Raw genomic sequence first — 56540 nt, 5'->3', positions numbered from 1 at the left:
CGGTGTCTTTCGCGTCGCCCGCGAGGCCATGCGCCGGATGCAGAACGGCGGCGGCGCGATCCTCAACTGCGCCTCCATCCTCGGGCATGTGGGTCAGAGCCAAACGGCGGCGTACACCGCGGCCAAGGGCGGCGTGCTGAACGTCACCCGCACGCTGGCGCTGGAAGGCGCGCCCGGCGGGATTCGGGTCAACAGCCTGTCGCCCGGCTACATTGCCACGCCGCTGCTGGACGAGCTGGACCCGGAGGTGCTGGAGTTCCTCACCAGCCTGCACCCGATCGGGCGCCTGGGCCAGGCGCGGGAAGTGGCGAACGCGGCCCTGTTCCTGCTCTCCGATGAGGCCAGCTTTGTCACCGGCACGGACCTGCTGGTGGATGGCGGTTTCACCGCCGGCAAGTCCTGACACCGACCCGGGCCGCTCAGCGCGAATCGGCGCGGGCGGCCCTGCTCCGCCGCTGCAACCACACCACCAGCCCCTGGGTGTTCATCTCCAGGTCCATGGCCAGGGTCTGGCGCAACTGTTCCGGGGACAGCGTCACGCCGTGCGCCCGGAGGCGACCGGAGAACCACTCCAGCAGCGCGGCGCCGATGGCTTCCGCCTGATCGTCCTCATCCTGACCGGCACAGTCCATGGCAATTCCGGCATGGGCGTCGATCCCTTCGTGCAGATCCGCCGCCAGGCGCTCGATCTCGGCCAGCCGCCCGAAATGGGCGACGTGCACCGCCTGTGGCTGCAGCCCGCGGAGACGATCGACGGAGCGATGGGCGGCGTCGGGGTCGAAGTGCACCGGCGACGTGGACGGAAAGATGAATGCGCCCCGTTCCGTGTCCAGGGACCTGTACGACACGCCGAACGTGTCACCGGCAAAGACCAGGTCGTGCGCCTCGTCCACCACGCTGTAGTGGTGATTGGCGTGACCGGGCGTGTCGAGAAACAGCAGACTGCGACGGCCGAACGGCAGCCGGTCGCCGTCGTTCACGACCTGCACGCGCTCCTCCGGCACCGGCACCAGGTCGCCATAATGCCGCGCCATCACGGCATCGCCGTAGATCGCGCGCGCGCCGGCATGGAGCGCGGACGGGTCGATCATGTGACGGGCACCCCGCGGGTGGACGACCAGCGTCGCCTGCGGCAGCTGACGCATGAGCTCCCCGGCGCCACCGGCGTGATCCAGGTGCACATGGGTGACGCACACGTAGCGCACCTGCTCCCGTGCCACACCGCGCAGCTCCAGCCCCCGGAGAATCAACGGCACGGAGAAGTTGCTGCCCACATCCACCAGCGCGGCATCACCATCCGCCTGCAGCAGATAACTCGCCACCACACCCGGCGTCTCGGCAAACTCGGCGTCGATGGCGGCAACCCCGTTGGGGTAATCGATGATCCTGGGCTCGGGCATGAAACCATCTCCTGACTCGTGGGCACCGTACTGTGCCTGAACAGGCCCGGCATCCGCCACGCCCGGATGTCCGGCGCCCGGCGTCGACAGCCCATGCTGCGCTTCCGGACGACGGGAGTGGTCAAGGTGCGAGACGGTGGTGCACTATGGCGGCGTCCAGCCACTCAACTGCAGGTGCCCCATGACCATCTCCCGCTCCCTGACCGGAACCGCCCTCGCCGCCCTGCTGACCGCATCGGCCGCCGCCCTGCCCGCAACCGCTTCGGCCAGTGGCCTGTACGGCGGCCTGGGCGGCGTCTACACCAACTTCGACGATGAGAGCAACGACACGTACTACGGCACCCGGATCTACGGCGGGTACGACTTCTTCGGCGTTCCCGCAGTAATGCGGCTCGGGCTGGAGGGCGGCTACACCCGCACCGGCAAGTTCGAGGACAACGGCGGAACGGACCGCTACAACAACGCGGACATCGGCCTGCAGGGCACCATCACCACCCTGCCGCTGATCAACTTCCACGGACGCGCCGGCTACGAGTGGGGTGACAGCGATGGCGCGGTATTCGCAATCGGCGGCAGCATGCCGGTATTCCCGCTGACCCGCGTGCGTGCCGAATACCAGGATCGCAATGACTTTCAGGCCGGCATGCTCAGCATCGAGGTAAGACTGCCTTGACGGTGCCCGGCCCGGGCCGACCTGGCCCGGGCCGGGTCAGCGAAGCGGCGCTTACAGCCGGAACCGCGCCACGGCCTCGCCGAGACGCACGGAGAGCCTGGACAGGTCCTGGCTCGCCGACGCCGCTTCGTCCACCGCCGTGGAGGTCTCGGACGCCAGCTGCTCGATGGTGGTGATGTTCCGGTTGATCTCTTCGGCCGTGGAGCTCTGCTCCTCCAGAGCCGTGGCGATCTGGTTGGACGTATCCGAGATGTGGGTCACCCCCGCCATGATGGCGTCCAGCGCGGCGACTGCGTTACGTGCCTCGCCCACATTGCGGCCGGCGCTTTCCTGCCCATTGTTCATCACCTCAACGGCGCTCTGGGTCCCGGCCTGGAACTCTTCGATGATCTCTTCGATCTCGCCGATGGATTGCTGGGTGTTACTCGCCAGCTTGCGCACTTCATCCGCCACCACGGCGAACCCTCGCCCGTGATCGCCCGCTCGCGCAGCCTCGATCGCGGCGTTCAACGCAAGCAGATTGGTCTGTTCGGAGATGTTCCGAATCACGATCAGGACCTGACCGATCCGCTCGGCACGCTGCTCCAGATCGTGAATCACGCCGGCCGCCTGCTCCACTTCCCCGGCAAGGGTTTCCATACCGGTTGACGACGCCGCCAGGGCCGTGCGCGCCTCATCGCCGCGGCCACTGGCATCGGACGCCGCGTCAGACGCCTCCTGGGTGCTCCGGGCGACCTCCTGCACCGTGCTGCTCATCTCGTTCATGGCGGTGGCCACCTGCGAGACCTCGGTGCTCTGCTGTCGCGCCCCCTCGCTACTGCGCCCTGCGGTGACGGACAACTCCTCGGCTGCACTCGCCACCTGTTCGGCGGATTCGCTGATCAGCTGCACCGTCTCGCGCAGGCCACGTGTCATCCGCCCCATGCCGTTCAGAAGCTGCCCCACTTCGTCCCGGGCTGCACTCCCGGCATCCACCGTGAGATCGCCATCCGCCACACGCCGGGTGTACGCCACAGCCTCGGCAAGCGGACTGGTGATGGAACGGGCCACCCCGTAGGCGAGCAGCAGCGCAAGCGCCAGGGCGCCGATGCCGACAGCCAGGGTACCGTAGGCCAGGCTCTCCAGCGTGTCGCGCCGGTCGGCCACGTCGGCTTCTATACCCGACAGGAACGTCTCGGTGCCCTGATCCAGCTCGGTCTTTCGGGCTTCATAAGCTGAACCGAAAACGATCTCCCGGGCGGCATCGAGATCCCCCTGGTCGATAGCCCGGAATGCATCGGCTTCAAGCTCCAGCAATGCGTCGTTGGCAGCGCCGGTGGACGCCTCGAATGCGGCAGCGACATCCTGCGGCGCCAGCGCGACCAGCTCGTCAAGCGCGTCATCCATTCTGACCGCATGGCTGTCATAACGATCAAGCCAATCCGTGTCGCCGGTCACGGCAGCCATCCGCGTGGATCCGGTCAACACTTCGTCGAGATAGAGCACGCGCTCACTCAGCGTGCCGACGCGCTCGGACACGGTGTTCAGGGCGCGTTGCTGTTCGAGCACGTAAGAGGCCATGGCCAGTATGAAGACGATGACAACCAGGAACAGCCCGGTGAACGTCAGCATCTTCTGCCCCACGGACAGACGATGAAGGATGCGATGTAGCGCCACGTAGTTCCCTCCCCGATGGCGACGATTCAAGTGTGGTGATCATTCCCACTCCCTGTAACGACTGCCCCCGGGGAAACTTTACCAATCGATTCGTGAATCAAACGATAAAGAAGGCGACGTGCTGCAATGCAGCATCGCGTGTCCGCCTGCGTTCAGTCGGCGGCGCGCAGGCGGACCAGCGGCGCGTCGGACTGATCCACCAGCACGTAGACTTCGCCCGAGACGGGATGCACGCGGACGTCGCGAATCCGCCAGCCGCGATCGGCAAGCAGGCGATACTCGTTCACCACCTCGCCATCGTCCATTTCGAACCGCCCGAGGTACCGGTGCCGGAGCGTGCCCATGAGCAGATCACCCTGCCACTCGGGGAATGCATCGCCCGCGTAGACGGCAAGACCGGACGGCGGGAATCCGGACTGGTTATGGTCATACCGGGTGCCATCCCAGTAATACACGGGGTTCACGGTGTCGTCCCGCTCGTGGGGCAGATCACCGATACGGGTTCCGGAACCGTACTGCACCCCGTACGTCGCAATGGGCCAACCGTAATTGCCTCCGGGCTGATCGATGCGGTTGATTTCGTCCCCGTCCTGCTGGCCGTGCTCGTTCTGCCAGACCGTTCCGGTCTCCGGATGAAGCGCCATGCCCTGGCTGTTACGGTGCCCGTAGGTGTAGATGGCATCCAGGGCGTCGTCATCATCGACAAAGGGGTTGTCGTCGGGAATGCTGCCGTCGGCATTGAAACGCAGGGTCTTGCCCCAGTTGCTCCGGAGATCCTGCGGGCTGTCGAGATCGCGCCGGTCACCGGTGGTCATGTAGAGCCGCTCGTCCCCGTCGAACAGGAGGCGGGAGCCGAAATGGCCGGTGTTGCTACCGAACGGCTCCGCCACGTACAGCACTTCGAACGCCTCCAGCGCTTCGCCGTCGTCGCCCAGGCGACCACGGCCGAGATGCGTGGCGTAGCCGCTACCGGCGTCATTGGCTGCCGAGTACGTGAGATAGACCCAGCGCTCGCCGTCGGCAAACCGCGGGTGCAGCGCCACATCCAGCAGTCCGCCCTGGCCCACGGCAGCCACCTCGGGGGTGCCGGAGACGGTGCGCGTCTCACCGGAGGCGAGATCCACCAGGAGCAGGCGCCCGGACTGCTCCGTCACCAGCGCCCGGTCAACGTCCTCACCCGGGAGAAACGCGAGAGACCACGGCGAGTCGAGCCCGTCGGTCACCACGTCCACTTCGTAGCCCACCGGCTCCTCGGCCGCAACCGCCGTCGAGGCGGCCCCCAGCACACAGGCGGCGGTGAAAGAGACCCCGGCAAGCAGGGTGACCAGTCGCAGTCGGCACACAATGGCCATGGGGATACCTCCAAATGTTCGGGAATCCGGACCAACGCCGCCCCGCCCCGGGGACGGCCTCACTCCCGCTCGTCGAACAGCGCCTTCAGGCGCTCCGAGTCCTCGTCGCTCCAGTTGTCGGGCTCCGTCAGTGCAACCCACGCGTCGATATAATGGGCCTCGGCGTACTCGTGGCCGTAGCCGGTGGGCGCACGCCCGGCGGCCATGTCTGCAAGAAGCTGCAGCATGGTGACCACCGGGAACCAGCGCAGATCATCGGAGACGTCCGGCCCGCGCGGCTCACGCATCCAGTCCGGCTCGCTGTAGAACGACATGGGGTCGAAGAACGTCACCGGGTCGCTGGCGTACTGGAGTATGGCGATACGGAACTGCCCCCAGTCCGTGTCGAAATCATCGAGCCCGCCATCCTGATTCATGAAGCGCACCACGGAACCGTCCCGGAACCGGGGCAGCCAGGCCGGGGAGCCGGCATCCCGGCCGGCGGTCACCGTCCGCCACGTCTCGCTGCGGAACGGCGGACCGCTCCACAGGGCGCCGTCGAAGGGATCGTCGATGATGTCATAGACGTCGAAAGAGCGGTCGGAGTTCAATGCCCCCAGGCTCAGGCCGTGGAGATAGAGATCGGGCCGGTCGTCCTCGGGAAGATCGCTCCAGTAGCCGTAGACCCTGTTGAACAGCGCCCTCGCCGTCTCCTGCCCGTACTCCCCCTCCACCATCAGCGACAGCGGGCTGGGCAGGTAGGAGTACTGCGCCGTCACCGTCGCCACATCGCCCTGGAGGATGTACTCCACCGGGTTCTGCGCGGCGCTGTCGACCCACCCGCGCCCCGTGGGCGTGGCCAGCAGCAGCACCGAGCGGTCAAAGGCGTCCACGCGGAGCAGCTCCTGCAGTGCCAGGTCGGCGCGTTCCTCCGGCGTCTCGGCCGCATTGAGGCCGACGTACACGCGGATCGGGTCCGGCGCCGCTTCACCGAGAAAGTCACCGATGTCGTCACCGGTTGGCCCCGAGGTAACGAAGCGGCGCCCGCGGCCACCGAGGTCCTCCCAGGTCACCAGGGACTCGGGGCCGCCGGTGCTGACCGGGTCATCGGGCTGCTCCACATCGTCCTGCATGAGGACGTCGAGCTGCTGGTAGGAGTTATCCGCGGCACGCAGGGCCAGGGTGAAGATCACGCCATCCACTACCGACCAGAATAGCGCCAGGGCAGCGGTCACCCCCACGACGAGGGACACGCGCCGGGGCACGTAGCGCTCCATCCGGCGGGACAGCACCTGGAACGTCAGCAGGAACAGCCGGGCGAGCAGCACCAGCACCACGAACACCACCGTGGCGATGGCGGCAACGGTAAAGGGCTGCACGCCACCGGCGGGCTCGCTGTCCATCAGTGCGCGCACGGTGTTCTGCCACTCGGACGCCTGCCAGAGAAACCCGATGGCGAACAGCCCGCAGACCACCGCGGCGCCGATACGGGCCATGCGATCGAGGCGAACGCTGGGAACCGGCAGCTCCAGGTAATTCCATAACCAGCGCGCCATCACGCCCAGGCCGTAGCCCGCGGTGAACGAGACCCCGGAGATGACGCCCTGGATGACGGAGGGCCGCGGAATCAGGCTGGGGGTGAGCGAGAACGCGAAGAACAGTGTTCCAAGTAGCAGTCCCGTGGTACAGAACTGACGCAACCACCGCCAAACCCACTGCATACCGTGCAACTCCTGATGATCGGGATGCGCCCGAGTCTACTAGGATTCGCTGCGGTCGTCCCACGTCCCGGAAGATGCGGCACCACCTGACGACAGGCTGGGATGGTCCGCGACCGGGGAATCCAGGTGATAGCCCTGTACCAGATCCACGCCGATGGCGCGCAGCATCTGCAGGGTATCCTCGTTCTCCACGAACTCGGCGACCGTGCGCTTGCCCAGGCCCTGGGCGACGTCGATCATGGCGCGCACGAAGGCCTGATTATCCGGGTTGTTGGGCAGATCCTGCACGAACATGCCGTCGATCTTGAGCACCCGCACGGCCAGATACTTGAGATAGGCGAACGTGGAGAAGCCCGAGCCGAAATCGTCGAGGCACACGATGCAGCCGGCCTGGTGCATCTGCTCGATGAAGCGCTGGGCGTTCTGCATCTCTGCGACCGCCGCGGTCTCGGTAATCTCGATGATGAGCCGGCCGGGCTCGACACCATGCTGCTCCAGCAGCGCTCTGATGAAGTGGGGCAACCCCGGCTCGTCGATACTCCGCCCGGACACGTTGACCGCCAGCGCCGGCACCGTCGGATACTGCCGCAGGGTCTCCACACCCTGCTGCACCACCCAGCGATCGATCTCCATGATCTGGCCGGTCTTCTCCGCCAGTGGAATGAACTGCCCCGGCATCAGGAGATCCCCGTGGCCGGTTTCGTCCTGCATCCTTACAAGCGCTTCCAGGTGGCTCAGGCTGCGGTCCCCGGCGTGGTAGACCCCCTGGAAATGAAGCTCGAAACGCCCGTGGTCCAGCGCCTGGGCGATCCGCTGGCTCCACGACATGCGCTCCAGCATGGCCTCGGTATCGCTGCGCTGCGGATCATACACCGCCCAGGTGTTCTTGCCCTGGTTCTTGGCCTGATACATTGCGGCGTCCGCGTGCGCGACCAGGTCTTCGGCCTCCGTGCCATGGGCCGGGAAGACGGCGATGCCCAGACTGGCGGTCAGCCGCAGGTTGCTGCCCCGGAAACGCAGGGGGATGGCCGTGATCGCGTGCAGGATCCGCTTCGCCAGGTGGGCCGGCTCATCGTCGCTGGAGATCTCGGAGAGAATGGCGAACTCGTCACCGCCGAGCCGCGCGAACACCTCGCCGCCGCGCACCAGGCTGGACACCTCTCCGGCCGCACGCACCAGCACGGTATCACCGGCGCGGTGGCCGAAGTTGTCGTTGATGTGCTTGAAGTCGTCCAGATCGAAGTACATCAGGGCGAACCGGGATTCCAGGCGCCGCGCCGTCTTGAGCATGCGATCCAGGTGCTCCTGGAAGCGATGCCGGTTATGGAGCCCGGTCAGCGGGTCGTGCTCCGCCAGGTAGACGAGCTGCTGGGCGGTCTGGCGCTCGTGGGTGACGTCTTCGTAAATCCACAGCCGCCCGATCAGGCGTCCCTCGGTGTCGGAGACCGGGTATGAAACCTGGGTGAGAATCCGTCCATCATAGAGATCCAGTTCGAAGCGCTCGCTGATCTCGTGGGTATCCAGCACCTGCAACACGTGCCTTGAGGCATGATCCGGACGCGAGAACCGATGGGTGGAGTGCTCGAGCACCTCGGTGGTGGGCCGCCCCACGAGATCCAGCTCCACGTCGATGGACCAGATCCGCTTGAAGGCCGGGTTCACGTACTCCACCAGCCCCGCCCGGTCCTCGAACAGGATGCCGATGCTCATGCCCGACAGCAGAGCCGCCATGCGCCCCTGCTCCCGCTGGGCCACCTGCCGGAGCTGGGTCTGCTGGCGCTCGGACTGCCGCAGCTCCTCCATCATCCGGTGCTGTCCCGTCACGTCCTGCACGGTTCCGGAGAACCGGTCGGGCAACCCGGAGCTGTCGGCCATCAGACGGTAGGTGGGCGAGAGGTAGCGCACCGGCCCCACCTCCGGGCTGGTCCGGAACACCTCGCCGACGGGAAACCCCTCCGCGGGCATGGTGGTCCAGACCTGGCGAACGGCGTCACGATCCTCCGGGTGGACATGCTCGAGGAAGCGCTCGAGCGATGGCACGGGCGCGGTCTCGTCAAAGCCCATCAACCGGTACATTTCCCGGGACCAGTAGCTGCCGCCGGTGCGCAGATCCACTTCCCAGTGCCCCAGGCGGGCATGCTGTTCCGCCTGCTCGAGCCGATCGTTGGCTTCCTTGAGGATGCGCTCCGCCTCCAGGCGCTCCGAGATGTCATGGGCAATGGCCACGAACCGGGCGTCACCATCATCGGGCGAGACGTACTGCAGCAATACCTCCACCGGAACGCGGCCGCCAGTGCGGGTGAGATGCTCGGTTTCGAACCGGACGATCTCCTTCTCCCCGGACAGCAGCGGCGCAATCAGTTCACTGCGGTAGCGGGACTCCGGATAGTGCATGGTCAGGTCATACGGGCGCCGCGCCAGCAGTTCATCCCGGGAATAACCGGTCTGCCGCTCCGCGCCCTCGTTCACGTAGGTAAAGCGCAGGGACTCCGCCTCGAAGATGAAGACCGCATCCAGGGTGCGGTCCAGCGTGGCCCGGAACCGCTCCAGCCGCGTCCTGGTCTGGCGCAGCGGGGTCACGTCAATGGTATGCCCCTCAAGAAACCGCAGATTACCCTGCTCGTCGTAGATGCCCCTGCCGCGATCGTAGAACCAGCGGCCCTGCCCGGCCCCGAGCACACAGCGGTACTCGACACCGTATTCCCGCCGCTCCGCCACCGCCTCCTGAACGGTCTGCCACGCCCGCTCCTTGTCGTCGGGATGAACGAGATCATCAAGTACCACGTCCTCCCCGTCCAGGAAGTCCGAGGCGTCGTAACCCGTCATCTCCCTGATGTTCCCGGCGAGGTAGCTGACCGGCCAGTCCGGGCGATTCTCGCAGCGATAGATGAAACCGCTGATGGTGCCGAGCAGACGGTCGAGGTCCTCGCTACTCTCGGCGCTGGCCTGACGCACGATGCCGATAAGCGCCGCCGCCAGGGTCACGGTGGCCACCGCCCGGCCAGCACGAATGGGCACACCGGTCTGCGCCAGGAACGCGTCCTGCGTCGGCAACCACCCCGGGAGGCCGGGCACCGGCGCACTGAGTACCGGGATCATCAACCCGTAACAGGCCATGGCCACGGCCGCGAGACGCAGCCACGGTGCATAAGGGGTAGTCGCCGAGTGGACCGGAGGCGCCAGGCTTGCGGCCCAGAGCGCCACGGCCGCCAGTAGCGCCGCCGGGAGCCCGATGCCGAACCGGGAGGCGGCAAACAACACCTCGGGAGCGGTGCCTGCCGCCAGCACGATGGCCAGCGCGACCAGTGTCACCGGCAGATAGACGGCGGCAGTCGGCACCCCGACGGCATTGGGCAGGTGATTGAGCGTGCGCCGGCCGAACTCCAGCAACGCCAGGTAGGATGCCGGCAGGACGACCGCGGAGACCCACAGCAACCATGGGGCCGGCTCCCGGGATATCTCCCAGCCGATGAACACCGCCAGCCCGTGCAGGAGAGCGAACGCCGCCAGGAGCCAGAGAGTCCGGGCCAAGCGGAGCGCGCCCCCGCGCCGGGGGAGAATCAATGCGACAACACCGAGGGCGATGAACGCAAGCCCCTGCAACTGATAGATCAACCCGGTATGGGTTTCCACAAACTCAACCAATCACGCCACCCATTGCCATTGCACAGTGCCCCGCCGGCGGACTGCCCCGGGTCATGCCCCACCCGGCCCGCTTCGTTGTCTATGCCTTTCGAGTTATCCGAGCATATGGGATCGTCGCCGCCAGTGCGAATCCCGCAAGCGTACTCACAAACGCAATTCGGCCAGCATGGGCTCCAGGAACACGCCGATGACGAAGGCCACCACAGCGGCACCTCCCCCCATGAGAAGTGTCTCCAGGCCCGCCCTGAGCCGTGCCATTCCCAGCACGCGCCCTTTTGCCCACCCGATTCCGAACAACGCCACGGCAGCTGCAACGGCACTGGCGAGGAAATACGCCTGGCCTTGTAGCAGCGGTATCAGAAAGGGCAGCAACGGCGTCGCACCCACGAGAAGAAACATGGCGAAGGTGGCGGCCCCGGCCTTCAACGGTGACGGCCCTTGCAGCGCGAGGCCGTGCTCCTCCCGGATCATCGTGTCGATCCAGAGTCGTTCGTCCGCCGTCAGCGTCTCCACGATCTGCTCCAATACCTCGCCGTCGAAGCCTTTGCTGCGGAAGATCTGCCGGATTTCCTCCCGCTCTCCGCCCGGGTCGAGCCGGATATGCCGGTCTTCCTGCGCTCGCAGACGGGCGCGGGCGTCATGGTCGCTCTTTACCGCCTGGTAGTTGCTGACCGCCATGCTGAAGCCGTCCGCGACCAGGCTGGAGAGCCCCAGCACGAAGGCAACAACACCGGGAAGCCCGGCTCCGGCAACACTCGCGACCACCGCAATGGTGGTCACACAGCCATCGATGCCGCCCAGAATCGAGTCGCGCAGGTAGCTCGGCGACGGCGGCGCCGCGAGACGCCGCCGGATCGCCTCCGGGTGGTGGCTGTGCTCAAGCTCCTTGCTCATGCCTTTCCGGGGCCTGCTCGCCGGGACCGGGAACACGGACCGGCGGTATGGCCTCCGGCACATCCAGGGCAACGAAATGGCTGGAGCCGGCAACCGCCGCGACACGCGCGCCCCCGGCCTCGGCACTACGGCGCATGGCGGCAGGGTCGAGAATGCGATCGTGCTCCGGAACCAGCACCAGCCGGTCCGGGAGGTGCTGCAGATCCTCGGTGGACCGTTTGCGCACCCACGTGGCGATATCCCCCAGGTTCCGCCGCATGGTTACCGCGCGACGGGGATTGAAGGGTAACGCCCGGATCACATCCCGTTTCCCGGCATCCGACAGATCCCCCCAGAGCCGCTTGTTACGCGGGTTGATGGGCTGGCGTCGCCACAACGGCAACAGCAATGGCAGAAACAGCAGCACGGGAGCCGGGAGCTCCCGGGGCTGCCGCGCCTGGGGCAGCACCGGCGCTTCCAGCACGGCCTGCGCATTCGCAAACAGGTCCGGGCGGCGGCGCGCCGCCTCCACCAGCACGGCGCCACCACGGGAGTGCCCGTGAACCCGTACCAGTGGTGCCCTGGCCAGATGCTCGGCCGCCTGAATCACCACCTCCGCCTCGTACCCGATGGTCCCCGGTGGCGATTCCGGCACGCTCGCCCACGGCGGCGCACCATGGTCGGTCGCCGACGGCACGGGGTGGTAATCGGCGTTGCCGACGAGAATCAGTTCCAGTTGCGGGTCGACGTAGAGAGCCTTGAAATACCCCGGGTTCTCGCAGAATCCATGCACGGCAATCACCGCCCCGTCGGCGTCTGCCGGGCCACGGCGATAGACTCTGGCCGCTCCGATACTGAAGGCGTCGCCGTCGAACGGCTGCACCGCGGGGCGCGGCCCGACACGCCGGTCCAGCCAGATCCATGCGGCAACGATCACCGCCACGATGATCAGCAGTATCCAGGTCATCCACAACCTCCCCGCGGGGTGAGCACGCTTGTCCTGTCGCCTGATAGTAACCCGACTGAACGGTTTGTCCGAGCGTGTGCCCTGCCAAAGGCACGGTGACCACAGGTATCATGACCTCACCCGACTGGAGGACACATGGCGAAACTCCTGCTGAACCTGCGTAACGTCCCCGAGGACGAAGCCGACGACGTCCGCGCCATGCTGCGCGAACACGCACTGGACTTCTACGAGACGCCACCGAACCGGTGGGGGCTCACCATGGGGGCAATCTGGCTGAAGGATAACGACGATCACCCGCGCGCCAAGGCGTTGCTGGAAGCCTACCAGCAGGAGCGTGCCCGGCAGGCGCGGGCTGATTACGAACAGCGACGGCGGGAAGGCTCCCAGGAGACGTTCACGAGCCTGTTCCTGCGCGACCCGGTCAAGCACGTCCTCTACCTGTGCATCGTACTTGCGATCCTGTACTTCTCGATCACACCGTTCCTTGGACTCATTGGCTGAGCCGCGGAACACCGCGGTGCGTAGCGCCCATAAAAAACCGCCACCCTCCCGGGGGGAGGATGGCGGTCATTACGGAGCGGGAGCCGGTTACTTGGCCTTGCTCACCGCTGCGGACGCGGTCGTGGCGCTGTCCTGAGCCACCTTCTGCGCCTTCTCCACGAAGGCCTGGTTCAGGGAAACCACCTTCTCGGTGTCACCCTTCACACGCTCGCCCAGCTGCTGGGCAACCTTCTGCTGGTTCTCCACGTACGCGCGCACATCGGAGGGGTCCTTGACGTCCAGCGCCGTGCGAACCTGTTTGAACGCCGTATCGGCGTAGGCCTTGGCCGCGTCGGACTGCACCTTGGCCACCTGTTCGACGTGATCCACCACGAGGCTCGCATAGGTGCGCACCGGCGCGCCGAAAATACTGTCGAACTGCTTCTGCATCTGGGCAACGGTCTCATTACTCATAGCAACGTCTCCTTTTCATCGGGCAAAGGCAACGTGCCTTTGTTGCGGTGCAATATAGCAAACGCAATGTCGCACTGCAACATTTCTTCTTCCAGTTCCCGCCTGCCGATGCTCACGGCCAGTCGGCAAGCTTGCCCATGTCGTTGCGCGGCAGCGCCTCGCCATACGTCAGGGCAACGGGTCGCTCCGCTGCGCTCAGGTGCGTATGCAGCCAGTCGGCAATCCGCTCGCGGGCCTGCGCATCGTCGTGCCGGGCCACGACGAACGCCTTGAGGCGCTGACCACGCCCGGTCTGGCGCGTACGCACGGCGCAGTCCTCGATGTCAGGACACTGATTCATCCGCTCACGGACCGTCTCGGGAATCACGTTGACCCCGGCGATCTGCACGGCGTGATCCCGGCGTCCCGAAGGCCGAAGGCGGGCGCTCCCCTCCCAGACCACGTGATCCGGGAGCGCCACGGTTTCACCATCCTGACGGGTCAATGCGGTATCGCCGGCCGGTTGCCAGTGGGCAAGCAGCTGAAAGGGGTGTTCGGCTGCATCCCGCCAGCCAATCCCGCCTGTCTCCGAAGAGCCGTAGATCTCGAGCAGTCGCGAGAGGCCGATGTCGGCAAGCTCCTGCCAGAGACTCTCCGGGCAGGGAGCCGTGGACGTCACACCCGCCACGCCGTCCGGGAAGGCACCGATGCTCCCGGCCAGGTACTGCCAGCGCTCGGGAAAGCCGATCACCAGATCACCGGCACGCAATTCCCCGTGGGCCACGGCGTCTGCCCGCGGGCCGGCCAGCAGCGGAACCTGCAGCCGAGACGCCAGTAAGGGCCCCCAGAGACACCCGTAGATGTGCCGGCACGGCACAAGTAGCAGGATGCGCCGGGCGCCGCCGACCAGCGAAGCAAGCTGATCAAGCTCTGCGGACAGATGCACCCAGGGCTGGAACTGCGTCTTTGGCGTGCCGGTCGTCCCACCGCTTTGGAAGGCGATGCCGTCCGCCCCCTGACGGACCGTCTCCAGAACCACCTCCACCCAGTCGCCGATGGTCCGGTGCCGAAGGAGGTAGTCCTCGGTGCCGACGGAGTGGAGACGGAAGAAGGCGTTCACGGCCTGCGCCGCGGCCATGAACTCCAGGGAGTCCATGCGCACCGGCGCGCCGTTCAGGGGTGCGTCGGGCTGGAGCTGCGCCAACATGTCCCCGATGGCCTCTCCGCGCTGGTCCGCGAGCTCACATGCAACCAGCTCGCGGACCAGCGTTTCACAGGCCGACCGGGTGAGCGGCGCCCCGAGGCGGTCTGTTGCAGGACACATTACAGCCGCTTCACGAAGATCCAGTAGCTGTTGCCGACCAGCGCCTTCTTCATGTGCACCTTCACCTTCGTGGGCTTCATCTGGTAGTCGAACGTGTACTCGAACATGGTGTTGAGGTCACCCGACTCGACCCCCTTCCTGAAGCGGCCGTGAAACTCGTCACTGTCCGTGCACGGTGCCACATCGGTGAAGAAGTTCTTGCCGATCACCTCCTCGGGCTGCCGACCGGTGATCTCCCCTTCCGCCTTGTTGTAGGTGAGAATCTTGCCGGACGGATCCAGCTGAATGGCCCCGAAGGCCAGCCCGTCCAGGTCCCCGTCAGACATTCTGGCAAGGGTGTTCTCGATATCGTCCGAACCGAATCCAACAACTTCCATGCAACCTCCTGAGTCGCTTCGCCCGGTCAGTCACCGGTCTGGTATGAAACTGAAACCACGGTTGTACAGAGTTATATAGTTTTTGTACAACTCATGATCAATGATATGAGACAGCCGTCACAAACCAGCCCGGCACGGGGCGCGGATTCAGTCCCCGAAAACGAAACGAGCCGGCCACGTCACCGTGGCCGGCTCTGGAAGCGATTCCTGTTGTGTGGGCGCGCCGCTTACTGCATGCCCGGGCTACCACCACCGGGAGCCGGGCCATCCGTCTCCGCACCGGGCGTGCCCTGCGGCGCCTGGTCCTGCGGCGCCTCCTGCCCCGGGGTCGTCTGCGGCTGCTGCGCCTCTCCGGCACCGGGTTGCTGCTGATCCGCACCCGGCTGCTGCTGGCCTGCGCCGGGCTGTTCGCCAGTCTGTGGCTGTTGGCCGGCCTCGCCCTGCTGGCCGGCGCCAGGCTGCGCCTGCTCCTGGCCGGGCGCAGCACTTTCACCACCCGGGGCCCCCTGGCCTCCAGGCTGTGTACCGGCCTGCCCGCCAGCACCCGGCTGTCCGGCGGCCTCACCGCCCTGGGCTCCAGCAGCGCCGCCCGGCTGACCGGCAGCGCCACCCTGCCCCTGCTGGCCCGGTGCCGCACCCGGCATGCCGCCGGGCTGTCCACCGTCGCCGAGACCGCCACCGGGCGTCTCCGAGGGGCGGGACTGATGCGGGTCCTCACCCGCCTGCTGTTCCTGGCGAATCCGCTCCCGGACCGGCGGACCAGGGTCGGCCTCGCCCTGTTGCCCCGGACCGGCACCCGCGCCGGGCTGACCGCCCTGCATACCGGGCTCACCGGCTGCCCCGGCGCCGGGCGTCCTGTCCGCGGCACTGCCGGCCCCGGGCCCGGCCGCGCCGGGCTGCATTGCCAGCGTGGCTGCGGGCAGACCAATCAACGCAACCAGAGTGGCGGCTCGTACTGCCGAACGCATAACTTTCTCCCAACTGATCGTGGCACGCTGCTCACGTGCAGGCGTCATCCGGAATCCATCTTAACGTGCGACACCGTGACGCCGGCAACCGTTCCCTGACGGCGCCACGCGCTCGCGCCGATACCGATGGCCGTATTACGGGTGCTCGTTGCGGTCACGCCGCTCGAACTCGCCCTCGATGGCGTCCTGCCCCGACGGCGGACGCCGGCTCGCCTGGCCGTCGATGGGGCCGTACTGCACATGCACACGGCGCAGCAGGGCGTGCACGACCATACGGCGGGTAAACGGAATCAGGCAGGCGAAACCGATGACGTCGGTGGCAAACCCGGGCGTGAGCAGCATGACACCACCGACGGCCAGTGCCATGCCCTCGAACATTTCCACAGCTGGCACAGTACCCCGGTCCAGGTTGGCGCGGGCGCGCCGGAGCGTCTCGACACCCTGCTGACGCAGCAACAGGCCGCCGATGACCGCCGTGAGCACGCACAGCCCGATGGTCGCGAGCGCCCCGACGACCTTGCCGACCTCGATGAGGATGAAGATCTCGACCAGCGGGACGATGATGAGTAACAGGAGTAGCACGGGCACGATGAACCTCGGCACGTTGTAACGGGTTTGAGGGAAAGATGGCGACGCATGGCGGGGAATGCAATCCCGGAGGCCCACCGTCAGTCGGACAATGGCCTCGCGAAGCTGAGTTCATTGCCGTCCGGATCCTGAAGGTGGAAATACCGTTCGCCCCAGAACGCGTCCGACGGTTCCGCCTCCGGTTGCAGGCCGGCCTCCCTGACCCGGCGATACATGGCATCCACGTCGGAGACATGAATGATGATTCGGCCCCAGAGCGCCGCCGGCGGCGACCCGGCCATGAGGTTCAGGTAGCCGGGCCCGACATGGAAGCTCGTGAACGTGGCGTCGGCGCCACCGTAGCGCATCTCGAAACCCAGCCGCTGATAGAACGCAACCGCAGCGGCCATGTCTGCGGTGAATACGGTGACCGCGCTGATGGCCTCGAGCACCGGCTCCTTGTCGCTCATGGATCCTCCGCCCGCGTCGGGTTGTCAGTGAAGGCGGCCGGGCTCTTCCGTCAGCCGGATCTGCCAGTCACCGCCGTGGGCCCGGGCGCATTCCTCTTCGCTGTCGAACCCGACATGCTGCCGGACATCACCGATACTCAGGCCGGCTGCATCCAGCGCCTCCGCCGTGAGATGGCTGAGATAGGCATCGTGTCCGGCGCGCAGGGCCGCTGCCAGGTTGGCATTGGTGTCGAATACCCACACCACCTGGATGCTGTGCTGCACGTCATTGTAGTCGAGAACGTGCGTCACCCACTGGAATCCGTCCAGCTCCTCCCGCGCAGCCTCGCAGGCACGGCCCAGCATGGTTGCCAGTTGATCTTCCAGGTGTTTGCGATCCGATTGCTTCATGGTTTCTCAGGCGGTCTCATGCATCGTGATGGATTGCGCCGCGCAGAACGCGCGGAAGGTGTCGATCTCGGCCACGGGGATGGTGATGTCCATCCCGACCCCTTCACCATAGCGGATCGCGTCAACCTCGCCCCGATGCCCCTGCACCCAGTGGCGCACGGCCTGCTCGTGGGCAAAGTGCATTGCCACGGTGACGCGGCAGACCGGCTCATGCAGCGTGACGGGCAGCTCCGACAGCACGGCCTCGGTGGCCTGGGCGTAGGCACGGGTCAGGCCGCCTGCACCCAGCTTGATACCACCGAAATAACGGATGACCACCACCAGCACGTCGCCCAGTCCCTTGTGCTGAATGACATTGAGGATCGGGCGACCGGCAGTGCCTCCCGGCTCACCATCGTCGTCGCTGGCCGCCGTGCTGGCCGATGCCGGATCGCCGATCAGGTAGGCCCAGCAGTGGTGGCGGGCATCCGGATGATCAGCACGCGCCTGCTCCACGGCCGCCAGCGCAGCCGCCCGGGTTTCCGCCCGCAGGGCGCGTGCGATGAATCGGCTCTTGCGCACGGTGATCCCCCGCTCCAGTGCGCCGGCCGGTATCGCGTACCCGGAACTCACGGGCGGCCGCGCCTCATGCCGCCCGGTTGCGTTTCGGCAAAGCGGCCAGCACACGCTCCGCGGTGCCATCGGGATCCTGCTGCATGAAACAGTGACCACCAGGCACTCGCTCGACGGTGATGCCGGACACCACCCCCGGTAGCCGCCGGGCGGCGTCGCCCACGAACGGGTAGCTGTCGGCGCCATGCAGCATGAGCACGGGCGCATCCACACGCGCGAGCGCGCGCCACAGCCCGCGCGGCGATGAACCGAAGATCTCCGCCTCGCGCTCGGGGCGGCAGCGCAGCGTCACGCCGTCGTCGTCGTCACGCAGGGCATGGGTGATATAGGACTGCAGACAGCGATCCTGCCAGCCGCGGAAGATCCCCCGCCCACGCAGGCCATTGAACGCGTGCTCGCGATCGGGCCAGCGGTCACGGCGGCGCGCCGCCTGCCGCGCCATGGGCGTACGCCGCGACAGCCCCAGCAATTGCAGCAGCGCCATGGAGCGGAGCATGGCCGGCGGGAACAGAACCGGATCCAGCAACACCCCCTGGTCGAAGATATCGGCCCGTTGCCCCATCATCAGGGCGGTCATGACGCCGCCGAAGCTGTGCCCCATGCCAACCACCGGTACGCCCTGCCACAGCGGCGCGAACTGCTGCCACACATCCAGGCAGAGCTCCGCGGTCCGGTTCCAGCCACGGAAGGGGCCACCGTGGTCACTGCTGCCGTGCCCCTGAACGTCTGACAGGAACAGGTCGTAATCCCGGGCCAGACGGCTCAGCATCGCCTCGTAGACCAGCCCGCACATCCCGTTACCGTGGATGAAGTGGATGACCGGGCGCCCGCTCGGGGGGGAGTGCCAGCCACGCACGGCGAACCCCTCCGCCGTGTGATACTCCCAGGGCACCAGCTGCTCACGCAGCGACGACGATCGGCTGCCGGTCATGCGTCCGCCTCCCCGGGCGCGGAGGCGAGACCGTACTCTTCGACGCCGAACCGCTCCTCGTCCCGACGCAAGCCCAGCCAGACGGTGTCGTCGCTCTCCTGCAGGACCTCTTCCACCGCGTCAGCCGGCAGCCACAGCACCTGCTGTTCCACACCGGCGGCGCGCTCCACGGTGACCCGCCAGTCCTCGTCGCGGTCGGGGTGACACCCGGGCGCGAACAGCGCGCCGACATCGCCTTCCGGCAGCCCGTTGCTCACCAGGCAGAGACCGTGGCCAACCTGCAGATGCAGCCCCGCGGGGACCGCATCCAGCGCGATGTGCTCCAGGGGCGGCAGCTCCCCGGCAGGTGGCTTCGGCGCTCCCGTGACGCGGTACCGGTTCTCGAGCATCTGGTCCGGGGTGGGGTGATGCCGGTCGCTTGCCAGGGCGTGATCGAGCAGCGCGCGCACATGCGCCGATTCGAACGGCAGCCAGGTCCAGTCAGTGGTGGTCATGATGTGGTTCTGCATCTCGCCGGAGTTCGGACCGGGAGTCTAACAGGACACCGGGCTCCAGTGGTTACCCCAACAATGTTATATGATAACATTCCATGTTCTTTCACCATCCTCAGGGAGGACCACCATGGAACGCCTGCCCGTTACCGTCCTGTCCGGCTTTCTGGGCGCCGGCAAGACGTCCCTGCTCAACCATGTGCTGCACGCGCCTCACGGCAAACGCATCGCCGTGATCGTCAACGACATGTCCGAAGTGAACATCGACGCCAGCCTGGTGCGTGGCGACCGGCCGCACCTGGAGCGCGCCGACGAGAAGCTGGTGGAGATGAGCAACGGCTGCATCTGCTGCACCCTGCGCGAGGACCTGCTGGTGGAGATCAACCGCCTTGCCGCCGAGCAGCGATTCGACTATCTGCTGATCGAGTCCACCGGCATCTCGGAGCCACTGCCAGTGGCGGAGACGTTCACCTTCCGGGACGAGAACGGGCGCAGCCTTTCGGACATGGCCCGCCTGGACACCATGGTCACGGTCATCGACGCCGCCAATTTCCTGAGGGACTACGCGTCCCAGGATCAGCTGGGGGACCGCGGCGAACAGGCCGGCGACGGCGATGAACGTACGGTGGTGGACCTGCTCGTTGACCAGGTGGAGTTCTGCGATGTGCTGGTGGTGAACAAGACCGACCGGGTCACCCGCAGCGAACGGGAGCGCCTCACCGCCATTCTCCGCAGTCTCAACCCGCGCGCCCGCATCGTGGACTGCCAGTACGGCCAGGTTGCCCTGGACGCTGTCCTCGACACGGGCCTGTTCGACTTCGAGCAGGCGGCGCGCGCGCCGGGCTGGCTGATGGAGCTGCGCGGCGAGCACACGCCGGAGACCGAGGAGTACGGCATCAGCAGCTTCGTCTACCGCGCGCGGCGCCCGTTTCACCCGCGCCGCTTCTGGGACCTAATCCATTCCGAATGGCCCGGGGTGATCCGCTCGAAGGGCCACTTCTGGCTGGCCTCGCGCCACGATCTGGTGGGTAACTGGTCCCAGGCCGGCCCGGCCGCGGAACATGGCGCAGCCGGAATGTGGTGGGCGGCGGCACCGGAAGGCGTCTGGCCCGACGACCCGGAGATCACCGCATTCATCCGCGAGCGCTGGCAGGCGCCCTATGGCGATCGCCAGCAGGAGCTGGTATTGATCGGCATCGACATGGACCGCGCCGCGCTGACGGCACGGCTCGACGCCTGTCTGCTGACGGACGCCGAGCTTGCGGGCGGCCCGCAGGCCTGGCAGCGCCTGGACGACCCCTTCCCGGCATGGGGCCTGACGGAACCGGAACCCGCCTGAAGACGGCGACAACCTGCCACCCCGGGGGCGATCCCCCGGGGTGGCAGCTCCCGGCCCGCCTCAAGCGGGAAACCGCCTCAATCCTCGTCGAGGTGCCCAAGGTCCTGAAGGAACTCGCGCAGCATGGCCACGGCCTCCGCCGCCTCGTCACTCTCGTCGGCCACGTTGTCCCAATGGGCCTCGGAGGTCTCCACCAGGCGCTCGTGGACATCGTCCGGTAACGGGTTCAGTTCCACCCCGTCCTCGGCAAGCACCCGCTGCTTGGTCATTTCCTCGTGGTAGAGGTATTCGTTGGTACGCTCCCAGTAGTGCTGCTCCAGGGTGTCCATGAGAATGGCGTGGATATCCTCGGGGAGCGCCTCCAGGGCCTCTTCGTTGAAGATGAACGTGTCGTCGCTGATGCTCAGAGGCGGCTCCACGTGATAGGGCGCAACCTCGTAGAGGCTCATACTGTCGGCGCCCTGGTAGGCGCCCCAGTGCCCGCCGTCCACGACCCCGGTGGACAGGGCCTGGTAAAGCTCTTCGCCAGGCACGTACTGAGCCGCGGCCCCCGCCTCCGAGAGCACCGTCTCGCTGAGTCCCGACGTGGCGATGCGTGCACTCTCGAAATCCTCCATGGATTCGATGGGCTCGCTGAGAACAATCTCCTGGGTGAGCATCTTGTCCGGGTGGTAGAACACCCCGTATTCGGAGGCCTCTTCGCGGATCATCTCCTCGAACCCGAGGTGGCGATAGAAGTAAACCGCCTCCCAGACCTCCTGGAAAGAGAACGGCAATCCGGCGGCAACGCTGGCAAGGGACAGGCGGTCCTGGAGGAAGAACGGCGAGGTGGTCCCCATCTCCACGATACCGCGCTCGACGGCCGCCCAGATCTCGTCGGTGCCGAACAGCTGACCGGCCTCGTAGAGTTCCAGCTCCAGGCGGCCGTCCGTGCGCTCGTAGAGCTCATCCCGCAGCTTCTCGAGACTGGCCTCGTAGGAGGTGCTGGCACTGGGCCAGTGCGACTGGACACGCCAGGTGATGGTCTCGTCGTCTGCTGTCGCCCCCGCATGCGGCAGCGCCAGCCCAAGCCCGAGCAACACGCTCACGCTCCACTTTCCCATGGATACACTGCGGTTCATGATTCTCCTCCCGGGGATTCCCCCTGTTATCTCTTGTTCAGGCCAGCCTCGCGGGGTGACCTGCAATCGATGCTGGAGAGGGCCGGCCAGAGGGTCAATCATCAAACCCATGAAATCGTCGCATCGCTTCCCATGCACACGCTGCATGGATGGCCGCCTGCCACTGTTGCACGGCCCCGCCGCAACCGATATCTTGGGCCCGTCTTTACACGAACCACCACATCATGATGGTTCAGCGGGGAACACCGGTGAGAATCCGGGGCTGTCGCGCAACGGTGTGGCGAATCCATTCGCCGAGCCCGAGTACCGCGGAAGACGTATACGGGAGCCTCGCGCCAAGGTTCTCCGGTCAGGGTGTACACCACCTCCGGATACCCGCGACGGCTTCTCCAGCCACGATGCCCGACACGCCGGCATCACACGATCAGGGATGTTCGGAGGAGCCCGACATGCAGACGACCACACCCCATGACGCACCAGCGACACCTGCCCCTGGCGGCCATCACGCACTGGTCCTGCGGACCCGTCTCGACCCACTCCTGCGCCGGGTTCTTCACGGGCTGGGCGCCCGAGTCGAGCCGTTCGAATGGCGCGGGATCATCGGCCCGGCGGTGGACCGGGTCGGCGGCCCGACCATGCACGACGCACCGGATTACCTGGATGCGGACGGTGCCGAAGCGCTGATCGAGTTGCTACAACGCATGGAGTCCCGTGGCGGCGCACCCCGCTGGGTCCATCAGATGCTCAGCAGCCACCGCGCCGGCGCGCTGCTGGAGCGCGATGGCACGCTGGAGCTGGGTGACGCAGGAACCGCTTCGTGGCTGCTGGGTGAACTGCTGCGACTACCGGGGCGCCAGCGCATGGCGTGAGCGGCCGCACCGGGCGCGGCTCTGGCCGCGCCCGGAACAGATCAGCCAGCGGGGGTGACCAGCACCTTGCCGCTGCGCTCGCCGGACGCCGCCTCGGCCACGGCCTGCTTGATATCGGCCACGTCGTACCGGGCGTGGACCCGGGCCGCAAGCTGCCCGGATGCGATCATGCCGGCCAGTTCGCCGTAGAGCCCCTGCTGCTGTTCGCGTGTGGCGTGCTGGAACCAGCGCGCGAGCCAGAAGCCTTTGACGTTCAGATTGCGGAACACCAGGTGCCGCGGGGCGACCATGCAGGGTTCACCACTCATCATGCCGTAATTCACCAGGGTGGCATCATCACTCAGCGCCGACGCCAGGTGGTCGGTGGCCGCGCCGCCGACCGCATCGATCCCGAGACGCATCGGCGCATTGCCGGTCACCTCGGCAACGCGCTCGGCCAGGTCCGGGCCATCCACCAGCACCACGTCGGCACCCTGCTCCTGCAACGGCGCCACCGCCGATTCGCGGCGCACCACATTGACCGTTTTCAGCCCACGAAGCTTCGCCAGGGTGATCAGGTAGCCACCGACACCCGAGTTGGCGGCGTTCTGGATCAGCCACTCGCCGGGCTGGAGATCGACGAACTCGCTCATCAGCAGCGATGCGGTGGGCGGGTTGACGGTCATCATCGCCAACTGCTCCGGATCGGCGTCGTCGGGTAGCGGTACCAGCTTACGGGCCGGCGCCAGCACGTGGGTCGCCCACGAACCGCAACCGACCGGCAGCAGCACGGTCTGCCCGCGGCTGAGGCCGTCCACGCCCTCTCCGCACGCGACCACGCGGCCGACGCCCTCGTTACCACCCACCGCCGGCAGCGGAGGCAGCATGCCGTACTCACCGGTGAGCGTGAGTACGTCGGACGGATTGATCGGTGCCGCGAGCACCTCCATGAGCACTTCGCCGATACCGGGGGTGGGAGTCTCCCGCTCCACCGCATCGATAACATCCTGGGGCACCGGTCCGCGGTGTTCGTAGATCGCCTGAAGCATTGCCACACTCCTCACTGATGGACTGGGTCTGAATACGCCAGCGTATGGTACACGCCTGACCCCGGCTCTGCCCCAAGCGTGGCGCGAATGCTACTTGAGAAACACGTACTGGCCGGGAGCATCCCCCAGGGGGACGATGCCCTGGTCGGGCGCCCCGAGCCCGGGTGGTTTGCGCCGGGCACCGGAGCGTGCCCGCAGCCACTCCCGCCACTCCGGCCACCAGGACCCCTCCTGCACCGGAATCTGCTGCTGAAACGCCTCGGCGTGCATGAGCAGCTCGTCAGGCTGATGGGTGTTGACCCGGTACCGGCGCCGCGGGTGTTCCGGCGGGCTCACGATCCCGGCGTTATGCCCACCGTTAGTCAGCAGAAACGTAACCGGGCTGCGCGCCAGGCGGTTGATCTTGTAGACGGACGTCCAGGGCGCCACATGGTCACGCTCCGTCCCCACCACGAAGAACGGTGCATCCACGTCGGCCAGGTGGACCACGTCGCCGTCCACCTCGAACAGGCCGTCGGCGAACTCGTTGTCCAGGTACAGGCGCTGCAGGTATTCACTGTGCATCCGGTACGGCATGCGAGTGGCATCGGCGTTCCAGGCCATGAGGTCGTTCATGGGCATGCGCTCGCCACGCAGGTACTGATTCACCAGGGCTGACCACACCAGGTCCTGGGAGCGCAGCAGCTGGAATGCACCGGCCATCTGCTTGCCGTCCAGATGGCCGGTTTCCCACATGATGTCGTCCAGGAACGTGACCTGGCTGTCGTCGATGAACAGCCCCAGCTCTCCCGGTTCCCTGAAATCCGCCTGGGCGGCGAACAGGGTAACCGTGGCCAGCCGCTCGTCCCGCTGGCGGGCCATGGCGGCCGCGGCGATCATCAGCAGCGTACCGCCAAGGCAATACCCCACCCCGTGCACCCGCTGGTCCGGCACCACGGCATTGACGGTCTCCAGCGCCGCCATGACACCGAGACGCCGGTAATCGTCGAAGCTGAGATCGCGATCGGCGGCGTCCGGGTTCTTCCAGGAGATGGCGAAAACCGTGTACCCCTGCTCCACCAGGTAGCGGATCAGCGAGTTCCCGGGGCTGAGGTCGAGGATGTAGTACTTCATGATCCACGCCGGCACCACCAGGATCGGCTCCGGGTGAACCGTCTTCGTCGCCGGCTCGTACTGGATGAGCTCCATCAACCGGTTCCGGTAGATGACCTTCCCGGGGGTCACGGCAACCGTCTCGCCGGGCTGATACGCCTCGGCCCCGGCAGGGGGCGCACCACTGAGCATGCGCTGGATGTCCTCGCCCAGGTGCCCGGCGCCCCGGATCAGGTTGGCACCGCCCTCCTCCATGGTCTGACGCAGCAGCTCCGGGTTGGTGGCCAGGTAGTTGCTCGGCGAGAAGACGTCCAGCATCTGGCGGCCGACAAAATTCACCACCTCCTCATGGTGAGGCGTGACACCCCGCACCCCGGTCGTGGCGTTATGCCACCACTGCTGCGTGAGCAGAAACGACTGGTGAATGACGTTGAACGGCCACTGCTGCCACTCGGGGGCATCGAAACGGCGATCGTTGGGCAGTGGCTCGATGCACCGCTGCGCGTCGTCCCGATGGCACTGGCCGGCGTAGAGCCCCAGGCGCGCCGCCTTGCGCAACACCTTGTTCGCCAGCTGGGCCTGTTTGCCCGGAGCACTGGCCAGGTGCAACGCCCAGTCCAGGTAGGCGAGCTGCAATGCCGCCGGTGACAGACCCATGGTGGCGCGGCCGATGGCCACGCGGACCAGCCGATCCACAGGCGATGGCGCGTCGGGCGGATTGATGTCGGCGGTCGGTACGGTACTACGGGACATGGCGGCTCCAATGGTGTGGCGATAGCACGATGACCCTATTGAACACGCGACGGGCAACCGAACAGTTGATCCGGATCAAGACCATCCTGTTCCGACCGGCGCACAGTGTTGACTCCCCCGGACCTTCGCCGGCGGGACGACCGGATATGGGAGGACTCGACATGACAGCCGCCGACATCATCGTGCCCGTGGAGAGGACGCCGCGCTCACTCCGCGCCATCGCCCCCGCCAGAGCCCTGGCGGAGCAGACCGGCCGCGGCATCCATCTGCTGACCGTGATCCCCACGGAATCCTCCGATGAGGACCGTCGACGCGAGCTGGGCCAGGAAGCCCGCGACCACGGCATTGAGCCGAGCCGGATCTCCGTCATCAAGGCCGATCTCAACACTGTCCCCGTGGGCGCGGAAGAAGGGGCACTCTGGGGCGCCATCGCCGAGGCCCCCGACGCCTTGATCTGCATGGCCACCCACGCGCGCGGCGCCGTGGGCGACATGCTCCTGGGCAGTGTCGCGACCGATGTGCTCAACCGGGCCGGACGCCCGGTGATCCTCACCGGTCCCCGACTGAACGCCGACTGGGCGGGCCCGATCCGGACGCTGGTGGTGTGCCTGGACGGCTCTCCCCTGTCGGAGGCCATCATCCCGCCAGCGGCGGAACTGGCACGGGATACCGGGGCGGAACTGTTCCTGGTGCAGGCTCAGGAGCCGGACGTGCACGCATCGGCATTGTCCGCCGACACCACCGAATCGGGCTACGTCCAGCGCATCGCGCGTCAGATCCAGAAGGACTACGGGCTGCAGGCGAACTGGGACGTACTGCACGGCACCAGGCCGGCACGGGCGATCAGCGAATACGTTGCCGCAATGCCCGGCGCCATGGTGTGCATGACCACGCACGGCCGCACGGGGCTGGGCAAGCTGGCGTTCGGCAGCGTCGCCCGCGACGTCATCCACGACGTTCACTGCCCGGTACTCGCCTACCGGCCGACGCAGACCGGGTGATTGCGCACTCCGGCGCAATCAGGGACGCCCATCAGCGACCGCCGCCGGCGGTCGCTCAGTGGCGTGGCCCCGAGCGGTAGTAGCGCCCGCCGATGAAACGGTCGAAAAACTGTCCCAGGGCGGGGTGATCGATCTGCTCCCCCAGCCGGTCAGGCTGCAGGTGCCGTTCGGCGACATAGGTGCTGTGCAGCGCACCGTCCACCAGCACGTGATACCACGGCTGGTCCCTGGGCGGCCGGCTTCGGGCCATGGCGTCATACCAGTCATCCGTCCCCTGAAAAACGGGGTCCACGTCGACGATCACGCCGCGGTAGTCGAACTTCCGGTGATGGACCACGTCGCCGACGGAGAATTTCGGCCTGACCTGCATGACACCCTCCCCGCCAGGCGCCGGCTTTCCGGCACCTCAGCTTGCAAACACGGTCTCTAACGGGAACTATGGGGCGCATTGCGCGCAAACGCAAAGGCCGTCACAGATTCACGACCGGGAGGCCCCATGACCAGACAGGTGGAATTCTTCTTCGATTTCGTCAGCACGGCCAGTTACCTGGCGTGGACGCAACTGCCCCGGGTCACCCGCGAAACCGGGGCGGAGATCACGTGGCGCCCCATGCTGCTCGGAGCCGTCATGAAGGCGTCGGGCAACACACCACCACCGGCCATCCCCGCCAAGGGCAAGTACCTGCGCCGGGACTTCGGGCGCTGGGCCCGGCGTTACGGGGTGGAGCTCAACTTCCCCTCGCGGCACCCGGTGAACACGGTCACCACCATGCGGGGCGCCGTTGCCTACATCGACAGCCCCGTCTTCCCGGCGTATCTCAAGAGCGTCTTCGAAGGGTTCTGGATTCATGACCAGGATATCGAGGACCCGGAGGTCATCGCGCGGCTGGTGGAACAGGCCGGCATCGACCCGGAGGAATTCCACGCGGCCATCGAGCGCCAGGACGTGAAGGACCGCCTGCGGGCCAACACGGACGAGGCGGTGGAGCGCGGCGCATTCGGTGCACCGACCCTGTTCGTGGGCGACGAGATGTTCTTTGGCCAGGACCGCCTCGATTTCGTCATCGAGGCCCTGGGACGCGACTGATGACTGCACGGCCGGCGCGCGTCGCGCCGGCCACGGTTCGCTTCTCCTGTTCGGAGCCCTGAAATGAGCCATCCGGTGATGCGATGGATCCGGCAGGGCGGGCTGTTGCTCCTGGCCCTGCTCGCTGTATCGGCCACGGCCCACGGGCAGTCGGACCCCGCCGAGATTCTCGAGGAACGCGACGGCGGTGATCTCGTCGACGAGGATGAGCGCGAGGCCTTCGTCCAGTCCCTGGAGCAGGTGATCTCCACACTCGAGGACGCAGAGCGACGCGGGGCACTGATCGAGGACCTGAAGGAACTGCAGGGCGCCGCGGACGAGACCACGGAACCGGATGCGGTGGATACCGACGCGGGATTGTTTGGCGCCATCAGCCACACCCTCGACGAGGTGAGCGGCCGCACCGACGAACACACCCCCCTGGAGACCTGGCAGCAGCACCTGGACGCTGCCCGCGACGACGTGGCCGAGCTGGCCGCCGACCTGGACCCGGAGACGCTATTCGCCATTGCCGCGGACGCGGGCACGTTGCTGGCTATCTGGCTCGCGGTCCTGCTGCTGACCATGGCGGCAGGCCGTCGCATCACCCGGCTCCGGGGCTGGCCGCTGGAGCTGCCGAACAATCCGCGCGGCTGGATGCTGGCCATCTACTTTCTCCGCCACGCCCTGCCGTGGGCCTTCGGCGCGCTCGTCCTGCTTGCTGCCGTCGAGCTCATCGCCATTTCCGCGGGTCACGTGATCGCACTGCTGATTGCCTATGTCAGCCTGTGCGGCCGCGCCTTCGCGCTGATCTGTGAGCTGGTGATTGCACTGTTCAACCGCGGCCATCGCCGCCCGGCGGTTGCGGTGATCCGCAGGCGCGGCCTGCCGCGACTGTTCCTGGTGGGCGCCCTCGCCGCGCTGGCCAACGCCATGGCGATCGATCGTTTCGACGGGGCCATCGGCGAGGATCTGGCCCAGCTGCTCACGCTCGGAGGCAACGGCCTCGCCGCAGTGATCACGGGGTTCATCATCCTGCAGCTGCGGCGTCCGGTGCAGCATCTCATCTATAACCGGCCCTACCCTCAACGGCGCGAATCCGGCTCCACCAACGACATCCTGCGCCTGGTCAGCAGATTGTGGCACGTCCCCGCACTGCTGCTGATCCTGCTGTCCCTGATTCCCGTGGCGCTCGCCTCGGGGGACCCCGAGGTGGCACTGTCCCGCGGGTTGGTCATGGCAAGCCTGCTGGTCATTACCATCGTGGTGTCGCGCCTGATCAGCCACCACAAGGAACGCCGGCAACGCCGCTACCGCCGAATCACCCAGTACCGCGAACGGCTTGAGACCTTCGGCTACGCCCTGGCTCAGCTGGTGACGTGGACCGTGCTCGCGGAGCTCTCGCTATGGGTCTGGGGCGGATCCCTGTTCGGGCTTGGCCAGGAGGGTATCGGCGCGCAGATGGGTCAGGCCCTGCTTGCCGTAGGCCTGACGGCGCTGCTGGCGTGGCTCACCTGGATTCTCACCGACACCGCCATCCAGCGGGCACTGACGTCGACCACGACCGCACGGGGCCGCCGGGTGAACGTCGCGCGGGTACAGACCATCACCCCCATGATCCGCAACGTGGTCTTCACCGCCATCGTCATCATCGCCGGCATCGTCGGGCTGGCGAACCTGGGCGTGAATGTCACCCCGCTGCTGGCCGGCGCCGGTATCATCGGCATCGCCATCGGCTTCGGCGCGCAGACACTGGTGCAGGACCTCATCACCGGCCTGTTCATCCTGATCGAGGACTCCCTGGCCATCGACGATTTCGTCGACCTCGGCGGCCAGATGGGGACGGTGGAAGGGCTGAGCCTGCGCACGGTGCGCCTGCGGGATATCGACGGCATTCTGCATATCGTGCCGTTCAGCGAGATCAAGGCGATCCACAACATGTCGCGTCAGTTCGGGGTGGCCCTGATCCGCATCAACGTCCCGGCCTCCATGGGCGTGGACGACACCATGGCGCTGATCCGGGAAGTGGACGAGGACATGCGCGAGAACTCCCCGCTGAAACAGTACGTGCGGGCACCGCTGGAGTTCCAGGGTGTGGAGCGTTTCGAGGATGGCGTCGCGGTCCTGCGAACGCGTATCCATACCAAGCCGGAGATGCAGTGGAACGTCTCCTGGGACTTCAACCTGCGGCTGAAGCAGCGCTTCGAGCAGGAGGGCATCGACCTGGCCCGGGGCCGCGTCAGCGTCTTCATGGAAAACGGCGCCGACAGCTCGCGGCCGGAGACCGAGCCAACGCCGGAAGAGGAACAGAAGGACCAGCCGCACACCACCGCACGCGGCGCCGAGGACGATCCGGACACCGGCGACACGCCCTCTGACGGCGACCCGGCGCCCGATCAGGCATGACCGCCGGCGTTCCGGGCGACGGGCTCAGTCGTCCAGTTCGCCGAAAGTGATCTGGTTGCGGCCGTGCTCCTTCGCCCTGTAGAGCGCACGGTCCGCCGCACGCACCAGGGCAGCCGTGGACAACACGCTGTCGTCGCCGCTGTAGGCGACCACGCCGATGGACGCGGTCACATGGAACGTCCGCCCGTCCTCGCCGGTATACACCTCCTCCGCGAGGGCCGTACGCAGCCGCTCGAATACAGCCTCCGCAGCCTCCCTGTCCGCCCCGGGCAGCATCACCACGAACTCTTCCCCGCCGTAGCGGGCCACGCAGTCGCCGTCCCGCAGGTGCCGGGTGAGCAGCCCCGCGATATGCATGAGCACCGAATCCCCGACCGGATGCCCGTAGCGGTCATTGACCACCTTGAAGTAATCCAGGTCGAGGAACCCGATCACCAGCGGCCAGCCATGCTCCCGCGCGCGGGCGAACTCCGTTTCGAGCCGCTCGTCCAGATAGCGCCGGTTGTGAATGCCGGTGAGCGGATCGCGGCTCGCCGTCTCGCGCCACAGGCGTGTGTTGCGTTCCAGTTCCGCGGAGCGCCGGTGCTGCTCTCCGGCGTGATCGAGCAGCTGCAGGCTGCGCATCGCCAGCACCTCGCGCGCCTGATCCACCACACCCGCCGCACGGCGGTGCGAAATGATCCGTGTCTCGAACAGGCGCTCCAGTTCGGGGAACCCGGACGGCAGCCGGTCCAGCAGCGCTTCCACCTCGCCGCGCTCGAGCGCCAGCCAGCGGCTGGCCCGGTCGGCCAGCATGGCCGCATCGGCACCGTGATCAACCCCCAGGAAAAGATCGGCAACCCGCCCGGCCACCGCCACGCAATGGAGCTGAAACCGCTCGCTGTCGGCCACATCCATGCCGAGCGGGTCGTGGCTGCCCTGGGCCGCCAGCGGCAGATACTCCGGCAGACACCAGTACCGCATCAGCCAGGCACCGGCCTCGCCGTGATCACAGCCAAGGGTCTCCGCCTCCAGCTCCAGCAGGTGATCATGTGCTGGCGGAACCACGAGCAGTTTCCCGTAGCGCTCCGGCAATGCCGCCTCCAGCGCCAGAATGCCGATATCCTGCAGCAGGCCGGCGAGGAACAGTTCCTCCAGGTCACGCCGCCCAAGCATCGCCCCCAGTTCCCGTGACGCCGCGGCGGACACAAGCGCCCGACGCCAGACATAATCGATGGTGCGGGCACTGCCCGGGGCCTGGCGCAGGGAGTCGGCCAGGGAAAACGTCAGTGCCAGCGTCAGGGCGCCGTTCAGGCCGATGACCGAGACGGCCTGCTGCAGGTTGCGGGAACGGCGACGCTGCGCATACAGCGGCGAGTTGCTGACACGCAGCATCCGGCTCGCGACCGCCGGATCGCGGGACAGCAAGGCAGCGAGACCGCTGGTATTGACTTCCGTTTCGCGCCCCAGCTCGACGATGCCCATGGCGACATCGGACATGCTTGGTAAATTCGGGCAATACTGAAGCGCTTCCCTGATGTCAGCGTCCATTGATGATCCTTCGGTCACAGTGGATCGGCAGCGACGACAATCCGATCACAGTCAGCAGTGGGAAGCCGCGTTACAGTCCGGTAGTTTAACAGCCACGATGACGGGTGCCTCCCAACCTGGTCACACCATCAACGAACGGCGGCTCAAAGGACGTCACTCCATGAAACGATTGCGCTGGGTTGCAGCCATCTGGCGCCGCTTGGTTCCCGGTCTCCTCGCAGCCCTGCTGGGGAGCGCGCAGGCCGTGCAGGCCGCTGACACCCTGCCCGGTCCGGTGCGTGCTGTCATGGACGCCCATGAGCTGCCTGATGAAGCCGTCAGCGTCTGGGTTCAGGGGGTGAACCAGGACGCCCCGCGCCTGGCGTTCAACACCGACCTGCCCCAGAACCCCGCCTCGGTGATGAAGCTCTATACCACCTACGCCGCGCTGGAGGCACTCGGCCCCGCGTATACGTGGACGACGGAAGTCCACGCCGACGGCCCGGTACACGACGGCGTGCTCGAGGGCGACCTGTGGATTCGCGGCTCCGGCGATCCCTACCTGGTGGCGCGGGACCTCTGGCGCCTGCTCGGTGAAGTGCGGGGCCGGGGGATCCAGCGGATTACAGGCGACCTGGTGCTGGACACGTCGGCATTCGCCCATTCGGAAACCGACCCGGGCGCCTTCGACGAGCGGCCGTTCCGGGCGTACAACCAACAGCCCCATCCCCTGCTGATCAATTTCAACGTGCTGGATTTCGAGCTGGAACCCAGCCTCGACGGCCGCGACATTCACGTCAGCACCTATCCGCCCATGGCCAATCTGCCGGTGGAGAGCCGGCTCTCCGCCTCCGCGGGCCCCTGTTTCGGCGGGGCCCACAGCCGGGTCGCCTACGACATCGCCCAGGAACCGAATGGCCAGGCGGTGATCCTGGAGGGCAGCTACCCGGTCTCCTGCGGCAGGCAGCGCCTGACACGCTCGGCGATGACACCCGAGGACTACGTCTACGGGCTGTTCCGGGCGCTCTGGAAACAGTGGGACGGCACGTTCGAGGGGGGGCTGCGCAGCGGCGAATGGGGCCGGGGGGACACCACGCCGGTGGCCGTCCGTGAGTCACGCCCGCTCGTGGACGTGGTTCGGCTGGTCAACAAGTACAGCAACAACGTCATGGCCCGGCATCTGGCCCTCACCCTGGCGGTTGAGCACGAGGCATTTCCGGCCACGGACAGCGGCAGTCACGAGGCGGTGTCGTACGCCCTGGCGCGCGCCGGCGTCGACACAACCCGCATGATCATGGACAACGCCGCCGGCCTGTCACGCAACAACCGGGTCACGGCCCGGCAGGTGGCCGCCCTGCTGCAGCAGGCGCGCACCAGCCTGGTCATGCCCGAGTTCAAGAGCTCGCTGGCGGTCGCAGGCAGGGACGGCACGCTACGCAACCGTTTCAATGACTCCCCGCTGACCGGGCGGGCGCGCATGAAAACCGGCAGCATCGATCACGTCTCCGCGATTGCCGGCTACATGCGCTCGGCCCGGGACGAAGACCTGCTCGTGGTGGTGCTGGTCAACGCCGAGGACGCCCACCGGGGCGCCGGCCGCGCCGTGCAGGACGCCGTGCTGCAATGGGCTTTCCACAGCGCCGCCCCATGACCCGGGGCGCCCGGGCGCGCTACCATGCCAGGCGGCAAGGAACTGCGGGGCCACCGGCACGGGGCCGCACACGGATCACTGCTCAGACAACCGCAAAACCAGCAAGGGGCTGCCCATGGAAATCGTCATCACTCTCCTGATCGTGCTCGCCGTTCTGATCGTTCCCGGCGTTCTGCTCTACAACCGCCTGGTCCGCAAACGGAACGCCTTCAAGAACGCCTTCGCCCAGATCGACGTGCAGCTCAAGCGCCGCCACGACCTGATCCCCAACCTGGTGGAAACGGTCCAGGGCTACATGACCCATGAGCGGGAAACCCTCACGGCAGTGATCGAAGCGCGCAACAATGCGGAACAGGTGCGCCAGCAGACCTCCGGCGCGGCCGGTGACCCGGCCTCCATGGAACAGCTCGGCAAGGCCGAAGGCTCGCTCGGCGGCGTCCTCGGGCGGCTGTTTGCCCTCTCCGAGGCCTACCCCGACCTCAAGGCCAACGAGAACTTCCGCAGCCTGCAGGAGGAGCTGACCTCCACGGAGAACCGCGTGGCCTACGCCCGGCAGGCCTACAACGACGCAGCCATGCGCTACAACAACGCCGTGGAGACCGTGCCGTCGAACATCATCGCCGGCATGTTCAACTTCGCCCGCGCCGGCATGCTGGAGTTCGAGGACCGTGAGGCCATGCAGGAACCGCCGAAGGTGCAATTCTCTTGAGCAGCAACGGCTTCTTCAATTTCGCCGAGGCGCAGGCCAGCGCCCGCCGGCGCACGATGGTGCTGGTGGCACTGTTCCTGCTGCTGACATTGCTCATTGCCGTCGCCGTGGGCGCCCTGGGTGGCCTCCTCCTGGGTGGTGCCGAGGAGGAGTGGGCACAGCAACAGCAGGCCGCCGGGCCGGAAGCCGGCGACCGGTCGCTGCTCGAGCGCTTCGACCCCGCGGCGGCCATGGCGGTGGGTCTCGGCGTCATGGGCATCATCCTGATCACCGCGGCGGTACGGGGTGCCCTGCTGGGCGGAGACGGCGCGCGCGTCGCCCAGTCCATGGGGGGCACGGAAGTCACCCGGGACACCACCAACCCCGCCAAGCGTCAGCTCTACAATGTGGTGGAGGAAATGGCCATTGCCGCCAACCTGCCCATGCCGCGGGTGTTCGTCATCAAGCACGAACAGGGCATCAACGCCTTCGCTGCCGGCAACTCGCCGGAGACCGCCGCCATCGGCATGACCCACGGTGCCCTTGCCACGCTCAACCGGCAGGAACTGAAAGGGGTCGTGGCCCACGAGTTCGCCCACATCGCCAACGGCGACATGCGGCTCAATCTGCGGGTCATGGCCATGATCTTCGGCCTGGTGGCCCTGTCGGTGGCCGGGCGTATGGCCATGCGCAGCGTCTTCATCGGTGGCGGCCGCCGCGATCAGCGCGTGGTCATGGCCGCCATGGCCATCGGCGCCGCCCTGCTCGTCCTCGGCGCCCTGGGGGTGCTGGCCGGCCGCATGCTCCAGGCCGCCATCTCCCGGCGCCGGGAGTACCTCGCCGACGCCACCGCCGTGGAGTTCACCCGTGAGCCGGAGGGGCTGGCCAATGCCCTGAAGAAGATCGGCGCACTGCAGGAAGCCGAGCACCTGAACAACGCCCATGGCGAGGAAGTCCGGCACATGCTGTTCGCCGAGGCGGTGTCACGCCGCTCGCCGGGGCTGATGGCCACCCATCCGCCGCTGGTGGAGCGTATCCGCGCCCTGGATCCGGCCTTCAACCCGGACGATGACCCGGTGTGGCGCAAACCGCAGAAGGAGATGATGCGGGAGCGGCGCCGGGAGCTGCACGGCGACGCCGCCTGACTCCGTTCAGGCGGTGCGGCGCAGGAGCTCCATGACGGCCCATTCCAGATCCCGCAGGGTGCGGCAGCGCAGGGCCTCACTGCACCGCCGGGCGTAGGCGGGCATCTCGGAATCACCGGTGCCCCAGCTCCGCTCCGGCTCCGGGTTGAGCCAGATCAGCTCTCTGGCGCGCCCGGCAATGCGCTCCAGCGCCGGCAGCCCGGGGTCCCCGTAGTTGTTGCGCCCGTCGCCGAGTATCACCACGGTGGTCTGCCGCTGGATGAGCCGGTCGGTCACGGCGTCGAAGCGGGCCAGCGTACCGCCGTAGTCCGTGGAGCCATTGCCATACTGCGCCAGGGCCTCGTCCATGGCCTGAGCCGGGTGGTGCCGCTGGAACAACGCGGTCACATCCACCGGCTCACTGGCGAACACGAATGAATGCACCTCCGGCAGCACGTCCTGCAGGGCGTGCATGAACGGCAGCAACACGGCCGCCTGACCACGCACCGACTGGCTCACGTCGCACAACACCACTACCCGGGCGCGGTCGCGGCGGCGCGATTTCCACTGCGGCCGAAACGGCACCCCGCCCCAGCGCAGGCTGGCGCGCAGTGTCGCCCGGGCGTCCAGGGTACCGCGGTCCCGGCGTCGTCTGCGCCGACCGTGACGGGCAGCAAGCCGCCGGGCGAGCCGCTGCACCAGCTCGCGCATGCGTGCCTGGTCACGCCGATCCAGCGCCGAAAGGGGTGTCTGCCGCAGCACACGGTCACGGAACGTCCAGGCCTGGGCCTCCGCCTGCATGCGCACACGCTGATCCACCCGTGCACGAATGCGTCGATCCAGCGCCGCGCGCGCCGCGGCAAGCCGATCCGCCGGCTCACCGGCAGCGCGCCGTGCGCGGATGGTCTCGTCCACCGCCTGCAGCTCCAGTGCCTGACGCACCCGCTGGGTCATCACGCCGGTCTGGGTCCAGTGCCGTGCGGACGCAACATCCGCCTCGGCCATGGCTTCGGCCAGCCTCGTCTCCAGGGCCGCCGTGTCACCGTTTTCCAGCTCCCGCGCCAGGCCGCCGCCACTGCCGGGCATGGCCGCCGGCGACGCGCTGGCCGCATCGGCGTCGGCCTCGTGCCCCTCCCCTGTCGCCGGCACCCCGGCCACCTGGAAGTAACGATCGAAGCAGGCATCGAAGGTGGCCCGCTGGTCCTGGCTCGTCACCAGGGTGGCGGCCAGGGCACGGCGCACCCGCTCCCGGTCGGTGACACCCACCACCGCGAGGGCCCGGGCGGCATCCGCCGTCTGCGCCGGGCCGACATCGATGCGGGCACCGCGCAGGAGGTGGACGAACTCGGTGAGCAGGTGGTCCATTGGTCTACTGGTGTCGCGCCTGGATCTCCCGGATGCGCGGCGTGGCCAGCTCCACGTCATCCTGGAACTTGAGCAGCACGTTCAGGGTGCGCCGGACCACGTCGGCATCCAGCCGCTCCGCCTGCAGCAGCACCAGCGTGCGCGCCCAGTCCAGCGTCTCCGAGATGGCCGGGCGCTTGCGCAGATCCAGTTCGCGCAGGCCGTGCACGAACGCCACCACCTCGTCGCGCAGCCGCTCGCCCAGATCCGGCACGCGCTGCTCGAGGATGCGCCGCTCCAGGGCTCGGTCCGGATACGGGATGTGGAGATGGAGACAGCGCCGCTTGAGGGCATCGGAGAGCTCCCGGCTGGCGTTGCTGGTGAGAAAGACCAGCGGCGCCGTGGTCGCCTCGACGGTGCCGAACTCGGGAATGGTCACCTGGAAATCCGCCAGGAACTCCAGCAGAAACGCCTCGAACTCCGGATCGGACTTGTCCACCTCGTCGATCAGCAGCACCGCGCCCTGCTCCGCGCGCAGCGCCTGCAACAGCGGCCGCGCATCCAGAAACGGCTCCGAGAAGAAGCCACCACCGAGCCCGTCGAGCCGCTCCACCGCCGCGTCCAGGTCCTCGGTGTCGGCCAGCAGCGCGCCCAGGCGGTCCCGCAGGACCTGGGTGTAGAGCAGCTGCTTGCCGTACTTCCACTCGTACAGCGCACGCCCCTCGTCGAGCCCTTCATAGCACTGCAGCCGCAGGAGCTGGCGCCCGGTGACCGAGGCCATGGCGCGGGCCAGTTCCGTCTTGCCGACACCGGGCGGTCCTTCCACGAGCACGGGTTTCTCCAGCGCCTGGGCCAGGTAGACGGCCGTGGTGACGTCGTCACCGCAGATATAGCCGGTCCCCGCCAGGCCGCTGTTCAATGCGCTCATCCGTTGTTCTGCGTCACTCATGCAATACGCTCGCTGATTCCCATACGGTGGTGTGCTGCCTGATCATCGGGGATGGGGCTGCTCCCAGGCAAGCTCGGAGGAGACGTCGCCGGGCGTTTCAGGAGACTCCAGCTCCGCCCGGATCCGCGGCAGGTAGTCCGGATGCTCACGCTGCACGTACGCCACCAGCCCCTCGCGAATCCGGCAGCGCAGATCCCACGTCCGGGTGGAGTCGCTGGCACTCATGAGAAAGCGCACCTGCAGGGCCTGACTGGACGAATCGGTGACCTGCACCGTGCTGGTGGCGCCATCCCACTCCGGCGCCAGCTCCAGCAGGCGCAGAAACTCCGTTCGCAGGGCATCCACCGGCATGCGGTAGTCCACCCACAGGAACACGGTGCCGAGGAGATCCGTGGAATGGCGCGTCCAGTTCTGGAACGGATTCTCGATGAACCACTGCAGGGGCACCACCAGACGGCGCAGGTCCCACACGCGCAACACCACGTAGGTACTGGTCACTTCCTCCACCCAGCACCACTCCCCGTGCACAAACAGGACGTCATCAATGCGGAAGGGCTGGGTCAGCGCGATCTGCATGCCGGCCAGCAGGTTGGTGAGCACCGGGCGGGCGGCGAACCCGAGGATGATGCCGCCAATGCCGGCGGACGCCAGCAGGCTGGTCCCCAGCTGCTGCACCGGCGGAAACGTCATCAGGGCGGCCGCGAACCCCACGATGACGATCAGGATGTTGAGACCCCGGGTGATGAACCGCGTCTGCGTCTCGATCTTGCGGGCCTGGCGGGTGCGCTCGGCCTGGGCCAGAGGTGGGTTGAGCTTGACGATCACGTCACCCACACCGGCCGAACAGCGCACCGCCGCCCAGGTGATGGCGACGATCAGCAGCAGTGTGATGCCGTGCTTGTACACCGCGACAAAGGCGGGATCCGACGGCATACCCTGGGCGACGAGTTGCAGGGCGAGCAACACGGCCACCGCACCCAGGGCGCGCGCGGACCGGTCAAGAAACAGCCGCCCCGCCCCGTCGGCGGGCAATACGCGACGCAGCCCGGCGAGACCGAGCCGGTAGCCCGCCAGGACAACTCCCACGGCAAACACCGACCCGGCGGCAATCACCACCCAGTCACGCCCGTGATCGGCTACGGCCTCCAACATGCGCCCATCTCCGCCGCGGTTGACCCAGCGCACAGCATACCCACCTTTCCGGGAGGAACGCAGCCGTCCTTGCCACGCCTGCGGTCCTCGACCAGACTTCCCGGGTCGCCGGAGGAGCCGTATGCGTCAGTTTCTCGTCTCGATCATCGCCCTGCTGACTTCAGTGGCCATCATGCTGATCGGCACCGGGCTCATGGGCACTCTGCTCAGCGTGAGACTCAATTTCGAGACGGTGGACCCGCAGATCAAGGGCATTATCCTGGCTGCCTATTACGTGGGCCTCGTGGCGGGCTCCCAATGGGCTGGCCGCGTGATCCGCCAGGTCGGTCACATCCGCGCCTTCGCCATCTTCGCCGCAGCCTGTACCGCCGCGATTCTGCTCCAGGGGCTCTACGTCCTCCCGGCGGCCTGGTTCCTGCTGCGCGTTCTGATCGGATTCAGCATTGCCGGCATCTACATGGTCGTGGAGAGCTGGCTGAACGAGCGCGCGGATCCCGCCAACCGCGGCCGTGTGTTCTCCCTCTACCAGGTGGTCTCGTATCTCGGGCTGGGCGCCGGTCAGCTGCTTCTCCCGTTCGGAGACCCGGCCGGGACCGAGCTCTTCATGGTGGTGGCCATCCTGTTTGCGCTGTGCCTGGTGCCGGTGGCGCTGAGCCGCGCGAGCTCGCCACCGGAGCCGGCTCCGCACACCCCCATGGCGCTGACCGCGACGCTCACCGGTTCGCCGCTGGCGGCGTGGACCTGCATTGCGTCCGGCCTCATGAGTGGCGCCCTGTTTACGCTGGCACCCGCGTTCGGGCTACGTATCGGACTCGACGTCAACGGCGTGGCGCTGTTGATGGCCAGCCTGATATTCGGCGGGATCGCCCTGCAGTGGCCGATCGGCCTCCTGTCGGACCGGGTCGGCAGACAACCGATGATCCTGCTGGCGGGGAGCGTATCGGCGCTGCTGGCACTGGGTATCGCCATGCTGGCAACAACCGTGCCCCTGGAACTGCTGCTCGCGGCCACGGCGATCTTCGGCGGCTTCACGTTCACGTTCTACCCACTTGCGGTGGCGCAGGCGAATGATCGTGCAGGCACCGGTGGCGATTTTGTTGCGGTCGCCGCTGCACTGCTGTTCCTCTGGGGTGTCGCCGCAGCCGGCAGCCCCGTCCTGGCCGGCTTGATCATCGCCGCGCTGGGCGGGGCGGGCCTGTTCATCTACATGGCGGTGATCGCCGCCGCCACCGGCGCCGCGGCCTGGCTGCTGCGACACGAGCGCGCCGCCGCCCACGGCCCCTATCGCACCATGAGCCGCACCACCCCTGCCATCCACGAGCTGGACCCGCGTGCCCATGCGGATGACGATCAGCCTCCTCCGAAATCACTCCCGGACGCCAGCGCCGCCTCCGATCCCGAAGACACTTGACAGTGTGCGGGTCGGCGACTAATTCTGTCACAGAGACAAACAGCCACTTTGTTTCAGCACAGAACAATACAGTCTTTTGATCCCATCCACGGATGATGGGACTCCAGACAGGCACCGGGTCGCCGCCGTGAGCGTCCGGAGCCTCTTCATGCGTCGCAAGTGCGCAACGTCACGGCAAACAATGAGGAGGAGATGCGATGGAAAGCATCAAGAGGGAAACCACGCTGACCGCCTGGCTGACTGCCACGGCCTTCGCACTGGCAACCGGCACGGCAACAGCACTGAGCCCGGGCAACGGCGATGACCTGCCACCCCCGGAGGACGACGAGACGGGCACCGGCTTTCCGTCGGTCAGCAACTTCGCTGAAGACGGGCCGTACTCCACCACATCGTCCACGGAGAGCGGCGGGTGGTTCTCGGATGGCTGCGAGATCCACTACCCCACCGACCTGGGTGATACGGGTCTGCAGCACCCCGTCATCATCTGGGGCAACGGCACCGGCACCAGCCCCACCACCTACGGCAGCCTGCTGTCGCACTGGGCGAGCCACGGTTTCGTGGTGGCCGCAGCGGAGACCTCCAGCGCCGGGGATGGCGAGGACATGATCGACTGCCTCGATTACCTGGAGCAGGAGAACGCCAACGGCAACAGCGTCTACGCCGGCAACCTGGACATGGACCGGGTGGCGACATCGGGCCATTCCCAGGGCGGGGGCGGCAGCATCATGGCTGGTCAGGACCCCCGGGTCACGGCAACGGCGCCGATGCAGCCCTACGTGATCGGGCTGGGCCATGACAGCGATTCCCAGAGCAACCAGAACGGGCCCATGTTCCTCATGTCCGGGAGCAGCGACACCATTGCAGGCCCGATTCTCAACCAGCGCCCGGTGTTCAACAACACCAACGTGCCGGTGTTCTGGGGCACCCTGGATGGCGCCGGTCACTTCGAGCCGGTCGGCAGTGCCGGCGATTTCCGCGGCCCCTCCACGGCATGGATGCGGTATTACCTGATGGACGACGCCCATGCGGCCTACGTCTTCTTCGGTGCCGACTGCGTCCTCTGTGAGAGTGGCGACTGGGACGTGGAGACACGGGACATCAACTGACGTTCCGTGCAGGATGGCCGGTGCCCGCAACGACCCCGGGCACCGGCTCTGTCCGCCCGAACAGACCATGGCAGCCTCCTCGGAACAGCCCACCCGCGCCGGCCTCGCAAACCGGACTCTGCCGATCGCCCTTGCCGCGCTCGCGGGTCTGCTCCTCAGCCTGCCGTTCCTCCTGCCACAGGCGTTTGTCGCCGGCTGGGTCGCCCTGGTCCCGCTGCTCATGGCACTGGAGAACCGTTCACTGAAAGGCGCCTGGCTCCTGGGACTGGTGGCCGGCCTGACCGCATGGGCGTCCGGCACCTACTGGATGGCCGATTTCTTTTCCCTGTTCAAGGGGTACTCAGCCCCCTGGCATACCGCCGCCGCGGCGGTCTACTGGCTCTACGCCGCCCAGGCATTCGCCCTCGCGGCGCTGGCACTGCAGTGGCTGAGACGTGTCACCGGGCTCTCCGACCTGCTGCTCGTGCCCATCGTCTTTGTCGGTGTCCTGAACCTGTTCCCTGTGCTGTTTCCGCTGCGGCCCGGCGAGGGACAATCCCTGTTTCTCCCTGCCATCCAGGGCGTGGACCTGGGCGGTGTGCGCACCCTCGACCTGCTCATGGCCCTGGCGGCGACACTGATCCACGAGCAGCTCCGCGTCGCCGGGCACAGAAGCCGGCTGTCGCTTCGGCTGGCCGCCGCCGGCCTGCTGGTCGCGTGGTTCGGTTACGGCATCGCCGCCCTTCACGACTGGCGTGAGACAACCGCGACCCTGCCCCCCCTGACCGTGGGGGTGGTGCAGCCCAACGACCCGCCAACCCGGGGTATTCCACCCCTGCCCTCCGGCTACTCGCGTCTGGCGCCCCCGGAGCTGGAGGCGACCCGCGATCTGGCCGGGGCCGGTGCCGAGCTGGTGGTCTGGCCCGAGGCGCGTTACAAGGGCTACCACCGCAACCCCGGTGTCCGGCACCGCTACCATCAGGCCGCCCGGGAACTGGGCATCACCCTGGCGTTCCAGGATGCGGAGACGGCCGATCAGGGCGGCGGGACGCACCACTACAACACCGCAAGCGTACTGGGTCCGGACGGCGCACCTGCAGGCCACTACCGCAAGATGGGCCGGGTGCCCTTCGGGGAATACCTACCATGGGCAGACACCCTGCCCTGGCTGGCCCCCGCCGCGGAGGCCTACTTCGGTGACTTCATGGAGACGCTCACGGCCGGGGACCGGCCGGACGCCATTGAAGTCGCCGGGCGACGCGTGATCCCGCGCATCTGCTACGAGACCGTGTTCCCCGAGCTGGTCGCGCGCGGCGTGGATGGCGCCGGCGGGGTCCTGGTGGTGCACTCGATGAACAACTGGTTCGGTGAAACAGCGCAGCCATCAATGCACCTGCGCACGTCGATTCTCCGCGCGGTGGAGAATCGCGTGCCCATGGTGCATGCCATCAACAACGGCCCGTCTGCCCTGGTCGGCCCCGATGGGGGGATCATCAAGGCAACCACCCCCTTCGCAACGGACACCCTGCTCGCTGACCTGCCGGACCCGCAGGACACCGGTGCCACCCTCTTCAACCGGTATCCGCGGGCAGTGCCCATGGCCCTGAACACGGGCCTGGGCGTCCTGGTGGCCTACGCCGCCGCATGCGCCTGGCGCCGACGCGCCGGTCAGCGCGACAGAGGCCGCACGAAGACGTCCATGCGCGACGGCGTCACCGGTGGCCCGAACTGATTGAACACCGGGATGTCCGCGGCGTCGCGCCCCTGGGCCAGCGTGACCCGTGCCTTGTTGTTGCCCGGGCGGGTGGGATCGAACGTGTACCAGCGACCACCAACGTAGGCTTCGAACCAGGCGTGCAGATCCATGGGTTCGAGATCCTGGAGATAGCCGGCCACCATGCGTGCCGGGATATTCAGGCTGCGGCACAGGGCAACGGCCAGGTGGGCGAAATCACGGCAGACCCCTTCGCCCCTGGCGTACACCTCAAGGGCGGACACCGGCGAGGGATCCGACTCCGGCAGGTAGGTGAGGTGCTGGTACACCCACTGCGAGATCGCAGCGACCTGGTCGTATCCCATGGCTGCGCTGCCGGCGGCCTCGCTCGCAACGGCGCCCAGGCGGTCGGATTCGCAGAAGCGGCTCGGCATGAGGTAGACCAGCACCTCGTCGGGCAGGGTTTCCACCGGCACGTAAGGCGCACCGGAGGCGATCGCCTCCTCGGCGGCCACATCCACCTCGGCCGAGGTCTCCACGGTGAACAGGCCGGGCGGAGCCACCAGGCGCTGACACAGGTTGCCGAAGCCGTCGACGTACTCGGTTGCCGGCACGTGGGGCGTGAGCGCATAGCGTTCACTGATGATCCACTGGTACCGGCCACTGCGCGGCCGCAACAGCAGGATCAGTGGCGTTGGCTGCGGACACTCCATCCGGATGACGCACCCGACCTCAAGCCGCATTCATTGTTCTCCCTTGACCTGAATCATGTTGTCCGCCTGCCGGAGCCTTCACGCTAACACGCGGTAGACCTGTCCGGAGACGGCTGATGGATTTCGCGCACAGCGCCCGAACCGAGGAACTGCGATCCCGGGTGATTCAGTTCATGGAACACTACGTTCTGCCCTACAACAGCCAGTGGCACCGGGAAGCGGCAACGGGACAGTATCCACTGGAGCTGGTGGACGACATCAAGGCACTGGCCCGCTGGGACGGCCTGTGGAACCTGTTCCTCCCGGGGCTCCGCGGGGATGAGCCCGGCACGGCCCTGAGCAACCTGGAGTATGCACCCATCGCCGAGGTCATGGGCCGGGTTCACTGGGCACCCGAGGTGTTCAACTGCTCGGCGCCGGACACCGGCAACATGGAGCTGCTGCACCTGTTCGCTTCCCCCCGCCAGTATGACAGCTGGCAGCGGCCCCTGCTGGAGGGCACCATCCGCTCCTGCTTCGCCATGAGTGAGCCGGACGTGGCCTCATCGGACGCCACCAACATGCAGACCTCCATCCGCCGTGACGGCGATGAGTACGTGATCAACGGCCGCAAGTGGTTCATCACCGGGCCGTCCCATCCCAACTGCCAACTGGCGGTGGTGCTCGGGGTGTCGAATGCGGACCCGGACAGCGATCCCCACGCCCGGCACAGCATGGTGCTGGTGCCAATGGATGCACCGGGGCTGGAGGTGGTGCGCAACATCCCCATCATGCACTACCACTCGCCCGAGGGGCACTGCGAGCTGGTCTTCCGGAACGTGCGCGTCCCGGCGGAGAATCTTCTCGGCGAGGAAGGCCAGGGCTTCGCCATGGCGCAGGCACGGCTGGGGCCGGGCCGCATTCACCACTGCATGCGCTCCATCGGCCAGTGCGAGGTGGCGCTGGAGCTGATGCGGGAGCGGGCGCTGGAGCGCCGCACGTTCGGGCAGTATCTATCGGACCAGGCCAACATCCGTGAGTGGATCGCGGAGTCCCGCCTGGAGATCGATCAGGCGCGGCTGCTGGTGTTGCAGGCGGCGTGGCAGATCGATACACAGGGCGCCCGGGCGGCGCGCACGGCGGTGTCGGGGATCAAGGCGGTGGTGGCGCGGCTGCAGACACGGGTGGTGGACCGGGCCATGCAGGTGTTTGGCGCCATGGGGCTGACGCCGGATACGCCGTTGAGTTATCTCTGGACCTGGGGCCGGGCCATGCGGTTCCTGGATGGGCCGGATGAGGTGCATCTGCGGAGTGTGGCGCGGGACGAGTTGCGCAAGGCGCGGGAGACGCGGGGGGCGACGGCGCCGTATTTCACGTTTACGGATCAATAGAGCGGCAGGCTGGCGGGCTTCGCTCCGGAGCCTGGGCTACGGTGTTCCGATCACGGACACGCCGTAAACCCGTCCATGGGCGCTTGACCGCGGCCGTCCGGGCCGCGGACAGTCCATGATCAGGGCACCCGCCCCATGCCGGAAGCTCACTGGCCATTGCCGCCTTATCCGGATCAGGCTCGCTGGAACACCTTTCCCGGATTCATCAGGTTGTGGGGGTCCAGGGCGGCCTTGATGCTGCGCATGACGGCCACGGCGTCGCCGTGCTCGGCCTGGAGGAAGGGCATCTTGCCCATGCCGATGCCGTGCTCGCCGGTGCAGGTGCCGTCCAGGGCCAGGGCGCGTTCCACGAGGCGTTCATTGAAGGCCTTGGCCCGGGCGTAGTCGTCGGCGCTTTCCGGGTCGCAGAGCAGGATGACGTGGAAGTTGCCGTCACCCACGTGGCCGAGGATGGTGCCGGGCATGGGCAGGCGTTCCAGTTCGCGCTGGGCGTCCGCGATGCAGTCGGCCAGTGCGGACACGGGGACGCAGACGTCGGTCAGCACCGGCCGGGCGCCCGGGCGCAGTTGCAGTGCGGCGGGATAGGCGTCGTGCCGGGCCTGCCAGAGGCGGTTGCGCTCCTCTTCGACGGTGGCCCACTGGAAGGTGTGTCCCCCGTGCTCGCTGGCAATGGCCTGGGTGGTCTCCGCCTGCTCGGCGACGCCCGCCGGGGAGCCGTGGAACTCCAGGAACAGGTGCGGCGCCTCGGGGTGATCCAGGCCGGCGTACCGGTTGATGGCCTGCATCTGCAGCTCGTCCAGCAGTTCCACCCGGGCCACGGGGACGCCGGTCTGGATGGTCTCGCTGGCCGCCTCCACGGCATCCCGCACCGTTGGAAATGCGCACACGGCGCTGCTGATGGCCTCCGGCAGGCCGTGCAGGCGCAGGGTAATGTCGGTGATCACACCCAGGGTGCCCTCGGCCCCGATGAGCAGGTGCGTGAGGTCGTAGCCGGCGGAGGACTTGCGCGCGCGGCGGCCGGTATCGATCACCCGGCCATCCGGGAGGACGGCGGTGAGGGAGAGGACGTTGCCGGCCATGGTGCCGTAGCGCACGGCGTTGGTGCCGGAGGCGCGGGTCGAGGTCATGCCACCGATGGACGCATCCGCCCCCGGGTCGATGGGGAAGAACAGCCCGGTATCGCGCAGGTGGCGGTTGAGCTGCTTGCGGGTCACGCCCGCCTGCACGGTGCAGTCCATGTCGGCCGCGTTGACCGCCACCACCTGATCCATCCCGGAGAGATCGATGACGACGCCGCCGTGCAGGGCCTGCACATGCCCTTCCACGGCGGTGCCGGTGCCGTAGGGGATCATGGGCACGCGGTGGCGGGCACAAACAGTCACAGTTGTGGCCACGTCGTCACGGGAGCCGGCAAAGACCACGGCGTCCGGTGGCATCACCGGCCAGCCGGATTCGTCATGGCCGTGCTGCTCGAGCACCGTGGCGTTGGTGGACACCCGCTCGCCCAGGCGCTCCCGCAGTTCGGTCACGACCCGGTTCACCGTGTCGGCGGGCGGCCTCGCGTCGGCATCACTGCTCATGCCGGTCATGACTCGCATTCCCCTCGTCCATTGACCGGACCGACGCCCGGCCGCGCGCGGCCAGCTGATCCAGCCGGTCGATCTGTTCGTCCAGCCGCGGCAAGGCCTCGCGCCGGTAGCGGGAGACCTCGTCGATGGCGGCGAGCACGTCGGTAAAGGCCTGTTCCAGCTGCTCCATGTCCAGGGACGTGGAGGCCGCCCGGTTCTGGATATCGACACCCTGGCCACGCAACGCTTTCGCGGTGCCGGCGATCATGTCGGAGGTGCCACTGTTCAGCGCTTCCACGCGGTCCAGCACCAGCCGCTGGTTGGCCAGGCCCATGGCCACGGTCACGGCCACGTTCAGCGCCGAGACGGTGACGTTGATGGCGCGATCGACGCCGCGCATGAGTTCACGGTTGTTGCGGATGACCACTTCCAGCGCCAGCACGCCCTGCTGCGCCACGGCCAGCTGCTGCTGCAGATCGGTGATGCGCTGGCGCAGCGGAAACAGGAGTTCGTTCTCCAGAAAGGCGCGGCGCGGGTGCTCGGCCGGGTACTCCGCCGCGGCGGCCACCAGCCGCTCGTCGATCAGGCGGCCCAGGGCCACGTCCCGCTCCAGGCGTTCCATGCTGGCCCGCAGCGCGGCCTGATCGTCACTGAGAGTGAGATTGTCCCGCCGGAGCATGTCACGGCCCGATTCCAGGTCGTGGATAATGCCGTCCAGCGCTTCCTGCGCCGTCTCGAATCGCCGGAAATAGCGCTGCATGGGACTTCCCACGCCGGGAATGCGCCCGAGCAGGCGCGACACGCCACCGCGGGAGAGCGCGTGGCGATGGGGGTCGAGGTCGTCCATGCGTGCGCGCAGGTCTTCCAGGGAGCGGGCCACCGGGCCGCCATCATCCCCCTGGTGCGCAAGCTGCCGCAGCGGCGTCTGCAGCATGGCGCTGCGATGCGCGGCTTCCTGCTGGGCATCGGCACCCATGGTATCCACCGCCTCGCGCTGCCGCTGGGCGTGCTCCGCATCCGCCTCCAGCATTCTGCGCACGAACGCATCCGCCTCTGCGGCCAGGGTCGCCTCGGCGTCGGCCGTGTCGGCGTGGCCCGTCAGATCCTCGGGGTCCGGGATGGCGAGCTTCAGGGTCGCGTCGCCGTGGTCGTCACTGGTTTCGGTCATGCCTTTCGCCCGTCACTCACTACGCTGATACCGGCCCGCGCCGTCGACAAAGCGCTGCAGATCCTGCAGCGCCCGCTCGGCGGCGACGGACGCATGAGGCCGCGCCGTCTCGACCCGGGCCACCGCGACCGTGGCATCGTCCAGCGCGGTGATCACCGCCTCGTTACGGCCGCCCAGCGCTTTCAGGCTCGCTTCCGTCTCCTGCAACAGGTCCAGGCGCCGCTCCAGAGCCTGACGCTCTTCAGCTGGCAGCGTAGCACCTTCACGCTGCAGGCGTCCGCGCACGTAATCGGCGTCGACACCGGCAACACTGGCCGCCTGGGAGGCCATGGCGTGGAAGTTGTCCAGCGCGCCCCGGCAGACCTCGGCCATGAGCCCTGCGGCCCGCTGATAGGTCAGCTCGCCGGGATCGAAGCGCGCGCCCAGGACCGCAAGACCGTGACTGTAACGGGAGTACAGGCGGTCCACCTGCACGGCGAGGTCCCCCCGCCGCGCCTCCTGCAGCCGTCTCTTCACGTTGCACAGCGCCTGGACCACCGCGTCGGCATCCTCGGGCGGGTGATCGGGGTCGAGCACGGCGACCCCCGCTTCCCGCGCGCGCGCCTCCTTCTCGGCCTGCCGCTGCCGCTTGCGCGCCTCCTGTTCCCGGTGCTGGCGCTTCTCGCGGCGGCGTGCCAGCCATCGTCGCCAGGCCCGCTCCAGCGGCACTTCCACAGCAATGGCAAGGAGCCCGACGATCCAGCCGGCCAGCGTCGGGCCGAACCCGCCCCAGAGCGACGTCAGCCAGAGCAGGAAGGCGAGAAACGGAATCCCCAGCCAGTAGCGCAGGATGACGTGCCACCGGCTCGGCGGTTCGTTGGGCACCGCCACTGCCGGATTCACCATGCCGGCAATGAACCACGGGATACAGGAGAGGAACAGGCCGTAGGCGAACCCCTGGAGAAAGCCGAGCATGCGCTAACCGCCCCCGCGGCGCCGGACGGCCCCGCCACCGCGGGCGGCGGGGCCGACGTTCCCGGCCGCCTCAGTCGTAAACGTAGAAGCCACGACCGACCTTGCGACCCAGGTAGCCGGCGTCGACCATCTGCTGCAGCAGCGGCGACGGGCGGTACTTCGGGTCCCCCAGCGCGGAGTGCAGCACCTTCATGACTTCCAGACAGGTGTCCAGGCCGATCAGATCGGCCAGGGCCAGCGGCCCCATGGGGTGGTTAGCGCCCATCTGCATGACCTTGTCGATGTCCTCCGGCGCGGCGATGCCCTCGGCGCAGGCGAAGCAGGCCTCGTTGATCATGGGCACCAGGATACGGTTCACGGCGAATCCGGGGCTGTCCTTCACGGCCACGGGCTCCTTGCCCAGCTGCCGGGTCAGGCTCTCCACCTGCTCGAACACGGCGTCGCTGGTCTGCAGCGCACGCACCACCTCCACCAGTTTCATCACGGGCACCGGGTTGAAGAAGTGCATGCCGATGACCCGCTCCGGGTTCGCGGTGGCCGCGGCGATGCGGGTGAGCGAAATGGACGAGGTGTTGGACGCCAGGACGGTCTCGGCACTGACCAAGTCCGAGAGCTTGCGGAAGATGTCCAGCTTGAGCTCCTCGCGCTCGGTGGCCGCTTCGACGATGAAGTCGCAGTCGGCAAGGCCATCGAGCCCCACCACGCCTTCAACCCGCCCCAGGGCCGCACCGTGATCGGCCACGGAGAGCTTGTCCTTGGAGACCAGGCGGTCCAGGCTCTTTTCGATCGCCTTGCGCCCCCGGTCCACCTGCTCCTGCCCGATATCGGACATTTTCACGCTGAACCCGCTCACGGCAAACGCCTGGGCGATGCCGTTGCCCATGGTGCCCGCACCGATCACACCGACAGTCTTGACGCTCATGACTTGCTTCTCCCGTTGAATGTCGCATTGCACGAAAACCGGGTCACATTAGCAGGGTTTTCGTCCGTGGCAAGCGGCCGCACCGGCTGGCCCCATCATGCACCAAATGAATCATTAAGCATCCAGTTAATTCATTGGATTCATTTGTACAGGTTCACCACACTCGGCGTGTCCAGCAAATCATTGAACACGCCCCCGGAGGTTGCCATGCATTTCGAACACTCACAGCGAACCCTTGAACTGCGCGACCGCCTGCAGGCGTTCGTGGACGAGCACATCGTGCCCAACGATGCCCGCTACAAGGAAGAGCTGGAGGCGAACCGCCAGGCAGGCAAGGCCTATGCGGCGGTTCCGCTGGTGGAGGAGCTCAAGCCCCTGGCCCGGGAAGCCGGGCTGTGGAACCTGTTCCTGCCCGAGGAGGAGTACGGCGCCGGCCTGTCCAACCTGGAGTATGCGCCCCTGGCAGAGATCATGGGCCGGTACATGTGGTCGTCCGAGGTGTTCAACTGCAACGCGCCCGACACGGGCAACATGGAAGTACTCGCCCGCTACGGCAGCGAGGAGCAGAAGCGGGACTGGCTGTATCCGCTACTGAACGGCGAGATCCGGTCCTCCTTCGCCATGACCGAGCCGGCGGTTGCCTCCAGCGACGCCACCAACATCGAGACGCGCATCGAGCGCGATGGTGACGAGTACGTGATCAACGGCCGCAAGTGGTTCATCACCAACGGCTGCAGCGAGAAGACCCGCGTCTTCATCCTCATGGGCAAGACGGACCCGGACAACCCCGACCGTCACAAGCAGCAGTCCATGATCATCGTGCCCAAGGACACCCCCGGCGTGCACATCGTGCGCGACATGCCGGTGTACGGCTACTATCACGCGCCCAAGGGGCACCCGGAGATCGCGTTCGACAACGTGCGCGTGCCGGCCTCGAACATGATTCTCGGCGAGGGCCGCGGCTTCGAGATCGCCCAGGGCCGGCTGGGGCCGGGGCGCATCCACCACGTCATGCGGGTGATCGGCCAGGCGGAGCGGGCGTTCGAGCTCATGTGCAAACGGCTGAGCGAGCGCGTCGCGTTCCATAAACCGCTGTCCGAGCAGGGTGTGTGGCGGGAGCGGATCGCCGAAAGTCGTATCCGCATCGACCAGCTCCGCTGGCTCACGCTGAACGCGGCCTACATGATGGACACCGTCGGCAACAAGGTGGCGAAGAAGGAGATCGCCATGATCAAGGTGGCGGCCCCGGACATGGCGTGCCAGGTCATCGACTGGGCCATCCAGGCCCACGGTGCGGCCGGCTACACCGAGGACTTCCCGCTGGCGGACATGTACGTCTACGCCCGCCACCTGCGCACGGCGGACGGCCCCGATGAAGTCCACCGGAACGCCATCGCCAAGGAAGAGCTGAAGGCGTACCTGTAAGGGAAACAGTACCTGGGAAGAAGCCGGTGTGTGGCCGTGGTGGGGGGAGGTCGGAGTGGGTGACTCGCGACGCTCCGCGCCGGAGGCCGCCCGGCCCGAAGGGTGGCGGCAGGGACGCCGCCATCGATTTTCAGCACAGGGATGTGCTGTAAATCGACCAGGCCGGAGACGCGGAAACTTTGCTTCCGCCAGGGAGCAAAGTTAGGCGGAGCGCCGGAACCCACTCCGACCTCCCCCCACCACGGCCACACACCCCACCTCCATGCACCACGACCATGGTGCATTACAGAGACGTCTCTGGTGCGCTCCGGGAGTGACTAACCTTTCAACAGGTAAAACCAAGTCTCAGTGACTTTTGAACGGCTAGCAAGACCCATGGGTCCGAAGGACCGGCGGCTCACGCCCGCGTCTTGCGCGCCGCCAGATGGGCCAGTCGGCGGTACTCCCGCAGGTCCTCGCGAATGTGCTCCACGGACTGCGCCGTAAGATCGCAGCGCTTGCCGTCCAGCAGATGGCCGTCGAGCTGGTCTGCCAACCGGCGGGCCGTCTCCAGCATCTGCTCGAACCCTGACAGGCCGTCGAACGGCCCCGGCAACTGCATGAACAGCGCCAGCCCGGGGGTCTCGAGGGTTTCCGGCTGCGACGGGTCCAGTGTCCCGGGCTTGACCATGCTGGCGACGCTGAACATCGGCTCCTCGCCACGACGCGTTTCCACATGCCGGTGGAAGATCTCGTGCTGCCCCAGCCGCAGGCCGACCTGCTCCAGCGCATCGCTCACACCGTCTGCGGTAAAGCACATCCCTTCGCCCGCGTGCACGTGCAGAACGATGATCTTCTCACCCACGGCCTGGGCCACCGCGTCCTCGTAGCTCGCCTGATCGTCCTCCTGCGCGTCGCTGTCCGCACGCGAACCGTGATCACCGCCCAGCCAGCCGGCATCCTTGACCCAGGAGGGCCTGGGAATCCGCACGGGCCCCAGATTCCAGCCCCCTTCTTCCCGTTCATGGTCGGACTCGTCCTCGTACGCGTCCGGCGCTTCGTCGTATTCCGGCTCGAAATCGTCGTTCCAGGCGTCCGCCGGTTCCTCATCCAGGGCATCGGAGAAATCCGCGGCGCCCACATCGTCTGCCACCGAGCGCACGCGGACGGGGCCAACGCTGGAGTCGTTATCCACGGTCTCGTGATGGCTGGTGCGCACCCGGGCACGGCCAACGGGCGCGTCATCCGGCTCCGCTTCCAGATCAGGGAGATCAGCCGCTTCGTCGATGCCGTCATCCAGGAGGAAGTCGTCCATGTCGCGCAGCGCGGCCTCCACATCGCGATCGCCGCGCACGGACCGCCGCACCCCTGCCGACTTCGAGGTGCTTCTCCTGCCCTTGCTGCCCTGGCGCTCCTGCCATTTGTAGTAGCCAAACAGGCCGGCGATCACGAGCACGCCAACAGCCAGCAGTATCCAGCGCAATGTATCCATCGTGTCCGTCCGCGAAAGTCGATTCGTTGTCTCTGCCTGCCGCCACCATGGACGTTCGGTCAATGGTCGGCCATTCGTACAGGGTCCATGGTCTGCGGCGCATCGTCCAGCGTCTCTTTCAGGAGACGCCGCGGGATCCCGTTTGTTCCTGCCCGGTCAGGCCACCGCCATCTCGGCCGCCTCGTCCACGTCCACCGCCACCAGCCGCGATACACCCGCCTCGTGCATGGTCACGCCCATGAGGTGGCTGGCGATCTCCATGGTGGCCTTGTTGTGGGTAATGAGAATGAACTGCACCCGCGCCGACATCTCCTTGACCAGCTGGCAGAACCGCCCCACGTTCGCCTCGTCCAGGGGGGCATCCACCTCGTCGAGCATGCAGAACGGCGCCGGGTTCAGCTCGAAGATGGCGAAGATCAGTGCCACCGCCGTCAGCGCCTTCTCCCCGCCCGAGAGCAGGTGAATGGTGCTCACGCGCTTGCCCGGCGGCCGCGCCATGATGGTGATGCCGGTCGCCAGCAGATCGTCGCTGGTCATCTCCAGGTACGCTTCACCGCCGCCGAACAGGCGCGGGTACATGTGCTGGATGCCGGCATTGACCTTGTCGAAGGTCTCCTTGAAGCGCTGCCGCGTCTCCCGGTCGATCTTGCGGATGGCCGACTCCAGGGTCTCCATGGCCTCGGTCAGATCCGCGTGCTGCTGGTCCAGGTAGCCCTTGCGCTCCGAGAGCTGTTCATGCTCGTCGATGGCCGCCAGGTTGATGGGCCCGAGACGGTTGATGCGCTGTTCGATCTGCTCCAGCCGCGCCTGCCAGTCGGCCTCGGTGGCCGATTCGGGGAGATTGGCCAGCAGCGTGTCCAGATCGAACCCCAGCTCCACCAGCTGCTCGGACTGGGTCTGACGGCGGACGCGCAGCTCCTGATCCCGCAGCTGCATCCGTTCCAGCTCCTGGCGCAGGGTCTCCACCTGCTGCTCGGCGCGCTGACGCTGCTCTTCGCGGCTGCGGAGCGCCCCCTCGATCTCGGCCATGCGGTTGCGGGTCTCCTGCAGTGCCTGTTCGGCGTCCACCCGCTGCTGGAGTAGTTGCTCCCGTCGGGCTTCCAGCTCGGGGATCGGATCCCCCTGGGTTTCCCGGGCCTCGGCCAGCTCCTCCTGGCGCGCCTCCAGGCGTTCGCGCTGCTCCGCGAGCCGGCGGAGCTGTTCTTCCAGGGACTGGCGCGACGCATTGGCATTCTCCTGGAGCAGGAGCAGCTCGTGCCGACGCTCGCGGCGCTCGCGCATGGCCTCACGGACTTCGGCCAGCGCCTCCTGATGCCGCTCGCGCTCCTGCTGCAGCCGTTCGCGTTCATCACCATCGGCCTCGCTGCGGTCCAGGGCCTCCTGCAGCCTGCCCCGCGCCGCATGCACGGCCTCGGCGGTTTCCGCCGCTTCCTCGTCAAGCTGTGCGAGCTCTTCCGCCAGGCGCTGATCCCGCGCCTGCAACTCCTCCAGGCGCTGGCGCTGCCCATCCTGCCGGGCGTGAACCTGGGTGAGCCGCTGCACGACCCCATCGCGCTCTTCGCGCAGCTGGTCGCGGCGCGCCTCGCTGTCCTGGCGCTGCTCTTCAATCTCACGCCGCTGGTCCACCAGCTGGTCGCGCTGCTCGCGGGCCGTCTCCAGCTGCGCGCGCAGCGCCTCCATGGCCCGCTCCCGGGCCAGCACGCTGTCACCATCGCCGGCATCGCCGGATAGCTGCGTCCACCCTCGCCCGAACAGCATGCCGTCGGGAGTGACCAGGCACTCGCCGGTGCGCAGGTGGGTGCGCAGACGTTCGGCATCGGCGGCATCACTGGCACAGAACACGCCGTGGAGCAGGTCATCCAGGGCTCCTGGGGCGGCAACATGGGCCAGGAGCGGCTGCAGCCCGTGGTCGTGATCGGCGTGGCCGGTGGCCTCCCCCCCGGTGCTGACCAGGGTGACACTGCCCTGGGCCGGGCTGCCGAGCCGGTCGGCCGCCGGCACCTGGTCGGCGTCGACGCAGACGGCCTGCAACCGGTCGGCCAGCACCGTTTCCACGGCCTGCTCCCAACCCGGCTCCACGGACAGCCGCTGCGCCAGCCGCCCCCCGCGATCCAGGCCGTGACCGGCAAGCCAGTCCGCCACCGGCCCCTCGGTCTCGCCCAGGGCATCCTGCTGCAGTGTCTCCAGGGAGGTCAGGCGGGCCTCGCTCTGCTGGATGTCGCCGCGGAGCGCGTGAATCCGGTCGTCCAGTGCCGCCTCCTGTTCCGCCAGGCTGGCCGCCGCGGCCTCCGTCTCCTCCAGCTGTCCGCCAAGCAGCTCCTGCCGCTCGCCCAGCTCCTCCGCCTCCTCGGCCAGCGCCTCCAGGGCATCGGAAACGCTGTCTGGGTCGAGGTTCTCGCGCTCGCTCGCCAGCCGCTGACGCCGGTCGGCCAGGGTCTGCTGGCGTTGCTCCAGGCCCTCGATGCGGGTGCGCTCCACCTGCGCGGCCTGCACGGCCTCGGCGGCGCGCTCGTTGAACGCATCCCAGCGCTGCTGCCAGTCGTCCATGGCCTGCTGCGCGGCGTCCACCTGCTCGGAGGCGGTCTCTTCGAGCTCCTGCAGCTCCTCGATTTCCGGCTCCAGCTCGGCGAGGCGCTCACGGGTCTCCGCAAGCTTGTCCTCGTCGGCGCGGACCGTCTCCAGCAGCTCATCCAGGGCCTGGCGGTTGGCGGCCAGATCCTCCTGCTGTTTCTCCCGCCGCTCACGCTCGTGGGCGACCTGCTGCTCGATGCGGTTGATGTCGCTGCCCAGGGCGTAGTACCGCCCCTGGGCCTCGTTCAGGCTCTCGCTGACTTCACCCTGCTGCTCACGCTGTTCCACCAGTTCCCGCTCGGCCGCGCGCTGACGCGCCACCTCGGCCTCGAGGGCGTTGCGCTGCTCCTCGAGGGCGCGCTCGCCGGTCTTCATCTCGTCCACCAGGTCACGCAACCGTACCGCCAGCAACTCGGCCCGCAGTTGGCGCTCCTCCGCCTTGAACTCCTTGTAGCGCTCGGCGGTACGCGCCTGTCGGCTGAGCTTCTCGAGCTGCCCCGCCACCTCGTCACGGACGTCGTCCAGCCGCTCCATGTTGTCGCGGGTATCACGGATGCGCCGCTCGGTCTCGCGCCGTCGCTCCTTGTAGAGCGAGATGCCCGCCGCCTCTTCCAGGTAGACGCGCAGCTCCTCGGGCTTGGCCTCGATAATCCGGGAGATCATGCCCTGTTCGATAATGGAGTAGCTGCGGGGGCCCAGGCCGGTGCCCAGGAAGACATCCGTGATGTCACGCTTGCGGCAGCGCGTGCCGTTCAGCAGGTACTGGGACTGCGCCTCGCGGTTGACCTGACGCTTGACGGAGATCTCGCTGTAGCTGGCGTACTGGCCGCCGAGCGTGCCGTCGCTGTTGTCGAACACCAGTTCGATGGAGGCCTGCCCGACGGGCTTGCGACTGCTGGAGCCGTTGAAGATGACATCGGCCATGGACTCGCCGCGCAGGTGCTTGGCCGAGCTCTCCCCCATGACCCAACGTACGGCGTCGATGACATTGGACTTGCCACAGCCGTTGGGGCCGACGATGCCCACCAGGTTTCCGGGCAGATGGACGGTCGTCGGGTCGACGAACGACTTGAAGCCTGCCAGTTTGATCTTCTTAAGCCGCATGAGGGGTGGCCTTCCCTGTCTCGTTCGCGGGTTCCGCACGTGGCCGAGCAAGGCAGCGACCGGTAGACTTGCGCTGAAGTCCGATCCGGCCGCTTGCCGGGCAACCGTTCGGGCGCCATTATCCCGTTCACCCAGACAATTGGAAAGCCATGTCCACACAACCGAGCCGCGAACTTGAGACCTTCCCCAACCCGCAGCCGGAGCGGGACTACACCATCCGCATGCGCATTCCGGAGTTCACCTGCCTGTGCCCGAAGACCGGCCAGCCGGACTTCGCCACCATCCACCTGGAATACGTACCGGACCGGGACTGCGTGGAGCTGAAGTCGCTGAAGCTCTATATCTGGTCCTTCCGGGATCAGGGCGCGTTTCACGAGCAGGTCACCCACGACATGCTGAGCGATCTGGTCGCCGCGACCAAGCCGCGCTTCATGCGCGTCACCGGTGAGTTCTACGTGCGCGGCGGCATCGACACCACGGTGATTGCCGAGCACCGCGCCCCGGGCTGGACACCGCCGCAGCCGGTGGTCCTGCCCTGACCGGCGACATGGGTGCCGACGCCGGCTACCGCGGCCGCTTCGCCCCCAGCCCGACGGGCCCCCTGCACTTCGGATCACTGGTGGCGGCGCTGGGGTCCTGCCTG

Annotated in this window: 50 protein-coding genes (2 of these 50 cut by a window edge); 19 read left to right on the top strand and 31 right to left on the bottom strand. The window is 67.3% G+C overall.

What is annotated here, in order from left to right:
- A protein-coding gene (locus BMZ02_RS14345) for an SDR family NAD(P)-dependent oxidoreductase (RefSeq protein ID WP_091645143.1) crosses the window boundary here: on the top strand, positions 1-403 show its 3' portion. 335 nt of this gene lie to the left of the window's left edge; the window shows 403 of its 738 coding nt (coding positions 336-738); the start codon falls outside the window, past its left edge; it ends in the stop codon at positions 401-403.
- Positions 404-419: 16 nt separating this feature from the next.
- Here BMZ02_RS14345 and BMZ02_RS14340 read toward each other — a convergent pair whose 3' ends face one another.
- Positions 420-1400: an MBL fold metallo-hydrolase gene (locus BMZ02_RS14340; protein ID WP_091645142.1), complete on the bottom strand. Its 981-nt coding sequence runs from the start codon at positions 1398-1400 to the stop codon at positions 420-422.
- Positions 1401-1581: 181 nt separating this feature from the next.
- Here BMZ02_RS14340 and BMZ02_RS14335 point away from each other — a divergent pair, with 181 nt between their 5' ends.
- On the top strand, positions 1582-2073 hold the full coding sequence (locus BMZ02_RS14335) for an outer membrane beta-barrel protein (RefSeq protein ID WP_091645141.1): 492 nt from the start codon (positions 1582-1584) through the stop codon (positions 2071-2073).
- Between the two features lie 51 nt (positions 2074-2124).
- On the opposite strand, the gene BMZ02_RS14330 is transcribed toward BMZ02_RS14335, so the two are convergent.
- The 6 genes from BMZ02_RS14330 to BMZ02_RS14305 all read right to left on the bottom strand — a co-directional run bounded on the left by BMZ02_RS14330 (position 2125) and on the right by BMZ02_RS14305 (position 12266).
- A complete protein-coding gene (locus BMZ02_RS14330) occupies positions 2125-3729 on the bottom strand; it encodes a methyl-accepting chemotaxis protein (protein ID WP_091645139.1) in 1605 nt (534 codons plus the stop codon).
- A gap of 152 nt (positions 3730-3881) precedes the next feature.
- Complete coding sequence (locus BMZ02_RS14325; RefSeq protein ID WP_091645137.1) at positions 3882-5081, bottom strand: PQQ-dependent sugar dehydrogenase; 1200 nt, start codon at positions 5079-5081, stop codon at positions 3882-3884.
- A 59-nt stretch (positions 5082-5140) separates the two neighbouring features.
- Complete coding sequence (locus BMZ02_RS14320; RefSeq protein ID WP_091645135.1) at positions 5141-6781, bottom strand: alpha/beta hydrolase; 1641 nt, start codon at positions 6779-6781, stop codon at positions 5141-5143.
- Positions 6782-6820: 39 nt separating this feature from the next.
- Entirely contained in the window at positions 6821-10426 is a 3606-nt protein-coding gene (locus tag BMZ02_RS14315; protein ID WP_139209225.1) for a sensor domain-containing protein, read from the bottom strand.
- Between the two features lie 144 nt (positions 10427-10570).
- On the bottom strand, positions 10571-11320 hold the full coding sequence (locus BMZ02_RS14310; protein ID WP_091645131.1) for a VIT1/CCC1 transporter family protein: 750 nt from the start codon (positions 11318-11320) through the stop codon (positions 10571-10573).
- Positions 11304-12266, bottom strand: a complete 963-nt coding sequence (locus BMZ02_RS14305; RefSeq protein ID WP_091645129.1) for an alpha/beta hydrolase — start codon at positions 12264-12266, stop codon at positions 11304-11306. The genes BMZ02_RS14310 and BMZ02_RS14305 overlap by 17 nt, the downstream gene beginning before the upstream one ends.
- 135 nt (positions 12267-12401) lie before the next feature.
- Here BMZ02_RS14305 and BMZ02_RS14300 point away from each other — a divergent pair, with 135 nt between their 5' ends.
- Positions 12402-12767, top strand: a complete 366-nt coding sequence (locus tag BMZ02_RS14300; RefSeq protein ID WP_091645127.1) for a DUF6164 family protein — start codon at positions 12402-12404, stop codon at positions 12765-12767.
- An 87-nt stretch (positions 12768-12854) separates the two neighbouring features.
- Here BMZ02_RS14300 and BMZ02_RS14295 read toward each other — a convergent pair whose 3' ends face one another.
- The 3 genes from BMZ02_RS14295 to pyp form a co-directional block, all read right to left on the bottom strand.
- Complete coding sequence (locus tag BMZ02_RS14295) at positions 12855-13220, bottom strand: phasin family protein (RefSeq protein ID WP_091645125.1); 366 nt, start codon at positions 13218-13220, stop codon at positions 12855-12857.
- 112 nt (positions 13221-13332) lie between these two features.
- Complete coding sequence (locus BMZ02_RS14290; RefSeq protein WP_091645123.1) at positions 13333-14523, bottom strand: AMP-binding enzyme; 1191 nt, start codon at positions 14521-14523, stop codon at positions 13333-13335.
- Positions 14523-14900, bottom strand: a complete 378-nt coding sequence (gene pyp, locus BMZ02_RS14285; RefSeq protein WP_091645121.1) for a photoactive yellow protein — start codon at positions 14898-14900, stop codon at positions 14523-14525. Before pyp ends, BMZ02_RS14290 begins: the two co-directional genes overlap by 1 nt.
- Positions 14901-15112: 212 nt before the next feature.
- Between pyp and BMZ02_RS14280 the strand changes: the two genes are divergently transcribed.
- On the top strand, positions 15113-15967 hold the full coding sequence (locus BMZ02_RS14280) for a hypothetical protein (RefSeq protein ID WP_091645119.1): 855 nt from the start codon (positions 15113-15115) through the stop codon (positions 15965-15967).
- A 36-nt stretch (positions 15968-16003) separates the two neighbouring features.
- Here the strand turns inward: BMZ02_RS14280 and BMZ02_RS14275 are convergent, their stop codons facing one another.
- The 6 genes from BMZ02_RS14275 to BMZ02_RS14250 form a co-directional block, all read right to left on the bottom strand.
- Positions 16004-16456, bottom strand: a complete 453-nt coding sequence (locus BMZ02_RS14275; protein ID WP_091645117.1) for an FxsA family protein — start codon at positions 16454-16456, stop codon at positions 16004-16006.
- Positions 16457-16536: 80 nt separating this feature from the next.
- Positions 16537-16905: a VOC family protein gene (locus BMZ02_RS14270; RefSeq protein WP_091645116.1), complete on the bottom strand. Its 369-nt coding sequence runs from the start codon at positions 16903-16905 to the stop codon at positions 16537-16539.
- Between the two features lie 24 nt (positions 16906-16929).
- Positions 16930-17295: a hypothetical protein gene (locus tag BMZ02_RS14265; protein WP_091645114.1), complete on the bottom strand. Its 366-nt coding sequence runs from the start codon at positions 17293-17295 to the stop codon at positions 16930-16932.
- A gap of 6 nt (positions 17296-17301) precedes the next feature.
- Entirely contained in the window at positions 17302-17907 is a 606-nt protein-coding gene (locus tag BMZ02_RS14260; protein ID WP_091645111.1) for an IMPACT family protein, read from the bottom strand.
- Positions 17908-17920: 13 nt separating this feature from the next.
- Entirely contained in the window at positions 17921-18838 is a 918-nt protein-coding gene (locus BMZ02_RS14255; protein WP_091645110.1) for an alpha/beta fold hydrolase, read from the bottom strand.
- A complete protein-coding gene (locus BMZ02_RS14250) occupies positions 18835-19332 on the bottom strand; it encodes a hypothetical protein (RefSeq protein ID WP_139209224.1) in 498 nt (165 codons plus the stop codon). Before BMZ02_RS14250 ends, BMZ02_RS14255 begins: the two co-directional genes overlap by 4 nt.
- A 127-nt stretch (positions 19333-19459) precedes the next feature.
- Between BMZ02_RS14250 and zigA the strand changes: the two genes are divergently transcribed.
- A complete protein-coding gene (zigA, locus tag BMZ02_RS14245; protein WP_091645106.1) occupies positions 19460-20668 on the top strand; it encodes a zinc metallochaperone GTPase ZigA in 1209 nt (402 codons plus the stop codon).
- Positions 20669-20745: 77 nt separating this feature from the next.
- Here the strand turns inward: zigA and dctP are convergent, their stop codons facing one another.
- Positions 20746-21789: a TRAP transporter substrate-binding protein DctP gene (gene dctP, locus BMZ02_RS14240; protein ID WP_091645104.1), complete on the bottom strand. Its 1044-nt coding sequence runs from the start codon at positions 21787-21789 to the stop codon at positions 20746-20748.
- Between the two features lie 449 nt (positions 21790-22238).
- Here dctP and BMZ02_RS14235 point away from each other — a divergent pair, with 449 nt between their 5' ends.
- Positions 22239-22658 carry a hypothetical protein gene (locus BMZ02_RS14235; RefSeq protein ID WP_091645102.1) on the top strand — a complete coding sequence of 140 codons (420 nt, stop codon included), beginning with the start codon at positions 22239-22241 and terminating at the stop codon, positions 22656-22658.
- 41 nt (positions 22659-22699) lie between these two features.
- Here the strand turns inward: BMZ02_RS14235 and BMZ02_RS14230 are convergent, their stop codons facing one another.
- Positions 22700-23686: a zinc-dependent alcohol dehydrogenase family protein gene (locus BMZ02_RS14230; protein ID WP_091645100.1), complete on the bottom strand. Its 987-nt coding sequence runs from the start codon at positions 23684-23686 to the stop codon at positions 22700-22702.
- 90 nt (positions 23687-23776) lie between these two features.
- Positions 23777-25531, bottom strand: coding sequence for a PHA/PHB synthase family protein (locus BMZ02_RS14225; RefSeq protein WP_091645098.1), 1755 nt, complete (start codon positions 25529-25531; stop codon positions 23777-23779).
- 161 nt (positions 25532-25692) lie between these two features.
- On the opposite strand from BMZ02_RS14225, the gene BMZ02_RS14220 reads away from it, so the two are divergent.
- On the top strand, positions 25693-26532 hold the full coding sequence (locus BMZ02_RS14220) for a universal stress protein (RefSeq protein ID WP_171909939.1): 840 nt from the start codon (positions 25693-25695) through the stop codon (positions 26530-26532).
- A 55-nt stretch (positions 26533-26587) separates the two neighbouring features.
- Here BMZ02_RS14220 and hspQ read toward each other — a convergent pair whose 3' ends face one another.
- Positions 26588-26902 carry a heat shock protein HspQ gene (hspQ, locus tag BMZ02_RS14215; protein WP_091645094.1) on the bottom strand — a complete coding sequence of 105 codons (315 nt, stop codon included), beginning with the start codon at positions 26900-26902 and terminating at the stop codon, positions 26588-26590.
- Positions 26903-27028: 126 nt separating this feature from the next.
- On the opposite strand from hspQ, the gene BMZ02_RS14210 reads away from it, so the two are divergent.
- Together BMZ02_RS14210 and BMZ02_RS14205 are read left to right on the top strand one after the other, a co-directional pair.
- The gene (locus BMZ02_RS14210; RefSeq protein ID WP_091645092.1) at positions 27029-27619 is read left to right on the top strand and encodes a 2-hydroxychromene-2-carboxylate isomerase; all 591 of its coding nucleotides are present in this window, start codon (positions 27029-27031) and stop codon (positions 27617-27619) included.
- 63 nt (positions 27620-27682) lie between these two features.
- Complete coding sequence (locus BMZ02_RS14205) at positions 27683-30004, top strand: mechanosensitive ion channel family protein (protein ID WP_091645090.1); 2322 nt, start codon at positions 27683-27685, stop codon at positions 30002-30004.
- Positions 30005-30028: 24 nt separating this feature from the next.
- On the opposite strand, the gene BMZ02_RS14200 is transcribed toward BMZ02_RS14205, so the two are convergent.
- Positions 30029-31534 carry a GGDEF domain-containing protein gene (locus tag BMZ02_RS14200; RefSeq protein ID WP_091645088.1) on the bottom strand — a complete coding sequence of 502 codons (1506 nt, stop codon included), beginning with the start codon at positions 31532-31534 and terminating at the stop codon, positions 30029-30031.
- Positions 31535-31694: 160 nt separating this feature from the next.
- Here BMZ02_RS14200 and dacB point away from each other — a divergent pair, with 160 nt between their 5' ends.
- The 3 genes from dacB (at position 31695) to BMZ02_RS14185 (ending at position 34997) form a co-directional block, all read left to right on the top strand.
- Positions 31695-33164 (top strand): D-alanyl-D-alanine carboxypeptidase/D-alanyl-D-alanine endopeptidase, encoded by a 1470-nt coding sequence (gene dacB, locus BMZ02_RS14195; protein ID WP_171909938.1) that lies wholly within the window; start codon positions 31695-31697, stop codon positions 33162-33164.
- Between the two features lie 115 nt (positions 33165-33279).
- Positions 33280-33873, top strand: a complete 594-nt coding sequence (locus tag BMZ02_RS14190) for a LemA family protein (RefSeq protein ID WP_091645084.1) — start codon at positions 33280-33282, stop codon at positions 33871-33873.
- On the top strand, positions 33870-34997 hold the full coding sequence (locus tag BMZ02_RS14185) for a M48 family metallopeptidase (protein ID WP_091645082.1): 1128 nt from the start codon (positions 33870-33872) through the stop codon (positions 34995-34997). Before BMZ02_RS14190 ends, BMZ02_RS14185 begins: the two co-directional genes overlap by 4 nt.
- Positions 34998-35003: 6 nt before the next feature.
- Here BMZ02_RS14185 and BMZ02_RS14180 read toward each other — a convergent pair whose 3' ends face one another.
- Genes BMZ02_RS14180 through BMZ02_RS14170 form a run of 3 tightly spaced genes read right to left on the bottom strand, consistent with a single transcriptional unit; the run spans position 35004 to position 38421 of the window.
- A complete protein-coding gene (locus BMZ02_RS14180; protein ID WP_171909937.1) occupies positions 35004-36341 on the bottom strand; it encodes a VWA domain-containing protein in 1338 nt (445 codons plus the stop codon).
- A gap of 4 nt (positions 36342-36345) precedes the next feature.
- Complete coding sequence (locus BMZ02_RS14175) at positions 36346-37269, bottom strand: AAA family ATPase (RefSeq protein WP_091645078.1); 924 nt, start codon at positions 37267-37269, stop codon at positions 36346-36348.
- 42 nt (positions 37270-37311) lie between these two features.
- Positions 37312-38421, bottom strand: coding sequence for a mechanosensitive ion channel family protein (locus BMZ02_RS14170; RefSeq protein WP_091645076.1), 1110 nt, complete (start codon positions 38419-38421; stop codon positions 37312-37314).
- Between the two features lie 121 nt (positions 38422-38542).
- Between BMZ02_RS14170 and BMZ02_RS14165 the strand changes: the two genes are divergently transcribed.
- The 3 genes from BMZ02_RS14165 to lnt all read left to right on the top strand — a co-directional run bounded on the left by BMZ02_RS14165 (position 38543) and on the right by lnt (position 42649).
- Entirely contained in the window at positions 38543-39832 is a 1290-nt protein-coding gene (locus tag BMZ02_RS14165) for an MFS transporter (RefSeq protein WP_171909936.1), read from the top strand.
- 197 nt (positions 39833-40029) lie between these two features.
- Positions 40030-40938: a poly(ethylene terephthalate) hydrolase family protein gene (locus tag BMZ02_RS14160; protein ID WP_091645073.1), complete on the top strand. Its 909-nt coding sequence runs from the start codon at positions 40030-40032 to the stop codon at positions 40936-40938.
- A gap of 67 nt (positions 40939-41005) precedes the next feature.
- Positions 41006-42649, top strand: a complete 1644-nt coding sequence (gene lnt / locus BMZ02_RS14155) for an apolipoprotein N-acyltransferase (protein WP_171909935.1) — start codon at positions 41006-41008, stop codon at positions 42647-42649.
- On the opposite strand, the gene BMZ02_RS14150 is transcribed toward lnt, so the two are convergent.
- On the bottom strand, positions 42586-43374 hold the full coding sequence (locus tag BMZ02_RS14150; RefSeq protein WP_091645070.1) for a transglutaminase domain-containing protein: 789 nt from the start codon (positions 43372-43374) through the stop codon (positions 42586-42588). The two genes, lnt and BMZ02_RS14150, sit on opposite strands and share 64 nt — an antisense overlap.
- An 86-nt stretch (positions 43375-43460) precedes the next feature.
- On the opposite strand from BMZ02_RS14150, the gene BMZ02_RS14145 reads away from it, so the two are divergent.
- Positions 43461-44714: an acyl-CoA dehydrogenase family protein gene (locus BMZ02_RS14145; protein ID WP_091645069.1), complete on the top strand. Its 1254-nt coding sequence runs from the start codon at positions 43461-43463 to the stop codon at positions 44712-44714.
- A gap of 173 nt (positions 44715-44887) precedes the next feature.
- On the opposite strand, the gene BMZ02_RS14140 is transcribed toward BMZ02_RS14145, so the two are convergent.
- From BMZ02_RS14140 to BMZ02_RS14125, 4 genes are all read right to left on the bottom strand, one after another.
- Positions 44888-46312, bottom strand: coding sequence for an FAD-binding oxidoreductase (locus BMZ02_RS14140; protein WP_245754044.1), 1425 nt, complete (start codon positions 46310-46312; stop codon positions 44888-44890).
- A complete protein-coding gene (locus BMZ02_RS14135) occupies positions 46284-47450 on the bottom strand; it encodes a toxic anion resistance protein (RefSeq protein WP_091645067.1) in 1167 nt (388 codons plus the stop codon). Before BMZ02_RS14135 ends, BMZ02_RS14140 begins: the two co-directional genes overlap by 29 nt.
- 12 nt (positions 47451-47462) lie before the next feature.
- Positions 47463-48404 (bottom strand): cobyrinic acid a,c-diamide synthase, encoded by a 942-nt coding sequence (locus tag BMZ02_RS14130; RefSeq protein ID WP_091645066.1) that lies wholly within the window; start codon positions 48402-48404, stop codon positions 47463-47465.
- A gap of 70 nt (positions 48405-48474) precedes the next feature.
- Positions 48475-49326 carry a 3-hydroxybutyryl-CoA dehydrogenase gene (locus BMZ02_RS14125; protein ID WP_091645064.1) on the bottom strand — a complete coding sequence of 284 codons (852 nt, stop codon included), beginning with the start codon at positions 49324-49326 and terminating at the stop codon, positions 48475-48477.
- 207 nt (positions 49327-49533) lie between these two features.
- Here BMZ02_RS14125 and BMZ02_RS14120 point away from each other — a divergent pair, with 207 nt between their 5' ends.
- Positions 49534-50751 carry an acyl-CoA dehydrogenase family protein gene (locus BMZ02_RS14120; RefSeq protein WP_091645062.1) on the top strand — a complete coding sequence of 406 codons (1218 nt, stop codon included), beginning with the start codon at positions 49534-49536 and terminating at the stop codon, positions 50749-50751.
- 397 nt (positions 50752-51148) lie between these two features.
- Here the strand turns inward: BMZ02_RS14120 and zipA are convergent, their stop codons facing one another.
- Positions 51149-52222, bottom strand: a complete 1074-nt coding sequence (gene zipA / locus BMZ02_RS14115; RefSeq protein ID WP_091645060.1) for a cell division protein ZipA — start codon at positions 52220-52222, stop codon at positions 51149-51151.
- Positions 52223-52378: 156 nt separating this feature from the next.
- Positions 52379-55897, bottom strand: coding sequence for a chromosome segregation protein SMC (smc, locus tag BMZ02_RS14110; protein WP_091645059.1), 3519 nt, complete (start codon positions 55895-55897; stop codon positions 52379-52381).
- 149 nt (positions 55898-56046) lie between these two features.
- Here smc and queF point away from each other — a divergent pair, with 149 nt between their 5' ends.
- Both queF and gluQRS read left to right on the top strand, forming a co-directional pair.
- Entirely contained in the window at positions 56047-56436 is a 390-nt protein-coding gene (queF, locus tag BMZ02_RS14105; protein ID WP_091645057.1) for a preQ(1) synthase, read from the top strand.
- 8 nt (positions 56437-56444) lie between these two features.
- A protein-coding gene (gluQRS, locus tag BMZ02_RS14100; protein WP_091645055.1) for a tRNA glutamyl-Q(34) synthetase GluQRS crosses the window boundary here: on the top strand, positions 56445-56540 show its 5' portion. Its footprint extends 816 nt past the window's final position; 96 of the gene's 912 nt are visible here — the first part of the coding sequence; it begins with the start codon at positions 56445-56447; its stop codon lies off the right edge, out of view.

The organism is Aquisalimonas asiatica, assembly GCF_900110585.1.
Taxonomy (GTDB): Bacteria; Pseudomonadota; Gammaproteobacteria; order Nitrococcales; family Aquisalimonadaceae; genus Aquisalimonas; species Aquisalimonas asiatica.
This window is presented reverse-complemented; position numbering and strand designations above follow the sequence as displayed.

What these genes read in the sequence shown, in the direction of transcription:
- BMZ02_RS14340 (WP_091645142.1), bottom strand. Translation starts at nt 1,400, where the DNA reads ATGCCCGAGCCCAGGATCATCGATTACCCCAACGGGGTTGCCGCCATC.
- BMZ02_RS14335 (WP_091645141.1), top strand. Translation starts at nt 1,582, where the DNA reads ATGACCATCTCCCGCTCCCTGACCGGAACCGCCCTCGCCGCCCTGCTG.
- BMZ02_RS14325 (WP_091645137.1), bottom strand. Translation starts at nt 5,081, where the DNA reads ATGGCCATTGTGTGCCGACTGCGACTGGTCACCCTGCTTGCCGGGGTC.
- BMZ02_RS14320 (WP_091645135.1), bottom strand. Translation starts at nt 6,781, where the DNA reads ATGCAGTGGGTTTGGCGGTGGTTGCGTCAGTTCTGTACCACGGGACTG.
- BMZ02_RS14310 (WP_091645131.1), bottom strand. Translation starts at nt 11,320, where the DNA reads ATGAGCAAGGAGCTTGAGCACAGCCACCACCCGGAGGCGATCCGGCGG.
- BMZ02_RS14305 (WP_091645129.1), bottom strand. Translation starts at nt 12,266, where the DNA reads ATGACCTGGATACTGCTGATCATCGTGGCGGTGATCGTTGCCGCATGG.
- BMZ02_RS14300 (WP_091645127.1), top strand. Translation starts at nt 12,402, where the DNA reads ATGGCGAAACTCCTGCTGAACCTGCGTAACGTCCCCGAGGACGAAGCC.
- BMZ02_RS14295 (WP_091645125.1), bottom strand. Translation starts at nt 13,220, where the DNA reads ATGAGTAATGAGACCGTTGCCCAGATGCAGAAGCAGTTCGACAGTATT.
- BMZ02_RS14290 (WP_091645123.1), bottom strand. Translation starts at nt 14,523, where the DNA reads ATGTGTCCTGCAACAGACCGCCTCGGGGCGCCGCTCACCCGGTCGGCC.
- pyp (WP_091645121.1), bottom strand. Translation starts at nt 14,900, where the DNA reads ATGGAAGTTGTTGGATTCGGTTCGGACGATATCGAGAACACCCTTGCC.
- BMZ02_RS14270 (WP_091645116.1), bottom strand. Translation starts at nt 16,905, where the DNA reads ATGAGCGACAAGGAGCCGGTGCTCGAGGCCATCAGCGCGGTCACCGTA.
- BMZ02_RS14265 (WP_091645114.1), bottom strand. Translation starts at nt 17,295, where the DNA reads ATGAAGCAATCGGATCGCAAACACCTGGAAGATCAACTGGCAACCATG.
- BMZ02_RS14255 (WP_091645110.1), bottom strand. Translation starts at nt 18,838, where the DNA reads ATGACCGGCAGCCGATCGTCGTCGCTGCGTGAGCAGCTGGTGCCCTGG.
- BMZ02_RS14250 (WP_139209224.1), bottom strand. Translation starts at nt 19,332, where the DNA reads ATGACCACCACTGACTGGACCTGGCTGCCGTTCGAATCGGCGCATGTG.
- zigA (WP_091645106.1), top strand. Translation starts at nt 19,460, where the DNA reads ATGGAACGCCTGCCCGTTACCGTCCTGTCCGGCTTTCTGGGCGCCGGC.
- dctP (WP_091645104.1), bottom strand. Translation starts at nt 21,789, where the DNA reads ATGAACCGCAGTGTATCCATGGGAAAGTGGAGCGTGAGCGTGTTGCTC.
- BMZ02_RS14235 (WP_091645102.1), top strand. Translation starts at nt 22,239, where the DNA reads ATGCAGACGACCACACCCCATGACGCACCAGCGACACCTGCCCCTGGC.
- BMZ02_RS14230 (WP_091645100.1), bottom strand. Translation starts at nt 23,686, where the DNA reads ATGCTTCAGGCGATCTACGAACACCGCGGACCGGTGCCCCAGGATGTT.
- BMZ02_RS14225 (WP_091645098.1), bottom strand. Translation starts at nt 25,531, where the DNA reads ATGTCCCGTAGTACCGTACCGACCGCCGACATCAATCCGCCCGACGCG.
- BMZ02_RS14220 (WP_171909939.1), top strand. Translation starts at nt 25,693, where the DNA reads ATGACAGCCGCCGACATCATCGTGCCCGTGGAGAGGACGCCGCGCTCA.
- hspQ (WP_091645094.1), bottom strand. Translation starts at nt 26,902, where the DNA reads ATGCAGGTCAGGCCGAAATTCTCCGTCGGCGACGTGGTCCATCACCGG.
- BMZ02_RS14210 (WP_091645092.1), top strand. Translation starts at nt 27,029, where the DNA reads ATGACCAGACAGGTGGAATTCTTCTTCGATTTCGTCAGCACGGCCAGT.
- BMZ02_RS14205 (WP_091645090.1), top strand. Translation starts at nt 27,683, where the DNA reads ATGAGCCATCCGGTGATGCGATGGATCCGGCAGGGCGGGCTGTTGCTC.
- BMZ02_RS14200 (WP_091645088.1), bottom strand. Translation starts at nt 31,534, where the DNA reads ATGGACGCTGACATCAGGGAAGCGCTTCAGTATTGCCCGAATTTACCA.
- dacB (WP_171909938.1), top strand. Translation starts at nt 31,695, where the DNA reads ATGAAACGATTGCGCTGGGTTGCAGCCATCTGGCGCCGCTTGGTTCCC.
- BMZ02_RS14190 (WP_091645084.1), top strand. Translation starts at nt 33,280, where the DNA reads ATGGAAATCGTCATCACTCTCCTGATCGTGCTCGCCGTTCTGATCGTT.
- BMZ02_RS14180 (WP_171909937.1), bottom strand. Translation starts at nt 36,341, where the DNA reads ATGGACCACCTGCTCACCGAGTTCGTCCACCTCCTGCGCGGTGCCCGC.
- BMZ02_RS14175 (WP_091645078.1), bottom strand. Translation starts at nt 37,269, where the DNA reads ATGAGTGACGCAGAACAACGGATGAGCGCATTGAACAGCGGCCTGGCG.
- BMZ02_RS14170 (WP_091645076.1), bottom strand. Translation starts at nt 38,421, where the DNA reads ATGTTGGAGGCCGTAGCCGATCACGGGCGTGACTGGGTGGTGATTGCC.
- BMZ02_RS14165 (WP_171909936.1), top strand. Translation starts at nt 38,543, where the DNA reads ATGCGTCAGTTTCTCGTCTCGATCATCGCCCTGCTGACTTCAGTGGCC.
- BMZ02_RS14160 (WP_091645073.1), top strand. Translation starts at nt 40,030, where the DNA reads ATGGAAAGCATCAAGAGGGAAACCACGCTGACCGCCTGGCTGACTGCC.
- lnt (WP_171909935.1), top strand. Translation starts at nt 41,006, where the DNA reads ATGGCAGCCTCCTCGGAACAGCCCACCCGCGCCGGCCTCGCAAACCGG.
- BMZ02_RS14150 (WP_091645070.1), bottom strand. Translation starts at nt 43,374, where the DNA reads ATGCGGCTTGAGGTCGGGTGCGTCATCCGGATGGAGTGTCCGCAGCCA.
- BMZ02_RS14145 (WP_091645069.1), top strand. Translation starts at nt 43,461, where the DNA reads ATGGATTTCGCGCACAGCGCCCGAACCGAGGAACTGCGATCCCGGGTG.
- BMZ02_RS14140 (WP_245754044.1), bottom strand. Translation starts at nt 46,312, where the DNA reads ATGCGAGTCATGACCGGCATGAGCAGTGATGCCGACGCGAGGCCGCCC.
- BMZ02_RS14135 (WP_091645067.1), bottom strand. Translation starts at nt 47,450, where the DNA reads ATGACCGAAACCAGTGACGACCACGGCGACGCGACCCTGAAGCTCGCC.
- BMZ02_RS14130 (WP_091645066.1), bottom strand. Translation starts at nt 48,404, where the DNA reads ATGCTCGGCTTTCTCCAGGGGTTCGCCTACGGCCTGTTCCTCTCCTGT.
- BMZ02_RS14125 (WP_091645064.1), bottom strand. Translation starts at nt 49,326, where the DNA reads ATGAGCGTCAAGACTGTCGGTGTGATCGGTGCGGGCACCATGGGCAAC.
- BMZ02_RS14120 (WP_091645062.1), top strand. Translation starts at nt 49,534, where the DNA reads ATGCATTTCGAACACTCACAGCGAACCCTTGAACTGCGCGACCGCCTG.
- zipA (WP_091645060.1), bottom strand. Translation starts at nt 52,222, where the DNA reads ATGGATACATTGCGCTGGATACTGCTGGCTGTTGGCGTGCTCGTGATC.
- smc (WP_091645059.1), bottom strand. Translation starts at nt 55,897, where the DNA reads ATGCGGCTTAAGAAGATCAAACTGGCAGGCTTCAAGTCGTTCGTCGAC.
- queF (WP_091645057.1), top strand. Translation starts at nt 56,047, where the DNA reads ATGTCCACACAACCGAGCCGCGAACTTGAGACCTTCCCCAACCCGCAG.